We start from the raw sequence: 43,945 nt of genomic DNA, 5'->3' as shown, positions 1-43,945 counted from the left end.
GCCAAACGCGAGGGTTCCGATCCGGACGCGGTACCGCTATCGATCGACGTCGATGAGTTCCGGATGCCCGAGCGGCTCCGGGAGCGTTCAAGCACGCGCCGGACGGACGCGAGGACGTCAGCAACGAGGAATCACCGGAGGACTTCGGCATCGATCCCGATTCGGCGACGTACAAGTACGATACGGGCCGGTAACGATGGGACCGCCTCCAACGGCGCTGCGCCGGCTAGGTCGTCGACGCCACAACACATAACGGATGGGGGAGGAGAAACAACAGTCATGACCGCGAACGGCTCAGAGGGTGCGACCGGAACCGAACACGCCGACAGCGACGAAGCGGACGATGTTCGCGTCTGGCTCGTCGAGCGAACTACGGGGACGACGAACTCAACATTATCATCCTCGTGTACGCGACGAAGACGGCCGGCGCTATCATCGCCGTGAGCGGCACTGACGAGCTTTTCGGGCCCAGTTCGCGAGACCAAGGCCGGGTTGTGCGTCCCGCCCGAGGCACTCGGGTCCGTCGACGACCCCGACACGCAAGCTCGCTACGCCGAGGAAGCGTCGCGGATGGCCGCCCGACACGAGCCGGACGATACCGTCTAACCCGCTCTGTTCTATTCAGCGACACGACACGTCCCTGGCCGTGTTCATCAAAGTTCAAGCCCCGTGCCGTCCACGCTTTCGATAATGTTCGATCCCGACGAACTCGAGGAGATCCGTGCCAGCAAGGAGGAGTGGCACGAGGAAGAGGTAGAACCGTCCTCGACCGCTTCGGCGAACGCAAGGAAACGTTTACGACCGATACGGGTGGCCAGGAAGTCGATCGGCTCTACACCCCGGCGGACGTCGACGATCTCGACTACGAGGAGGATCTCGGCAACCCGGCGAGCCGCCGTACACGCGCGGTGTCTACTCGACGGGCTACCGCGGTCGCCTCTGGACGATGCGCCAGTACGCCGGCTTCTCGACCCCGAAGACACCAACGAGCGCTATCACTACCTGCTCGATCAGGGTCAGACCGGCCTCTCGATGGCCTTCGACCTGCCGACCCAGATGGGCTACGACTCCGACGCCGACATGGCCGCCGGCGAAGTCGGCAAGGCCGGCGTCGCGATCGACTCGCTCGAGGACATGGAGACGGTCTTCGACGGCATTCCGCTCGATGAGGTCTCGACCTCGATGACGATCAACGCGCGCGTCGGTGCTGCTGCTGCGATGTACATCGCTGTCGGCGACCAGCAGGGCGTCGACCGCGAGGAACTCCGAGGGACGATCCAGAACGACATTCTGAAAGAATACATCGCACGCAACACCTACATCTACCCGCCGGAATCGTCGATGCGGATCATCACGGACATCTTCGAGTTCTGTGCCGAGGAGACGCCGAAGTTCAACACGATCTCGATCTCGGGCTACCACATCCGCGAGGCCGGCTCGACCGCGGCCCAGGAACTCGCCTTCACGCTGGGTAACGGCATCGAGTACGTCGAGACGGCGATCGAGGCCGGCCTCGACGTCGACGACTTTGCGCCCCAGCTCTCGTTCTTCTTCAACGGCCACAAAACATCTTCGAGGAGGTCGCGAAGTTCCGCGCGCCCGTCGGATGTGGCACGACATCATCGACGAGCGCTTCGACCCGGACGATCCCAAGTCCAAACAGCTCAAGTTCCACACCCAGACCGCTGGCTCGATGCTGACCGCCCAGCAGATCGAGAACAACGTCGTCCGCGTCGCCTATCAGGCGCTCGCGGCCGTCCTCGGGGCACCCAGAGTCTCCACACCAACGGCAAGGACGAGGCACTCGCGCTGCCGACCGAAGAATCCGTCCGCACGGCGCTGCGCACCCAGCAGATCCTCGGCCACGAGTCCGGCGCAGCCGACACCATCGACCCGCTTGCGGGCAGCTATTACGTCGAATCCCTGACCGACGAGGTCGAAGAAGAAGCCTACGAGATTCTGGACGAAGTCGAAGAACGCGGCGGCATGCTCGACGCCGTCGAACAACAGTGGGTCCAGCGTCAGATCCAGGATACGGCCTTCGACCGCCAGCGCGAAATCGAGGAGAAAGACCGGATCATCGTCGGCGTCAACGAGTTCGAAATCGAGGATGAAGAACCCGAGATGGACGTCGAAGAGGTCACCGAGGAAGACCAGCAACGCCAGATCGACAGTCTCGAGGAGACGCGCGCGGATCGCGACGACGAGGCAGTCGACGCGGCACTTGAGGCCCTGCGGGACGCCGCCCAGAGCGACCAGAACCTGATGCCGTACATCATCGACGCCGTCAAAACCTACGCGACGGTCGGCGAGATCTGTAACGTCCTGCGCGACGAGTTCGGCGAGTACCAGCCGGCAGCGCGGTCTAACGGGACGACTGCGAGCGCAGTCCACGACCGAGTCACCGCGACTGGTCGTCTGTACACCCAACTGTGGGCTATCGGACGGGGCTGGTGTCGAGTCCTGCCAACCGTTATTCGTTGGTACTGTCTCTTCCGATCGGCCGTTTTATAGGACAGCGAACATGTAACGACGGATACCGCAACGGTAATACTGTCAAATTTCGTCACGCCAACATAGTTCACTAATGTATACCATTGAACAGACGGATTTCGGCTTTCAGATTACTTTTGCCGGGAAGATGGACGAGGAAGAACTCCGTGAGTGGGCCGCCGACTCTCGAGCGGCGCTTCGGAGTTCGCCCGACGAGTTCGGCGTCCTCGTCGACATGCGGGATCTGAAACTACTCAGCGACGACGAGCAGCGCGTCATGCGGGAGGGACAACAACACTATCAGGACGCAGGCATGGTCCGCTCGAGCGTCATTCTCGATTCGGCGATTCTGACACTGCAGTTTCGTCGACTGGCTGGTCGATGGCATCGATCCGGACTATCAATGAGTCATACGGACTCCTGTCGGTGGGTTCCGGCGCACCCGCAGGACGGGTAGCGGGTACGCCGGAACATCGGGACAGCAGACCGTATCAGCGATGAACCGGATGAAGACACCAAGCGAGGCGTCGAAGCTACCATTTGGACACGGACGGTCCACCTGCTCGTCACTCCCGCGTGCGTTAACTTATGGATCTGCGTTCTTCTCTGATCGACGCCGGGTTCGATTCGACGGCGAATCACAACAATAACGCAGTCGCCACGAGGAACACAGCCTGATGCACTTCGATCACGCCGGCATCGCGACCGACGACGCACAGGCACTCGCGGAACTGTACGGTGATCTCTTCGGTCTCGAGGTCGCCCACGAAGAGGAGTTCGACGGCATGCGCGTCGTCTTTCTCGACTGTGGCAATGGCTACTTCGAGCTGCTCGAGCCGCTCGAGGACGACAGCACGATCGCGCGCTATCTCGAGGACGGCGGCGCGGGCATCCACCACCTCGCGCTCGCGACCGACGACATCGAGGCCGCCCTCGAGACGGCACGCGACCACGACGTGACGCTCATCGACGAGGAGCCACGCCCGGGCGCGTGGAGCCACTCGGTTGCGTTCCTCCATCCGAAAGACACCGGCGGCATTCTCGTGGAATTCGTCGAACACTGACAGCCGTCGGTGGTTGAGACGGGCTGCTGTCACGCTGTCCCGGCCCGACCGCAGGGTGATCACGGGACCACCAGCACTGCCGGACAGGGGTCCGGCTCAGTGATGCCAAACGCGGCTACCGCGTCTGCGACGAGATACACGTGGAGAGTCTACTGACCGTGAGCTGTGGCTCTGGTGTCTTGTCGGAATGTCTATCATTAGCAACGTCCACCGACAATCGAAAGTGGGGACGCTGCGAGCTCGGACAGTGCTATCCGAAGTTCTCGATCAGCGCGTCGTCGGGATCACCGCCGTCGCGTTCGATCGTGTCGGCGACAGTCGTGACGAAATCGTCGAAACCGAACGCATACAGCTGGCCGTCCTCGCGGTGGGTCACAACGGCGTCTGCCAGTTCAGCGTCCGCATCTTCGTCGACGATCGTGACCGTCGCGCCGCGTTTTCGAGTGCCTCGAGTCGGGCTTCGTGTGCAGGGTCGTCGTCCTGATAGATCACGACGGCGTCGTGGCCAGCGTCCTGTGCCGCTTCGGCGATCGCGACCGCGCCGCGCCGCCGCCGGGACGCCGGCGACGGCGACCACGTCGTCACCGTCGTAGGTGGTCCGGCCGAACGGCCCGTCGATGGCAACCGTTTCGCCACCCCGAGGTCGGCCAGCCACGGCGAGAGGTCCCCGTCAGGATCGATGCCGACGGTGAGTTCGAACGTCTCCTCGACGGACGACGACGAGAGCGTGTAGTGGCGTGAGAGCACCTCGTCGTCGGGCTCGGCCCGGAGCAAGACGAACTGGCCCGGCTGGGCGTCGAAGTCTGCGGGTGTTTCGAGCTCGAGTGCGACGGTACCGGGACCGACTTCGCTGACTGATGCGACGGTGACTGGCGTCCCCTCCATATGAACCGGTTGAGTGGCCGATTGAAAAGACGTTCCGTTTCGCCCACAACGCTATCAACAGTTGCGTTCGTCTAGATGTATTGGAATGCGCGCTGCGAAACCAAATCCTCCCTTTTCGTCGGCTATTTCTTTCTCCCGCTAGTTGTTTCGGCAATAGTATGAAACAATTAATTTAGTGTCATTGGACACCAAACGGCTCGAGCGCTGTTGCGGTGGTTCTGTTGGGGTTTCAGAAGCCTTTTCATTTATGGGGGGTAAGGCTCAGGACAACATGGCTGAGGATCTCAACTGGGCGGTCGGTGGCGAAGCCGGAGACGGTATCGACTCCACCGGGAAAATCTTCGCTCAGGCACTTGCCCGAGCCGGACGGCACGTATTCACGTCGAAAGACTTCGCATCGCGAATCCGAGGTGGCTACACCGCCTACAAGATTCGCACGTCGGTCGACCAGGTGCAAAGCGTCGTCGACCGTCTCGACATCCTCGTCGCGCTGACACAGCGTACCATCGACGAGAACCTCGACGAACTCCACGAAGGCAGCGCCATCATCTACGACGGCGAGCGCTCGTGGGAGGCCGAGATTCCCGAGGAGATGACGGCGGTCGACGTCCCACTGAAGTCGCTGGCCGAGGAAGCCGGCGGCGCGATCATGCGCAACATCGTCGCGCTCGGTGCGGCGTGTGAGATCACCGGCTTCGACGTCGAGTACCTCGACGAAGCCCTAGAGAAGCGCTTCGGTGGCAAGGGCTCGAAGATCGTCGAGAACAACAAAGAGGCTGCCCGGGCAGGTCAGGAGTACGTCCAGGAGAACTACGACCTCGATCACCTCGGCTACAACCTCGAGACGACCGACAACGACTACGTCCTCCTCAACGGCAACGAGGCGGTCGGTATGGGTGCACTCGCCGCCGGCTGTCGGTTCTACGCCGGCTATCCGATCACACCCGCGACCTCCATCATGGAGTACCTGACAGGGCGGATCGAAGAGTACGGCGGTCACGTCGTGCAGGCCGAAGACGAACTCTCGGCGATCAACATGGCACTCGGTGGCGCACGCGCCGGTGCCCGATCGATGACCGCGACATCCGGCGCGGGGATCGACCTCATGACCGAGACGTTCGGACTGGTCGCGACCAGCGAGACGCCGCTGGTCATCGCCGACGTTCAGCGCTCGGGCCCCTCGACGGGGATGCCGACGAAACAGGAACAGGGCGACCAACATGGCCCTGTACGGTGGCACGGCGAAGTCCCACGCTTTGTCGTCGCGCCGACGTCGATCGACGAGTGTTTCTGGAAGACCGTCGAGGCGTTCAACCTTGCTGAAAAGTACCAGACCCGTGTTCCTGGTTTCCGACCTGGCGATGTCCGTCACCGAACAGACGTTCCCGCCGGAGGCCTTCGACATGGACGCAGTCGAGATCGACCGCGGCAAACTCGTCGACGAGGACGATGTCGACGAGTGGCTCGACGCACAGGGTCACTTCCGCGCCCACGCCGTCACCGACGACGGCATCAGCCCGCGTGCCATCCCCGGCATGACCGACGGTGCACACATGAGCACGGGCCTCGAGCACGACGAACTCGGCCGCCGAACCGAAGACGAAGACGAACGCGTCCACCAGGTCGACAAGCGCAACCGCAAGGTCGAGACGGCCCGCGAACGAGAGGACTGGGACTACCGCGAGTTCGGCGACGAAGACGCCGACAACCTCGTCATATCCTGGGGTTCCAACGAGGGCGCACTCGCCGAAGCGCTCGAGTATCTCGAGGAGGACGGCATCGACGTCCGCGTCATCTCGGTGCCCTACATCTTCCCACGGCCGGACCTCTCCGATGAGATCGAGGCCGCCGACGAGACGATCGTCGTCGAGTGTAACGCGAACGGACAGTTCGCCGACCTGATCGAACACGACGTGCTTACCGCGTGAAACGCATTAACAAGTACACCGGCGTCCGCTTCAAGGCGGACGAACTCGCAGACGAGATTACCGCGAAACTCTCCGAAGAGGTGCCAGCACAATGAGCTCCGACGTACGATTCACCGACTTCAAATCCGACAAGCAGCCGACCTGGTGTCCTGGATGCGGCGACTTCGGGACGATGAACGGCATGATGAAAGCCTCGCGAACACCGGCAACGACCCCGACAACACCTTCGTGGTGGCCGGGATCGGCTGTTCCGGCAAGATCGGGACCTACATGCACAGCTACGCCCTCCACGGGGTTCACGGCCGTGCGCTCCCGGTCGGTACGGCGTCAAGATGGCCCGTCCCGACATCGAAGTGATGGTCGCCGGCGGCGACGGTGACGGTACTCGATCGGTGCCGGTCACTTCGTCCACGCCGTTCGCCGGAACGTCGACATGACCTACTGTGTCATGGACAACCGCATCTACGGGCTGACGAAGGGACAGGCCTCGCCGACTTCGCGGTCGGACTTCGAGACCTCAACGACCCCGAAGGTACCAAACAGTCGCCGGTCAACCCGCTTGCACTGGCGCTTGCCTCCGGCGCCTCTTTCATCGCGCAGTCCTTTAGCTCCGACGCGATGCGCCACGCTGAAATCGTCCAGAAGGCGATCGAACACGACGGCTTCGGCTTCGTCAACGTCTTCAGCCCGTGTGTCACGTTCAACGACGTCGACACCTACGACTACTTCCGCGACAACCTCGTCGATCTTCAGGAAGAGGACCACGACCCGACCGACTACGAGGCCGCCAAGGAAGTCATCCTCGACAGCGACAAGGAGTACCAGGGCGTCATGTACCAGGACGAAAACTCCGTGCCGTACCACGAGAAACACGGCGTCACCGAGGACATGTCCGAGATTCCCGACGGCGCGCCCGACGACGCGATGGACCTCGTCCGCGAGTTCTACTGAGATCGCTGATCGCGTCCATCGGGACTGATTCGTTAAGCCGTTTTTTCGCGACGTACTCGAGCCGACGACAGCCAGTCGCTCGTCCAGTGGTCGAACGACAGCGTGTCGCTACTGCCGGTCACTGTCACTGCACACTCGGTCCCACCGATCCAGGCTTCAAAACCAATGTCTCGCGGTGTCCCGTGACTACTCGAGACTGACGAGATACTCGAGCATGTCGTCCAGCGGTGCGTTCGTCACGGCGAGCGAGTAACCGTCGATCCGCGCGAGGTCGGCCGCGTGATCCCAGAGATCGGCTTCCTCGATACCGTGAAGGATGACGGCGTTGGGCGTCGGATTGACGACGCGTAACGCCACGAGCGGCGACTCTCCGCGGGTCACGCCGGTAAAGACGAGGACGCGATTCGTGCTCTGTCCGTAGAGCCGGAAGAACTCCTCACTCGAGAGGCGCGTGATCGCCTCGATGCTGTCGATGACGGTGTGGCCGCTGACGCGGTCGGTGCCGCTCGAGGCCACTTCGGTCGCCTCGAGGTCGTCGTACAGTTGTGCGAGTGGAATCGAGGTGGCATACTCACGGAGGTCGTAGACCACATCGCTCTCGAAGCCCGCCGAGAGGACCCGACCGTACTGTCGGATACGCTCACCACCGCGTCGCTCGTCGATCGCGAGCAGTCCAGAGACGAGTCGGCCGACGACGCCGATGCCGGGGCTCTCTCGGCGGCCGCTCTCGTAGTCGGAGATGACCGACGAGGAGACCTCGAGTTCTGCCGCGAGATCGGTCTGTGAGATGTCGAAGTCGGTGCGCCACTTGCGCAGCGTCGCGCCAGGGTCGTCGCTCAGCGTGATCTCCCCGGCAATCTTCTCCGCGAGCTCCCGTTTCGGGCCGCGTCCGCTCATACCCGTCGGTCATCCGGTCGACTCAAGTAGCTACCGGAGACCGGTCGGAGACGGCCGGTGTCCGACGACGTAGCCGGCGATCGTCGCGGCGGTATCTCCCGCCGGAGCACTGACGTATTTGTGCCCGGTGTTCGAAGACGACGTATGAACTGTCTCCCGATTGAGTGTTCGGTCCCCGACGACCGATGAAGGGCTACTATCTCCGCTACGTGCAGGTTCTCCTGCAGTTCTTTCCCCTCGCGATTGCATTTCTCAGGGACCGACGGCGGTTCCTGCTGTTCGGCCCGTCTCGGCAGGTCTCGACCGAGGTCCACCGCGATCGCGCCCAGCGACTCACGGAGACGATGCTCGAGTTGGGACCGGCCTTCATCAAGGTCGGCCAGGTGCTGTCGACGCGGCCGGACATCGTTCCGCCGACGTACGTCGAGGAGTTCGCGACGCTGCAGGACGAAGTGCCCGAAGACGCGGGCGGCGACCCGATGACCGTCGTCGAGTCCGAACTCGAGGACGTTATCGATCTCGAGACGCTCGAGCCGGTCGCCGGCGGCTCGCTGGCGTTCGTCTACACCGCCGACTACGAGGGCGAACGGATCGCCCTGAAGGTCCGGCGGCCGGGGATCGTCTCGCTGATCGAGCGCGACCTGCGGGTCATCAGGGGGTTCGTCCCGTTGCTCCTGTTGGTCGCCGACGAGCGCCAACGGTATTCGATCGAGAACCTCGCCGGCGACTTCGAGGATATCATCCTCGAGGAACTCGACTTCGCCCGCGAAGCGTCGATCATGGCGGAGATCGACGACAACTTCGCAGACAACGATCGGATCGTCGTCCCGGAGACCTACCCCGACCTGTGTTCGGAGCGTGTCGTCGCGATGGAGTATATCGAGGGAAGGAAGATCACTGACGAGCACGCGCTGGCCGAGGTCGGCATCGAACCGACCGAGCTGGCGACGTTGATCGCCCGCACCTACCTGAAGATGGGGCTCGTCGACGGCGTCTTCCACGCGGACCCCATCCCGGCAACCTCTCGGTGACCGACGACGGCCGGCTCGTCATCTACGATTACGGCATGAGTCAGCGGCTCACGGACAAAGAGCAAGCCGACATCACGGCGCTCTACCGGGCCCTCGTCCGCCGCGACGTCGACGGCCTCCTGAACACGCTCATCGCGCTCGAGGTGCTCGATCCGTCGGTCGATCGGGTCCAGGTCCGGCGGGTGCTCGAGCTGGTCATCGAGAGCCTTGAGGGCCGTTCGGCGATTACCTGGCGGGAGATCATCACCGAACTGTTCGCGCGGCTCCACGAGTTCCCGTTTCGCATCCCGCCGAACGTGATGCTGCTCATGCGTGTCGGCACGGTCGGCGAGGGTGTCTGTCGCACCCTCGATCCCGAGTTCGACTTCATCGGCGTCACGCGCTCGTTTCTCGTCGACCACGGGTTCATCGAGAGCGAACTCGAGACGCTGGTCGCGGACGTGCGCGGTGATCTCCGCGAGTCACTGCCCGTCCTCGCACGGGCCCCGGCCCGATTCGACACCGTCTTTGGCCAGCTCGAGCGCGGCGACCTCGTCGTCAGGACTGACCCGCTCGAGCCGACCAGCGGCGGTGATCCGTCTGTCGGCTACGCCATCGTCGCCGGGGCGCTGTTCGTCGCCGCGTCCGTGTTGACCCTTCAGGACGGCTCGCTCGGGATCGTGGCTGGGCTCGTTGGGCTCCTGTTTCTCGGGCAGTACGTGCGCACGCGACGTCATCGGTGAGGGCGGGCCGACACGCTTTCGGGTCCAGTGTCCCCAACAGTCAAGCCCTCACGGTTCGAGTCGGGGGACTGTGCCATCGACCGTCGTCCACGTCGCGTTCGCCGGCCTGCTCGGGACTGCGTTGCTTGCCGACGCGTTCGATACCCGCGCGATTCTGGTCGTGATGGGTTCGAACGCGCTTTTCGATCTCGATACGCTGATCGGAATCGTCGTCCCCGGAACGCATCGGGCGGCGTTGCACAACGTCTGGATCGTCCTCGTTCCCGCGGCCGTTCTGTTGTGGGACGGTGCGATCCGCGAGGAGTCGCTCGTCCGAAAGCGGTGGGGCGACGCCGCCCCGCGCGTCGCGTGGGTCACACTGGCGGCGCTGCTGTTCGCACACGTCCTGTTCGACGCCTTTTTCAACGGCGTTAACCTCTTTTGGCCGCTTCACGACCGCTTTTACGACCTCTCCGGAACGTTGCTCGTGACCGACCAGCGCGGGCTCGTCCAGACGTTCGTCGAACTCGACGCCGGCGACGTCGCCGAGACGACCGCCCGCGGGACGACCGAGAACACCCACTACCGGACCGGGTTCGATCCAACCCGCGAGGAGCCCGCGACCGGCGTCGAACGGATCTTCCCCATCGCGGCAACCGGCGAACGGTTCGTCCTCACCGTCGCCGGCTTCGCGGCGGTTCTCGTGCGGGTCGTCGAAAAACGGCGAGCGGAGTGAGACGGAGCGCCGCCTGCCAGCGCCACGGTTTTGTAAGTGGTGTGCCAAGTGAGCGTATGATCGCGTGTGCCGGCGAGTTGGCGACCGCGCTAGTCCTGCCGCCGAGCGTCGTCTCTCGCGCTGTCGAATCGGACAGTCGAAGCCAGCGGCCCGAGTGGCGATCACGGCTCGTCACCGAGCTAGCGACGGTATCGGGACGTTCACGACCGTCGGAGAAGGGACGATGGTAGACCTCGCGTTCTCGTTCGGGCGGCTCCTCTTTGCCCTCTTTCTGGTCTTCCTGAACGGCTTTTTCGTCGCCGCGGAGTTCGCGTACGTCCGCATCCGATCGACACAGATCGAAACGCTCGTCGAGGAGGGGCGGTCGTCGGCGAAGCTCGTCCAGGAAGCCGAGGAGAACTTAGATGACTACCTCGCGACCACCCAGCTCGGGATCACGATCGCCTCGCTGGGGCTTGGCTGGGTCGGCGAACCGGCTATCGCTTCGCTGCTCGAGCCCGTGCTCGGCTCGCTCCTCCCGGCGGGCACGCTCCATCTGGTCTCGATCGCGATCGGGTTCAGTGTCATCACCTTCCTCCACGTCGTCTTCGGAGAACTCGCGCCGAAGACGCTCGCTATCGCAGAGGCCGAGCGGATCGCGTTGCTGGTCGCTGCGCCGATGAAGTTCTTCTACTACATTTTCATCCCGGGGATCGTCGTCTTCAACGGCACGGCGAACTTCTTTACGCGACTGATCGGCGTCGCGCCGGCCTCCGAGCGTGAGGAGAGCCACAGCCCTGAGGAGATCCTGCGCATCGTCTCGCGATCGGGCGAGCAGGGAGCCGTCGATACGGACGAAGTCGAGATGATCGAGTCGGTCTTCGACCTGGGCGAGACGCCCGCCCGCGAGGTGATGGTTCCCCGGCCCGACGTCGTCACCGTCGACGCCGATATGCCCCTCTCGGAACTGCGTGCCGTCGCCGCAAGTGGGAGCTACACCCGGTTTCCCATCGTCGACAAAGACGCCGACGACCCGGTGATCGGCTTCGTCCACGCGAAGGACGTGCTCCACGCGATCGAAACGGCAGCCGACACCGAGGCCGAGCCGACCGCGCGGGACCTCGCTCGAGACGTCATCTTCGTCCCGGAAACCCGCCGGATCGACGAGGTCCTGACGGAGTTTCGCCGGCGGAACGTCCAATTGGCCGTCGTCATCGACGAGTGGGGTGCCTTCGAAGGGATCCTGACGAGCGAAGACGTCGTCGAGGTCGTCATCGGCGAGATCCAAGACGAGTTCGACGTCGCCGAGATGGAACCCTCGATCGACGAACTCGAGGACGGCCGTTACGCCGTCGACGGCGGCGTCTCGCTGGCCGACGTCAACGAGGCGTTCGCGACGAGCTTCGAGAGCGAGGCGTTCGACACCATTGGCGGACTGGTGTTGAGTCGCCTCGGCCGCGCCCCCGAGATCGGCGACGTGATCGAGGCAGACGGCTACGAGTTGACCGTCGACGCCGTCGAGGGAACCCGCATCGCGAGCGTGACCGTCGACGAGGCGACGGCCGAGGTCGAGGAGTCGTCGGACTGAGTCGGCCGTGGTCGGCGGCTCGAATCGTCCAGTTGATACTCTGGATAGTCACGTCCGATCCGATGACTGTATCCAAAAGTAACATATTCCAGACATTTTATGGTGCAAGGCGGACTGGACCGGATATGGATCGCCGGACGTTCATCGGCGCGACAGGTATCGGAGTCGGAGTGACAGGCTGTCTCGACACGAATCGCACCGACTCGGCCGGCGGGAACGGGACGGACAACGGTCCCGAATCGCGCGGTTCGGACGATGTAGCGACCGGTTCCGACGAGGGCCATACAGGGCCCACCGAGTCGTCGAACGACACTGCTGGGAGTCCCGATGACTCGAGCGAGGCCGACGCGGAACCCGAGGAGTCGGACGATCCCGGTGATAAGGCCACTAAGTCGAAACGGGACGTGGCGTTCGACTCCTGTACTCGAGCCACGGTAACCGGCTCGTTCGAGGACGGCGACGTCGCCTTGGCGAGTACGGGATTCTACGATGATGGCCTCTACGGCAATACCCTCCTCGAGGACGGGGTCGTCTTCGGGGACGACGTCGACGCCCCGTTTTCGGGAACGGTCGTCTTCGAGATCGCCGACGACTCGAACGTCCGGGAGCGGCCACGCGATGGTGAGATCGTTATCGGGATTCCGGACTACGGCAGCGACGGCACCGTCATCTCGTCGCTGACGACTCGACGGGCAGACTACGAGCGAGTCACGCCGACACACGAAAACCCACACGCCGGGAACTGTCTCAGCGACCTCGAGGCCGACAGCGCCGACGCGACGCTCGAGGGTGGGTAACGCGGGGAAACTAGGGTCGGCGTGGCTCGCGGAAGCGAGGAAAGAACGGGCGACTACTGCGCTCAGGGCCACTCGACGATCGGGTCACCGGCCCCTGACCGACGGATGTACTCGGTTTGCATCTCGTGGACGGCGTCGGTAAACCGCATGCCAGCGTCGAGGTGGTCGGCGACGCGGGCCAGCTTCCACCGACTTGGGGTCAGTCGATCGGTCCAGCGCGTCTCGATCGGGGCGAGATACTCTTCGATGGCTTCACCGGGAACGCCCTGCTCGTGGAGTCCCCGACGAGCGAACTCGAAGACCTCCTCATAGATCACGGTTCGATCGGTGGTCCGGTCGCCGTCGACAGTGATCCAGGCGAGGTCGGCGTCGAGCCCGTCTTCGACCGCATTGTAGAAACTCCGTTCGGCCGCGTCGCGCTCGAGGCTCGCGAGCGGATGGTCGGCCGCACACAAGCCTCGAACGAGGCCGGCGACGAGCCACTGGAACCCGACGTTTTCGACGATCGTCGGCTGCGTGGGGAGGGGCCGATATTCGATGCGGATCGACCAGTGGTCGCCCTGGCCGACCGGCTGTCCACCGACGACGGCGCGGAGCCACCGCCAGTAGGTCCCCCGCTTGTGGCCGAGTTCCCAGAACCGGTCGGGAAACGTCTCGCGATCGCCCGCCTCGAGCCACTCGCGGAGAAACGGGGCACACGTCGGGTCGGCGACGAGCTCGTCGATCGTGTCGGCTGCGCTCCCGATCTCCTCGGGGAAGCGGACCTTCTCCCACGCGTGATTGATCGACTGCTCGAACACCGGAATCCGGAGTTCGTGATAGGTTTCCTCGAGTAGGCGAGACGGCTCCGCGACATCGTACAGATCCGGCGGCAGGAGCGGCGAGTTCGTCGCTAACGCGAGTACGGGACCGAGCGTCCGAACGGCGATGTTGTGATAGTCGGAGAACGATTCGGCGCGAGGGATCTGGATATGGGGCTGGATCGAACTCGTCAGCGACTCGAAGAGGATCGACGGGAACTGACACTCGGCTCCCGGAACGGTCAGGCTGACGGATCCTGCGGTTCGCTTCAACACGTCGTTGTCGATCGCGTAGTACCGAGGCGAGGCGGTCATGTTCTCGGCGATCGTGACCTCCTCGCGCTCGCGGACGGCCCCGAGGTACGCCTGCGTTCCGCCTTGGGGCGGGATCGTCCACATGGCATCTAGAACGATCTCCGTGCCCGCTCGATCCGCTGCTTGCTGGACGCGCCGGTAGCGGCGCTGGAGCTGTGTCGCCTGGGCGAGGACCCCCTCACCGTCGAACGGGCTCGGACTGGTGTTGAACTCGACGTTGTGCCGCCCGAGTTCCTTCTCGCAGGGCCCCTCGAGGACGGGATCGGGCACGCGAGCCAGCCGCCCGTCGTCGTCGACGGCGTACGCCTCGAGTTCGATCCCGAGGCCGAAGCTGGGGTTGTCGAGACGACCTGCACGAAGGGCGTCGGTGAGACGGACGGCTTGCTCGTCGACGCGTCGGTCGAACTCGCTTCGCGTCGCGTCTCGAAGCGAGCGCCTGACGAGGTCGGTGTGATCCGCCATCACCTGGATAAAGCTATCCCAGTCGCTTAGAAGTATGGTGCGACCGCGCCGCTTGCGGTGCCGTTGTCACGGTTGTAGTAGCTATTATATAGCCAGCGGCGAGGACGTCATACCGCGTTTCGACGTGAAAACGGTTAGCGAGGAGTGACGCTCCGCAATCCCTAAACGCCGAACACACCAACTACAGCGCAATGACCGACTGGACCGAAACGTACCGCCCGACGACGCTGTCGGAGGTACGCGGCAACAACAAGGCCCGCGACCAGCTGAAAGAGTGGGCCGAAACCTGGGACGACCACCGACAGGCGGTGATCGTCCACGGCAGCCCCGGCGTCGGGAAGACATCCGCCGCTCACGCGCTGGCGAACGATATGGGCTGGCCCGTGATGGAACTCAACGCCAGCGACAGCCGAGGAGCGGACGTCATCGAGAAGATCGCCGGGGAGGCCGCAAAGAGCGGGACGCTGACGGGCGGCGAGGCGGGCCGCCGACTGGTCATCTTGGACGAGGCGGACAACTTCCACGGGAACGCCGACTACGGCGGCTCGCGGGAGGTGACTCGCGTCGTCAAGAACGCCAACCAGCCGATCGTCCTCGTGGCAAACGAGTTCTACGACATGAGCCAGTCGCTGCGCAACGCCTGCGAGACGATCGAGTTCCGCGACGTCTCGAAGCGTTCGATCGTCCCCGTCCTGCGGGACATCTGCCGGCGCGAAGGCATCGAGTTCGAGGAGGAAGCTCTCGAGAAGATCGCCGAGTCGACCAGCGGCGACCTGCGCTCGGCGGTCAACGACCTGCAGGCAGTCGCCGAGGAAACCGAGCGGCTAACCGTCGAGGACGTGGTCACGAGCGAGCGCGACACCACCGAGGGGATCTTCGACTTCCTCGACGACCTCATCAAGGAGAAAGACGCCGAGGGCGCGCTGCGGGCCTCCTACGACGTCGACGAGACGCCCGACGACCTGTTGAACTGGATCGAGGACAACGTCCCGAAGGACTACGAGGGCGCCGAACTGGCCGACGCCTACGAGTTCCTCTCGAATGCCGACCGCTGGCTTGGCCGGGTGCGAGCCACACAGGACTACTCCTACTGGCGGTACGCGACGGACAACATGACCGCCGGCGTCGCCGCCTCGAGACGCGGTGACAAGGGCGGCTGGACGCGCTACGGCCCGCCGAGTTACTGGTCGAAACTCGGTCGCACCAAGGGAACCCGGAACACCCGCGATTCGATCGCCGAGCGCATCGCCGAGCGCGAGGGCGCGAGCGTCGCCACTGTCCGCCGGGAGATTCTTCCGTTCCTCTCGGCGATGACCCACCACTGCAAGAACCGGGAGCTGACGGTTCGCATGGCCGCGGCCTACGACCTCGACGAGTCGGACATCTCCTTTATTACCGGAAGCGGAAAAGATACCAACAAGGTCCAGTCGATCGTCGCGGACGCCGACGAGCTGAAAGCTGAGCAGACGGTCGAGCACTCGGGCAACGCCTTCTTGGAGGCCGAGCGCTCGAGTACAGAGACCGACGAGCCGACCGATGGTGACGACGATAGTGACGAACGCAGCCAGCAGACGCTTACGGGTTCGGCAGACGACACAGCAGCGGATGACACCGCAGCCGCCGATTCGGCGACCGACGAACCGGACGCCGATCAATCCGGACTGAGCGATTTCATGTAAGCTGGCGGTTTCATCGAGACCTTCGACAGTCGGTCAGCGGCCGATGGCCCAGATTCTATCGACATACAAATATAGGAATTTTTATTGATCGACACTCTTACGTCGATGAACGGTGAGAGTGGCTGTTGGTGACCCTCTGAATGACAGAATCACGTCGCTGCCCGCTTTGTACGGAAACGTACACCGACCGAACCGACCTTCGGGTCCACCTCGAGGTCGAACATCGGAAGTCCGAAGTAGTGTCACACCTCGTCGACGGCCACACCGAGGACAGGCCACTACCATCGGAGAGCGAGCAGTCGACAGTGGACGAAGAGCGGCCAGCGCCGTCGGCCTGAGGGTGTGATCAGCTGCTTTCTCTCGGCAGTAACTCCCGGAACGCTGGCGACAGTTCATCCCCGACACCGATAGCCATCTGACGCGGATCCGCAGTCGCATCGTCAGCCAGCGGCGGCACCGTCTCGACCGGGTAGCCGGTCATCCGCTCGAGTTCGGCTGGGTTGGTCCGTTCGGCGACCGTCTCGCCGGCATACTCGTTGCAGACGATACCGACGACGTCGATCCCGCGGGCCTCGAGTGCGTCGATCGAGAGTGCGGTATGATTGAGTGTCCCCAGGCCCGACCGTGTGACGACGACCGCCGCGGCCTCGAGGTCGGAAACGAGATCGATCACCTCGTGGTCGCCGGCCAACGGCACTCGTAGCCCGCCGATGCCCTCGACGATCGGGACTGCAGTCGCGTCGATCTCGCGTTCACATGCGGCACGGATCGTCTCGTAAGAGAGGGATTCGTCGGCGACCTCGGCCGCTACGCGCGGGGCCAGTGCTGGCTCGAGATATCGCGGACAGCTTGCAGCCTCGGGATCGGCACAGGCCGCGGCGACGAACGCCGCGTCGTCGTCGGGCGGATGACCCGTCTGGGCCGGCTTGATCGCCCGCGCGTCGTGGCCGGCCTCGCGAAGCAAGCGTGTGAGGCCAGCCGTGATAACCGTCTTCCCGACGCCGGTCCCGGTGCCGACGACGGCGATCGGCTGGGTCGCGGTCACAGCACCCCGACCTCCTCGCCCGCGGCGCGGAACGCCTCGAGACAGGTGATGACGTCGTCCTGATCGTGTGTCGCCATCGGGACGACGCGAATTCGGCTCGTCCCCTCGGGAACCGTCGGCGGTCGAATCGCTGGTGCGACGACGTCTCGTTCGCGGATGCCATCCGCGAGCGCGAGTGCGTCCTGTCGGTCACCGATGACCACGGGCAGGATCTGGGAGTTGCCCAACACCTCGAAGCCCATCGTCTCGAGGCCGTCGCGGAGATGTGCGACGTTCTCCCAGAGGCGTTCACGAACGTCGCTGTGGCGAGCGATATGCAACGCCTCGCTCGCGGCGGCAGCGGCCGGCGGCGCAAGCCCCGTCGAGAAGACGAACGAGCGTGCCTCGTTGATCAAACACTCGATCAGTTCGGTACTGCCGGCGACGTAGCCGCCCTGACTGGCCAGCGCCTTCGAGAGCGTCCCCAGCTGGATCTGGATGCGGTCCTCGAGCCCTTCGGCCTGGACGACGCCGCCGCCGTTCGCGTAGAGGCCGGTCGCATGGGCCTCGTCGACCATCACCCACGCGCCGTACTCCTCGGCAGCGTCACAGATCGCCGCGAGCGGGGCGACGGTGCCGTCCATGCTGAACACCGAGTCGGTGACGATCAGCCAGGATTCGTCGGCCGGGTTTCGGCCGTCCTGTCTCGCCTGATCGGCTCGCTCCGCGAGCTTCGATCGCAGGCTCGCCGCATCGCAGTGATCGTAAACGACGGTCTCGGCATCCGACAGCCGACAGCCATCGATGATGCTCGCGTGATTTAATTCGTCGGAGAAGACGATATCCGGCTCGAGCGCCGTGATCGTCCCGACGTTCGCGGCGTAGCCCGACGAAAAGGCCAGCGCGCGCTCGGTTCCTTTCGTCTCGGCGAGCAGCCGCTCTAGGTCCCGATGGACCATCGTGTCGCCCGTGACGAGCCGACTCGCGCCGGCTCCCGTGCCCACGGTCGCGGCAGCCTGCCGTGCGGCGTCTTGGACCCGCTGGTCGTCCGTCAGCCCCAGATAGTTGTTCGAAGCAAAGACCAGCGCCTCCGCCGAATCGAGCACGGGCAGGTCGCCGCCCGAGGGCTCGGCGAAGTAGCCGCGCTCGGCGACCCGATCGACGGGCGAGAGCGAGCGTTTCAAGTCGTGTTCCTCGAGGGTCTCGAGTCGGTCCTCGAGGTCGAACCCACGGTCGGCCATTCGGCTAAACGGACTCAGCGCCACGGTTTGACTCTCACGGTTCGGATCGATCGTCGGATTCTGCTCGATTCGGTCGGCTCCTTGTCGGTATGAGACTGTTCTTGGTCAGTGTGTGTATCCATCTCACAGAAAGGGCGAAGAAGCTCGTCGCGGTGTCGTCAGAAGCCGGGCATCAGTTCGGCAGGGCCGAAGACGCCGTATTCACCGGCGCGGTTCCGTCGCACGCCGGCCTTCAGATAGCCCAGCGCGGGCCCGTTGACGTTCGCTTCCATACTCGTCTCGTCGCCGAGGTGGAAGGTGTTCGTCGCGGTCTCGCCGTCGAAGGTTCGGCCGGTGACACGCACCGTGGTCGTCGTCGGCTTCTCGTCGTTGTACACGTCGAGGATGCCACCGACCGTGACGTCTTCGGCGTCGCAGACGCCCGCACGCTCGAGGAGCACGTCGTCTGCGTGTTCCATGTCCTCGAACTCGATGACGCCGTCGTGGTCGTCGATGATTTCTTCGATCTCTTCTTCGGAGAGTTCTCGAGCGGTCTCGATGTCGTAGTCGGGGAGGTGGGCGATGTCCTCGCGGACGGTGCCGCGGTTGTCCTCGTAGCCGGATTTGAGGCCGACGCCCCAGTGAATGTCGACGTCCGTGACCTCAACGAACGACTGGGCAGCGAGCGCCGCCGCGCCGGTCAGCAGGCCGGGCGTCGCGCCCGCGCCACAGATGAAGGTGATGCCGGCGTCCTCGAACGCCTCGCGGCGGTCGTCGAGCATATCGATCACGCGCGAGCGTTTGAGCACGTCGATCATGACGCCGGAGTAGTCACCCTCGATGAACCGCTCGGCGGTCCGCGGGATGAAGTCGTGTTCGTAGTTGGGCAGTGCGAGGAGGACGGCGTCGATCTCGTCGCCGTGGTCGATTACGTCCTGGATCGGATCCTCGCTCGGGCGGGCCTGTTCGGAGGCGACGACGCCGAGGTCTTCGCCGTGTTGTTTGACGCCGCCTTCGACGGCCGCCGCGTCCGCTCCGCCGTCAGTTGCAACCTCGTTATCGATGTTGCCCTCGGTTGCCTCGAGTAGTTCGTCGACGTCGAGGCCGTCGAAATCGATCGCGGTCCCGTGGCGGTCACACGCCGCAACGGGTGTCAGGGCGTCTTTGTACTGGCTCACTTCGAGTGCTCGTCGGCCGATACCGCCGGTTCCGAGTACCGCAAACGTAACGTCGTCCATGGTTATCGTGATAAATCGTGTCTTGAATCAGTCGTCGCTCGGTTCTGCGCCTGTTCGTGCTGCTGTCTCGGTCGACGACTCCGCGGCGTCGCTGTGGCGGGCCTTCACTTCCTCGGGGTCGAACTCGTTGGTCTCCCGGTTGGGCTCGAGCCCCGCGCGCTCGATGATCTCGATATCCTCGCCGGGTGACTGGCCCTCTGTCGTGAGGTAGTCGCCGGTGAGCAGGCCGTCCGCGCCGGCTTCCAGCGGCAGGTGCTGCTCGTCGGGGGCGAGGTTGACCTCGCGGCCGCCGGTCAGGCGGACCCGCGACTCGGGATGCAGGAGTTTGTACACCGCGACCGTCTTCACGATCTCTTCGGTCGAGATGCCGACACCCTGCTCGTACAGTGGCGTTCCCTCGACCGGGTTGAGGACGTTGACCGGCAGCGAGGAGATGCCGATGTCCTGCAGCGCGATAGCGGCCTCGACGCGATCGGTCGGGGTCTCGCCCATCCCGAGGATGACGCCCGCACAGAGGTCCATGCCGGCCTCCTTGGCGACCTCGAGGGTCTTCACCCGATCTTCGAAGCTGTGGGTGTCGACGATCTCGGGGAAGTAGTTCGGCGAGGTTTCGATGTTGTGATTGTAGTGGTTGATCCCCTCCTCGGCGAGGATCGCAGCCTCCTCCTCGGTGAGAATGCCAAGGGAGGCGTCGACCTCGAGATCACACTCGTCGCGCACGAGGCGGATCGACTCGATGACCTCCGCCCACTCCTCGGGCCGGTGTTCCTTCGAGACGCCTTTCTCCGCGACGACGATCCCGAAGCGCTGGGCACCGTCACGTTCGGCGCGTTTCGCGGCCTCGAGGACCTTCTTCGGGCCGAGGAAGCCGTAGGTGTCGATGCCGGTGTCGAAGTGGACCGACTGCGCACAGAACCCACAGTCCTCGGCGCAGTTGCCCGCTTTCGCGTTGACGATCGAGCAGGCATCGACCGTGCCATCACCGAAGTGATCGCGCACGGCCGCACCGGCTTCGGCGAGGACGTCGACCGGCTGGGCCATCAGCGCTAACCCGTCGGTCCGGTCGAGTCGCTCGCTGGCCACGACCCGCTCGAGTGCGTCGTCGACCGTCTCGTTTCCAGTCTCGTAAACCACACTCAGAATGGCGGTTAACGAGTATATAATGTTTTTGGACGGTCACGATCTCGTGATCGTCCGCCGCTCACAGGTCGGTGTCGACACCCTGCTCGAACGCGTGCGCACTCGAGAGCACCGTTGCGTCGTCGAAGCGTTCCCCGATCAGCATGAGTCCGACTGGTAGTCCGTCCGCCGTTCCGGCTGGCACCGACGTCGCCGGATGGCCGGTTACGTCGAACGGAGCCGTGACGATGACGGCTGACGAGCGGGTTGCAACGTACCTCATCGAAGACCAAATGGCGGATCTCACAGACGCGATTCGCGAAGCGATCCAAAACGGCATCGACAGTCCTGGGTCATCCCGTGTGTTGGTCAGCATCTCACCTGAGCGATCGATCATCCTCGACGACGGGGCCGGCGTTGATCTCGAGTCGACCGAAGGGCGACGCAACCTCTCAGTGCTGGGTGCAGGAAGCAAGCAACGAGCAGACGACGAGACAATCGGCGAGTGGGGCATCGGTAAGGGTGCGATCATCGCAAAGGGAGCCGTTCGCATCTGGAGTCATGATACCGCACTGTGTTTCGATTATCGGGATCGACGCGATTCGGGACCGTGGGCAGACGTCAGCGGGCGCGATGGCCAGCTTGTGGACGCTGAGCATCACCTCGAAGGGATGCTCGTCGAGATCGATCACTACGAAGACGAAGTGCCGGACCCGGACAGCTACCGGTGGCGGCGCTACGTTCGCGATCTTCGCAAGCGCTTCGCGTACGTGCAATCCCGAACCGGCGTCTCGGTCGTGATCAATGGCGAGCCGGTCGACAACGGCGATCCACTCGAGGCAGTGGCTGACTCGCCACATCCGTCGCTTACTCGCGAAACCGACGATGCAATCCTCGCACTCGAATACACACCCCACGAGGGGCTCGATATATACAGTAATGGCCTGTACGTGACGACGAAACGCGAGTACGGACTCGGCGGGGTCGTCGTCTCAAAGGGAAATATGACGCTGAACTTTGCGCGCAACGATATCCAGTCCGGCTGTGACCGCTGGCAGCGAATCGACCATGCACTCGAGCAGGCACGTGACGATCTATACGCCGAGGTCTCGGACGACCGGCTGACTGCCGAGAGTCGAGAGGTGATGATCGAAGCGATGGCGTCCGAATCGTCGAACGAGCAGTGGGCCGATCGTAACCTGTTCCAGCTGGCAACCGAGTCCCGCATCAGCCTCGAGGAGATTCAAGCAGCCCCGAAGATTGGGTGGGCTGACGGAGCCCAGAAAGGGGCGGACAAGCTCGTCGAGCGTGGCTACGTCGTCCTCGATACGAGCGATGCAGCAACCCAACGGCTTCGCGATCTCGCCAATGACGAAGATACATCGATAGCGGTGCCGGAGACGTTTGACGTTGGCGAGCAAGCAGAGTCGGAGGGCGTCTGGACTGGCTATCATCGCGTCGAGGATGAATCGCAGTTGAACGCTGATCAGCAGCGCTATCTCCGCTTCGCACGAGTGCTCGTACGAGAACTTGGGATCGAGCGAGATGTGTACTACGGCGAGGCGAGTGCCGATGCCTGGACCGACGGCAGGACATACATCGTGATTACCGACTCGGCGGTGACGAGCCGCCAGCGTGCGGTCTGGATGCACGACCTGTATCTCGTGATGTTGCACGAAGCCGCTCACGGAACCTCAAGTCGGGATCGGCCCTCGCATGGGCATCACTTCGAGAGTACGTATCGGTCGCTCGTTGAGGATACGGGTAATCGACGTTCGTTCGCGGAGCTTGTCCAGCAGGTCGTCGACGAGGGATTCGAGTCTGTGTTCGACGAGTATGAGGTAGATATCCAGCAGAGCGAAGCCGTCGCCTCTAGCCAATTTCGATAATGGGGCGGCGAGGTGGAAGACCGACTCGAGCAGCTTGGTGTCGCGACCTATCGGCATGCAAGGCAACTCTTCGAGGAGTCGTTAGCACTGTTCTTCTGGTGACGTGATCCGAAGTTCATCCTCGACTTCGTAGAAGTAGCCCCGCTCGAGGAGGCGAGTAAGTGCGTGCTCGACGTCCCGTTGCTCGAGTGCTAACTCTGAATCGGCGATCAGCATGTCGGCTGCGTCGTCGTAGTCGATCAGCGGAACACTGTCTTTTCGCTGGCCTGGCCGACATGCCTGTGTACACAGTCGATCGTAGCATTCGAGAATCCACTCCGGAAGTGGTGGCCGTGGATCTGTAATGCCAGCCATTGCAGTTCTGTATGGTTGTTTCGACAGTCATCCGCTTAATAGTATCCGTCGAATGCGCTCCTCTCACAGGAACAGTGTACTCCCTTGTTAAATTGAACTGACCATTTCTACCATATTATTGAGCGGCGCGGAGAGACAGATACCGAAGGTATTCCCGAACGCAGCAAAGCATCACTGCAGGCCGGTCTCGAGTTCGGCGACAGCTTCCTTCGAGTTTGACATCACGCACAAAGGGACGGTGACAGTTTTCGTGAGAATTACTTGGGGGAAGAACCTGATCATCTCGCGGTCGAGATGATGGATGAGGCAGGGCTTAGATAACCGGCTACTTTTCGAAGAGCATACTTTTCACCAGCGTTGCGACGAACACGACCCCCGAAATGATTCCGAGGATAGCAGTCTTGATGCCGGCAGCCAACAGTGCTACGACGTATCGTCCGTATCGATAGTCGGAGTGCCAGAGGTCACTAAACATCCCAACTACGAATTGGGCTACTGTTGCTAACCCATCGAAGATGAGCACGTAGAGGACGCTGTAGATCGCTGATCCCGTTCGATGGATGAAGATGTATATGAGTGATTCTCCGGTACGCGTGTAGTCTCGGGTGAAAGGGCGGGTCATGCGACTGCCACTCCAAGGGTCTCGACACCAGCCAAGGAACGATGAGACTCTTCGCTTGATTAGGTCGATCACGGCCCAAAGCAATCCAAACATTGTACTTCTGGGTATATGTCGGTGGTAATGTAAATCTGTGTAGCACACTATTTTTGAGCCTGTAACACACTCAGGATGACAAAGAGAGTTTTCCTCCGGGATCCAGTTTAACTATTCTCCCGATTTATGACGAGTGAATTCCAGACACGGTGAATTTCTACTTTCGCTCCGAATGGGGAACTAATATACGCCCCGATGTAGCACATTCAACAAACAACGCTGTCGGAGGTACCCCAAATGCACATACCCGAAGGACAATACAATCTCAAAGAATTCTGCCGAGTCATCTTTGACTCGCCAGAGCGTGTCCTAGAAGGGTACCACGGCCAACGCATCAAATCGTTTCTCTATCTCTCCGACGACGGCTGGGAGGACTACCTCGACGAACACTACGAAACCGAAGAACTCGGTGACATCACGAAGTTCGTCAGCGAGTACCGAAACCGAAAAGGTACAGAGCAGCCTGCCAGATTCTACGTTGGAGAGTACAAAGACGATCTCCAGATGGTCGTCACCGCCGAAACTGAAGAAGCCATTCGACAAGCTCTCCGTCCAGTCTCGGAACATAGCGACTGTCTGTCGCCGATGCCGATTATGACCGAGGACTTCCAGACGATGAACGAAATTGTCCTCAATACCTACGAGGACATGCGGATTTCTGAATTTAATTCGAAGCGCGTTCCAAGCTTGGCAGGTGCCCGAACTCGACCGGATGTCGATCGTGAAATCGAATACAAAGGAATTGATGGCAGAGACCGGCTTGACGAGTTCCGTGAGGAATACGGTGTGGTTCCCACCCGTATCCAGTATGAACATGAGAACGTCTCCATCAGGATCGACACATCCGGAAAGTTCACCTTAGAGACCGTCAACCAAGAGAGCTTCAACATCCTATTTGAGCTGCTGAGTGAGGTCGTCGTGAATGTTCTTGAGCTATTGGACGTGGCGAATCAGATCAAGTTCAAGAAACGGGAGGTGGTGCCGGGAAACTTGAAAGTGCAGGTGCCGGAAGTGAGTTCTGGTGAAATAGATTTTGACCAACAAGTGTCGTTGATGCAGGCCGAGAATTTTATCAAAGGCACGAAGAACAGCAATGATCTGAATTTCAGCTTCACGGACGTTACGAAACAGGCTGGGTCGTTGGACTTCTCTGCGCAGGTAACCGACGAGAATCGAGGATCGTTGTTCAATGTCAGCGCGACTGAAGAGTCAATGCGGATTGTCCCAAAACAGAACTGTTCGTTCCCATCTCTCGTCGAGTTCTATCTGGCCGTGATTCAGTTGTTGGATGGTGGCGCTGAAATGCGACTCTATGAGTCTCAGACGGCAGCATAACACATGACGAATGTTGACCCTCCTAAATCGGTGCCGGAGGGTCAAGAAACGAAGTATCGCGGGTTATACGGTAAGTGTATCGAGCACAAACTCGACGCATTTCCGGAACAGTCTAAGCGCGAAGACCTTCGAAAAGAAATAGATGTTCAGCGCCAGCACCGGAAACTGATTAGTTACTCTATTTTCCCGTTCGTACAGGATCGTCCAGCTGGGTATAAATTCTTCACCGCGGAACCGCTAGAGGAGCTTGGTGTGCCGAACTTTGATTTCCTTCTGTGGAACTTGGATGGGAGTGTAATTTTCGGAGAGGCAAAATCGTCGATTCCAAACAGCGCTGAGTCAGTCGTGAATCAGCTCAAAGAGCGTAAGCAGATCGCTGAAGAGCACAAGGAGTACATTGAGGAGGAATATCTGGGGAGCGAAATTGACCATATGGAGTTCGTGCTATCAACGTACGCCAACCATGGCGATAAGATTGCGAAGGCTATCATCGAGGAGGGCGCGAAGTTCATTACATGGGTCGTAGATGCCTATTACGACACGTTATGGGTTCGGCAGGCACGGCCGACATCTTTCCCAGACAACTTGGAGGCTGAAGAGCCAGATGCGATGCTTCAGGAGTTGGAGCGACGGCATACACACGATATGGCGGCGCTAAATGGTGAGTTAGACCGGGTGACGACAAGTTTTGGGCAGGCAGATGTCTTACCAACTGCGATTATCGTGGATCAGCTGCGAGTAGTGGTACAGGCTCGTCGTGTCGAGGGGCGATATCCATGCGTCGATCGTGCAGACATTGAGGAATACGTCTCGAATAGCTCACTGAACTACACTGAGGAACGTGTGACAGGTATTGTTGATGACTTGATTGGGGCTGGTAAACGAATCAATTTCCTATCTGAGTGGGACGATGAGCGTGCTGATCTGAAGGTCGTCTCAAACTATACAGCAAAAGATAATTTAGAGACAGTTCTTGAGGACAAGTGGATTGATTGGCGGATTGAGGATATGAAAGAAGACTTGCGTGATGAGTGTGAGGAGCGGGCGACTGCTGAGCTTGGCAAACAAAAGCAACTCAACGAGTACGGTGTAGGGGTACCAGATAGTGAAGTAGAAGAAAATTTGGAGTGACTACAGTTCTGGTAGAGAACGTAGAAATACTCCCGCGTCAGCCGTGCCGTTTTTTGAAGAAGTCTTGTTGATCTTCCACACATAGCCATTCGTCTCCTGGCCCGCGTACTGCGTCGCGTTCGAACGCCTGATCTTCAGCTGAATTCCATGTATAGAAGAAGCTGGGAGAAACAGGCATCGACTCGAAGAAGACCTCTCGCCGCGTTTCAACCAGCGGACCTACTACCGCTACAGTTCGACCTGATCAATGAACTCGACAGTGTCTTCGAGGACCGATTCGACCGCTTCGCGTTCATCGGGATCGGTCTGCAGCGTGTCGAGGTAGCCGTAGTCGTGCGCCAGGTTGTTCCGATACTCCACGACTGTTTTCAGAGTGTCCTGATACTGGTCGAACAGGTCGAGGACAAACGCCATGTGCCGGTACCGGCCAAGCCCGTTATTGCCGTACAGATCTTCGAACTGGTCCATAGTGATGTCGTACCGGTCCGCAATCGCCCGGCTCAGGATGCTCTCGAGACGCGTCGACGTCAGCACCAGCGCTTCCGCGATCTTGTCGTCGTCCAGCCGATCCTGAATCTCCTCGACAGAGAATCCGATGACTGCCGTGGCGTCGAGAGCGGTTGCGTCCGCGGTAGCGTCTGGAGTGGAGACAGTCGCGTCCGAGGTCTCCGCTTCTTCGCCACTGTCAGAGCTATTGTCTGACATTATTAACCGTACTATCCGCGTGGCGGTGATGAGTCTTCGGGTGGGTATATCACTGTTTTTATGTGTGGTGGTAGCACGCCACTCTCGCTGACTGAGGCACATCGAATACAGCAGATATCTGCCGAATACAATCATTGCCCCAGTGAGCAGCACTCGGTGCCGTGAAAGACGTTTTTTGACACTACGTATCCACACTGCGGGCAGACATGCCGCGGAAAAATCGTTCCGTGGACTTCACTCGTGACGGCCACATAGATCGCAGCCGTTCCATCCCGCATCACCGATCTCGTTCCCTCAGCCCGGCACCGGACACTCCGGGCCGTCGCAGAGATGCGACCGGGCAGTCATGTTGCCGCGTATGTTCCGTCTAATCGCGTTCTTATCTACAAAACCATGTTCTCGAGACGAGAGGATTCCGGTGACAGCTGGCGTCTTCAGACACACCCACAGGGAAGTCCTTGGAGTGAGACCGACAACGACCGATCAAACGACATACTACAGAGTAACAGTACACTGCATACAACCGCTCTTGTGCTGGATATTAGTTAGACGGATAGAGTGAGACCCTTCCCAGGGGTTGTGGGTAGTCGGGAGACACCCTCACCTGTTGACGTCAGGTGTCTCCGGAGCCGGCCATCTCACCAGGGATCTCAACATCGTCCATCAACAAGACGCGTCGTTCCGTGTACTCGAGGCCGTTCTTGCGCTGTGTCCGCTTTTTGACTGCCAGCCTGCTCCTCGAGAGATCGAGTAACGCGTCGATCGTTCGGGAGACCAACTTCTTCGCATAGTCGTCGCTGATCCCCTTCTCCTGCCGTCGGATCCAGTGTTTCATGTCGCCGGCGGTAACGTACTCTCGAACGCTTGCACTCCCTTTCCTCCAGGGGTTGTCTCCAACTGCCGGATCGGTACGTGCCTTCCAGAGCTTTGCAGCGAGCCGTGACGGAAGCGCCGATGTCGTCGCCCGGAGCATATCCTCGTCCATCTTCGCGAGCTGCTGGAGTGGAAGCAGATCCCCATACGAGAGGGAGACATCGCCACCACGCTCGAGTGGATCGTCACTCTCGGGTAATCGGAAGTAGCTCTCACCGTCGTCTTTCTGGATGCGCTCGAGGCGGCCATCCACAACGTCGATCTCGCCTTCGTCGATGTGTTCCTCCAGGAGGTGTGCACCCTTCTCGAGTTCGCGTGCCTGGAGTTCGCCGACGCGATCTTTGTTGGCGTTGAGTTTCTTCTCGTGGGCGTCTAGGCGTGCCTCGATGGGTGTCTGTGATTCTTCCAGGTCCTCGAGCCGTGCTTCGAGATCCTTATTTTCTCTGTGGGCCTCCTCAAGTTCGGCCTCGAGATGACCGATACGGTCGTCCTTTCGGGTGAGTTCGTCCTCGAGGGTTGTGACACGCTCGTGGAGGCGCTCGAGTTCGTCGGCAAGTATTTGGAGTGTCTGTGCATCAGATCCGGGACAGTCTGTGTTCGCGCTCATTTGGTTCTGGATTCGGTGTCGTTGTCGGGCGATTCGACTCGCGCTGCTGGTCGATGTCGGGAACGCTGGTGGAGCAGTAGGCTACCGACTCGAGAGCCGTCGAGGGAGTGCAGTGGCCGTCTCCCTGAAAGACGTCTTCGTGTTCGAAAGTCCGGTATCAGTCTACCGGGGGTTGGTGGCTCCGTCTCGAGTGGCGAAGTGCGGCGGTCTACTGGGCTGAATAAGTCAACGCGATCCCGAGGTGGTGTACTGGCTCAGCTAGCCACCCTCGGGTTGGAGTCGACAGTCATGGCTTGCCAGCGTGGTGAGCGAGTCGAATGGACACTCGCAGATATCGCAGTAGTGTCTCTGCTCCGTGAGGAACATCTCACGGTACATGTGGCCGCCATCGGGCACGGCAGACTGTCTTTGATCGCTTTCACTGGAATCGGGCTCGCTGGGCCGTCCCTGTACGTGAAGATCGACTTCGGTAATCGGTTCGCGACCAGTTTCTCTCCAGTTGCTATTGCGGCGTTCGTGTTCGATCCGCCAGGCTTCGCCACCGGTATCGGGGACAACCATCACCCGTCGGCGACAGCCGTTGATCGCCGTGTACTCGAGCACGAATTCGACGGTCGGTTCGGTGGACTGGTCACAGCCGCCGTCGGTTGCAAGACGTGGGTCGTCGTCGGCATCGACGAGCAGAATTCCATCCTCGGTCTCGAGAGTGTGGGCTCGGCTATCGTCGTCGGCGATAATGATCTCCGAGCCGTCGGTTGCTTCGATGTCGCCCGGTTCGTAGCCGGCGACGGCGTGGGCTTCCGCTCGCAGGCGCATCTCGCGAGCGCCTTCGCGCTCGAGTTGTTCGGCACGCTTTGCGATAGCTTCGTGATCGTTGACGATCGTCATTGGTCGCTCACCTCGACAGCGCCGACGATCGCGTCAGCCATCGTCTTGAACAGGTACTGCACTTCGAAGCCGCCGCGACGGTCGGCGATGTAGTCAATCCAGTCGTCGATCGTCTTCTCGACGTCCTTGAGGTCGTAGCGGACGGTGCGCTCGCCGTTCTCGATAACGTGAACGGACTCGTCGGTCGTCCGGTAAACGTGGTGTGCGCCCTCGTTGTCGATGCCTACGGAGATGTAGTCGGCGCGTGGGTCGGTAGTCTGTGCTTCCGAAACCGTTTCGTGGGTTCGCGGTTGAACACTCATTGTCCTTCTAGCACGGAGGACGCAGGTCGGCTGCTCCAACAGCCGGCCGAGAATCGGTTTTCCCGGCCCCCTGCGCCTCACAGCTACTACTCTATCAGCCAATCTATTAAACCTATTGGTTGTAGGTTATCACCAGTAGGTTTTTGGCCATTGCCATCAACTTATCATACACCGATGAGTATAGCAACCAAATCCATGGATGCAGACGATATGCGCGACGCTGATTGGGCGATCCTCAACGTGCTTCGCGAAGGACGTGCAAATGCACCGCTTATCGCCGAAGAAGCGGGCTACTCTTCGCAGTACGTCCGAGAGCGACTTGGGCGTCTGAAACAGGACGATATCGTCAAGCCACTGGGGCATGGCATCTATGAGATCAACGAAGACAAAGTGCCGGAGCGAAATCGTAATGAGAGTTGATCTTTTCCCGCAACGACATCCAGTCCGGCTGTGATCGCTGACAGCGGATCAATAACGCTCTCAAGGAAGCACATGATGATCTGTATGCGGATGTTTCGGACGATCCGCTGACTGCTGAGAGTCGGGAAGTGATGGCATCTGAGTCATCGGATGAGCAGTGGGCCGATCGCAAACTGTTCAAGTTGACAACTGAGTCCCTCATCAACCTCAAAGAGATCCAAGCAGCCCCGGAGGTTGGGTTGGTTGGTGGATCCGAAAAAGGCACAGACCAGTTCGTCAAACGCGGCTACACCGTTCTCAATATAAGTGATTCAGCGACGCAGCGGCTTCGCGATGTCACCACCGACGAGGGCCGTCAATAGCGGTGCCGGAGACGTTCGATATTGGCAAGCAAGCGGAGGAAGAGGGCTGGGCTGTTATCATCGGACTGAGAATATATCTCGGTTAAACGCTGATCAGCGACGGTATATTCGTCTCGGCGAGTACTGGCAGCAGAGCTTGGAATTGATCGAGATGTGTACTACAGCGAGGCGAGTGCCGATACCTGGACCGACAACAGGACATACATCATCGTGCTCACCGACTCGGGCGTGACAAGTCGCCAGCGTACGGTCTGGATGCACGACTTGTATCTCGTGGTGTTGCACGAAGCAGCACACGAAACCTCAAGACGGGATCGGCCTTCTCATGAGCATCACTTTGAGAGTACATATTGATCACTCGTGGAGAATCCAGCTAATCAGAATTCGTTCGCGGAGCTTATCCAACAGATCATCGATGAAAGATATGAGTCCGTGTTCGGAGAGGACATCAAACGACGCACCGATCAAAGTGGAGGCGCGGGAATCACTGATTACGCGTGTTGCAACTGTTCGCCGACGTGTTTTTGAGCCCCCAAGGGGTTGGAGGGCTTCTTGAGTTCTATTCTGCTCAAGAAGATCCGATAGAATATGGCTATGAAGAGCACCAACCGAGAATCATTTAACGATTCGGACACCCGGCATGACGAGATGCATCGTAAGAACATTCATAGAACTGTGGGATCCATTTGCCAATACGATGTATAATGGCGACTGGGAACCAGTAATGACCGCAGATTCAATGGAAAAGAAAATCAAGGAATTCGCCAATTTAGCCCATGATCGGGCTAATCAGGAAAATAAAGATATCGAAGAGGTCGTCCACGATCTAACGCACAATGCGTATCTGATGAAGCACACGTCTGGTGATGTCCTTAGTGAACTTCAAGAGTTGGAATCAACGTATCCAGATGCGTTCTATAATGGTGACGCGAACGACCACATCATGACATACTTGGACGGCAATCAGAATTTCGATTTCTGGTATGACTATGCGTATCTCTCGCTGGCGGCCGGACTCGAGTGGGCAGTTCTAGACACGCTCGAAGAGACGGCAACAAGTGACGACTCCCCGTAATGCTGATCCTGCTGCTTAGCATCTATTCTTGCGAAATCGATTGATAATAGTTGCAGGAGTGTGTGAAAAAACAACTGTTACAGTTCGGTACTTTCGGTGCACAGATGGTGGCACCGAAATCCAAAATGGCTAGATTGAATCGGCGAGAGTCGTCTTGAGGGAGCACCAAAGAAGCCAATGTCCATGCTTCTTCGTCACGATAGCCCAACTCGGTGCCGAAGATGCGGTTGTAGACGCGGACAACGTTTTCATCAACAATCGGACGTGGTTCCCCATACGCGAAACATAGAGTAGCATTCGCTGCATACTGCCCGACGTAAGGAAGATCACGAAGCTGTGCTTCATCAGCGGGAATCCCAGTATCGCGAAGAGTCTGTCCGATCGTTATCAGTGCTTGGCTTCGCTGATTCTGAAATCCGAGCGAATAGATTATCTCGGCAAGCTCATTTTGATCCGCTTCTGCTAGTGCCGTTATCGTGGGATACGTTTCTATGACCTCATTATAGATCGGTTCGACTTTCTCAGCAGCGGTTTTCTGGAGAAGGATTTCTGCCACAAGGATTTCGTAGGGGTCCGATGTTTCTCGCCAGGCGAAAGACCGCAGGTTGTCTTCGGCCCATTGGAGTAGCCCTAATCGAAATTCCTCAATCACCTTCTGCTGGCTCACGTTCCGATGTACGGGTTTGCAAGCAATGAAAGACACGACAAACGACCCGCACCTTTTTATCGATACCACCAGTTCACAACCAACGCTTGTGAGCTCAAATTCGCCGTCGGCTTCCGGAAAAATACATTAGGGAATCAGGACCGTCGCCTGCCGAACACTCATGGCCCAGTTCGCTTCTGAGTATTCGTCTCGCTGAAGGGGACAAGATTGTTAAAAAGACAGATTTGACAAACTGCTTCGTCAATGAGTCAGAAAGACACTGTCGTCTATACCGAAACACGCTGTCAAACCCAAACCAGATCGTGAAAGGTTCGGGAGACAATACGGGCGTGCTACCGTTCGTCTTCGCCGCGCATGACGTAGTCACGGAGATCCTCAACTGTTGCCACGATATCATCGTTATCCATCGCCTCAACGCGCCGGACGGTAAGCTCTTCGCGGAGAAGAGTCGTAGTGCGGCTGACGATATGGCTGTTTGACGGAGGGTCTGCATACACATCATCGTCTTTGAGCGCATCAAGGGCCTCGTGACAGAGGAGGTCTGCGCAGGCGTGCGTAACAGGTTTGTATCGGGCGAAGTCGTGGTCAAGAATGTCGTTGGCGAGTTCCTGGAAGCCGAGGACGCGCCGGGTGCGCTCGTAATCTCGGTCGACGGGATCACCAGAAGCGCCATCCTCATACGTGAGTTCGGCAGCCCACCAGAGACGATGGAGGGCATTTGAGTAGATGTCACTCCCACCTTTCAAGAACTTCTCCTCCATGTTCCCAGGGCTATCGGGATCAAAAACGTGGTCCCAGCGGTAGTGGACGAACTCGGGGAACCGGACGAGACAGAGGTAGTGCCAGAGCCCGGCGTCCGCGGCCTCATAACGGGTCAGATCGAGTGTACGGTGAAGGGTAGGGGCGAGTTCCGCATCAATATCGCTGTCCTGGGGATCAATATTATCGGCATTGCGTATCTCATCAATACAGTCGTCAACAGGCGCAAGGTCGACCGAGCGACCGAGCGGCGTGAGGTAAGGACGGAGATCATCCTCAGTGAGTGTCCGCTCTCCGCTCAGAACCCTGTTGTCGACAAGCGGGTGAGCAGCGCTCTGGAGGTGGTACAGTTTAGTTGTCATTCTGGATCGCCTCTTCGATCAGTTTGGTTGTGTCGGACGGGATGTCGTAGCGCTGGTGGACAGCGTGTTCGACGTTCTGGACGAGCGCGGGAAGGTCTTCGATACTTCGAACATCGGTCGCGAACTGGATCGCAGCGTCCTCCTCCTCATGATCGGGATAAAGGTCATCTAAGAAGAGGTCTAGAACGTCATCTTGCCAGCTGTATTGGGTTTCGCCAGTGTCTGGATCGGTATCACGAGCAGTCTGTATAAGCAGTTGAGTCCATACGGAGTGCTCAATATAATCATAGAGTACATCACGAAGCCGAGGTGGACCGCCTGTGGACCCACTGTTTTCGAGAACTTTCACAACCTGTGGGTGTTCGCGGTTCAAGTAGAGCTGAGGGTTACGCGGCTCGTCAAGACTCAAGTGGTGAATATGTTGATCGTCGGGAAGACGGTCAGTATCACTGAAATCCTCGATAATCGGCATGAGTAGTCCGCCGCCGTCCGTGCGTTCGTCAAGCTCAAGCGTCCACGAGATGCCGTTTGCGAGCCGAGAGCCAACTTTCGAAGCACAGTTCGACGCCCCGGGGCCGCGTTCGCTCGCCCGGACAAGGTGCGGTTCGAGTACGACGGTTCCTCGGTGGTCGTCACGGTGGATGTCGATGCTGAACGAGTAAGTGTCGGGCTCGACAGGTGGGTCGGAAAGGATCGTTCGGTCGCGGCTGATTGCGAGAGGGTTCGTTTTCACGAGCGCAAGCCGACCCGATGGGGCATCCCACTCGGTCGTCGAGAAGACCTCTTTAACCGTCTCCATGTCGAGCGTGATCGTCCCTTCGAGCGTGAGGGTAGTCCAGCCAGCTTCGTCGACGAGCGAAAGGTAGCGGGCAGATTCATCGAGCTCGCCACGGTCGCCGAGATCAGCACCGTCCAGTTGAATCGTCTCGACCGTGAAGTCAAGGGCATCACGGGCGTAGCTGTGCGGGAGAGACTGGGTGACGAGACTCCCCGTCTGGAGTTGTTCGTCCTCTGATTCGTCCTCTGATTCGTCCTCTGATTTGTCGTCAAGTTCGTTGTCCAGAACAGCCATCAGTTATCCCTCCGTTCGGCAACGGCAACTGATACTTTGAGTCGGGTTTCGACGCGACGCATGTCTTCTTCAGACGTACCCTCGAAGGTGAGCGAGGTCGTCCCCGGTGGCGGGTCAAGGCGACCGACCTGCACGCCGTTTTCGTCGGGGAGCGAGATGGAGACCCCGGTCGTATCCGAAGAGATATTACGCACAGGGAGCCGGTCGTTAGTCGCACGCTCTTCGGCCATTCGAACGAGCGAGACAGTTACTTGCCGGATTTCGTTCCGGTCGCTCAAGGGTTCGACTTCACCTTCGAATTGCCAGTGGTCGTACGTCTCGTCAAAGGCGATGTCGGTGTCGCCGGTGACACGCTGACTACTGGGAGACTCGCGGCTGGTGGAGCCGCTCCGGCGTTTGCTCCCGATCTTGAAGCGGTTCCCGAGTCTTTCGGGACCGGTCGAGCCGCGATCGACGTTCGGGGCAACAAGTTCGCGGAGCGTGTCGGTAACATCCGGTTTGATTCCTTCAACGGCAGTTCGAAACCCTTGCTTGTACGTGTTAGCGAGGGATTCGGTCCGTCGCCACTCGTCGTGCTGAGGTGGTTCTGCAGTGGTGAGAAATTCTTCAACGACATCGTCAACGTCCGAAGGGTTATCACCAGTGCCCCAAGGACGAGCGCGGCCGCCGAGGAGAACAGCGTGGAAGTCTTCGTTCCCGACTACGACTTTGTCGCGGTCGTAGTATTCGACAACCATTCCGGCACCACGGACGAACGCAACGCTGTTGCGCTGATACCTCTCGTCCGGGTTCGCACGGCGGACGAGCAAGTCGAGATCTCCCTCGGTCGATCCACTCTCGTCCGTTTTTGCGGGAATGGTCAGTGTGATCGGTTTCTCAACGACATCACCGGCCTCGGTGAGTTCGTCAGTGGCAGCAGTGCGGTCATTGAGACATGTAGTGAACGGAGTGTACCGAGGGTACTCTGCTATACTCGCCGATTTCGTCTCGGTGTCGGTCTCGACGGTGACCTCAAGATTTCCACGGTAGATCGCTGGCCAGAACCACTCAATTGCCTTTTCAGTGATTTTGTCTGCGAGTTCTTCATCGGCAAGGCGTTCTTCGGCAGTGGGAACGCGGAAGTCGACAACTTGAATGCTCGTTCCGGGACTATCTGGGCGGCTGAGTTTGAGGTCATCAGCGAACTGTCTGGCCTCGTCACCCCAGAGAGATTCGGGGCGTGCACCACTTTCGTCGGCATCAACGTTACCGAACCAGCCGTGGCCTTGGTAAACGGTGTCGCCGTCGCTCGACTTGTGAGTCGGGAGACGGGTGCGCCCGATAAGCCGTGGGGAGTCGTCTCGAGGAGTGGGTTCACTGAGCGAGGAGTTGAACAGCACCATCGAGAGCCCGGAATACAGCCAGAGAACAGCTTTGCCGAGGCCGTAGCTCCCACCAGATGTGTCACCGGATTTGCTACTGAAGAGAACGTCACGGACGAGAGCGGTGAAGTTAGACTGGTCAGCAGTCTCGGCACCGAGGAGCCCCTGGGTATTCTGATCTTCGATAGTGAGGACGCGGAGCGATTTTTCATCCTCGATTCGCGCCATTGCTTCGGAGATGTGTTCACCGCTTTCCGTGTCAGCGGCAAGAGATGCGTGGTCGGACCAGGTGTTGATATCCAGGGCGTTCAAATAGGCTTTGAGATCGTCGCCTTCGAGAGTCTCGAGGCGGAAGGTGACCTGTGCAGGATCGTCGTTATCCAGGCGGGCGTCGTTCGAGTTCTGGAGGACCTCCCGAACGAACGTTTTCAGGCCCTGTTCGCCATTCGACATCGCGTATTTTGCGACATCGTCGCCATACCGAGCGTCAGTCGGTCGCGATGTCGTAAATCCCCACGTCCCGCTCATTGACCCCTCCATCGATGTGTTGGAGAATCGATCCCCTTCCAAAACTGATGAACATATGCGATATTAGTCATAATGGGACAGTCGAGGCTTCCATATTATAAATATTTGTTATTCATATAGATAGGGAATTAGCAGACGGCGTAACGAGCCAGCGGCGCAGTGTCAGACCGGCATCAAAACTGATCGGTCGGTGGATGGCCAGTCGTGAGATAGTGAGCACCGAGAAGGTCATACCGAATCTCGGAACGTTCCCGCGACCGCTTGGCCGACTCCGTACTCAAATCGGGAAGTGGCGCAATAGAAAAAAGCATCTCTGAGCCGTAGGTGCTTTCTAGTGAAAACAACCGGCTCGTCGGTGTTTCGGTCGTTCCGATGTAGGTGAGGCGTCGCTCCCACCGTAGGGTATTGTCTTGACGTGTCCAAACACGGAACGCGCAGGCATCGGGCATCTCGATTATTGCACGGTCGGCGAGCGGACGAGGTTCCGTCCACTTGAGTCCCATCCAGCCCGGGTTCGTCGCTGCTCGCCACCCAGCCCAACTTGGCACCGGATACGAGTTCTCTTCCGAGCTGGATTCCAGAACGGCACAGGGGTCGACACCAGGAGAGGGTGTGTCTGCGAGCGGGGTCCGGTTGAGCTGAACGCTCGGTGTCCACCCGATCTCGCGTCGGCATACTGCAATAAGTGTCGCCTCGAGCGCTCGGCGATGGCGTCGGTTGGCAGCGATCGGTGGGGTCGCAACAGACACTTCCAAATTGCCATCGAGTGCGGTTGCGATCTGCCAGAGGCCGGTCGTCGCGTCGTGATTCCCGCCATCGGGACAGTTCTGCGCGGTAAGTCCATCTGCGAGGCCGAGCCCGACTCGACTTCGAATACCACCGTCTGCTCCCGTTTCCCCGATGTACAAGAGTCCAGGGATAGCCGTGTGGCGAACACGATACACACCGGGGTCGTGTGGAAGGTCGTCAAGGAGCTGGTCGCGGTCGTGTAATGAGAGCCACGGCGACCAATTAGCCCCCAGCCAGTCCGGGGAGAGTGGATCCACAACGCGATGGGTTAGATGGCAGTGTGGGATATCGAGTGCTCTCGTGGCATCGACAACGCGCCGAGTTGCTCGGTTGACGGCCGCTAAATCGGTCCGCACGAGGGGCTCGGAAATCGAGAGAATGTTTGCGATCGCCGCCAGACTACGGGCTTGATGGTCGAGTGCCCACACGGTCGCTCGCCGGCTCGACACCGACATTCGCTCGAGAAGGGTGTGGATGTCGTCAATCGCGGCAGCGGGAAACTCGGGACAGGAAACGACAAAGCCGGGACCACAATCGGTGAGCGATTCAGGCGTGGCATTGCTGACGTGTCGGTCGTGGGCAGTGGCGATCACATCACGGCCGACCGCGGTAAGCCCGAGTTCCTCGGCGACCACATCCCAGTACGGGTCGGCATCGGCGCGGAGGTAGAGGTGACCACCCTCGTCAACGCCAACGGGAGTTGGGTCAAAGCCAGTGACGAGGGTTTCGAGCGGAGCGAGCTCTGGTGTTGTCTCGAAATCGCGGAGGATGTGCGCGGCGTGGGAAGCAGGGACGTCGTACTGTGCGGCGACATCTTGCACGATAGCACGAGGGAGTGGTGTACCGGCAAAGGGATCACCCGCGTGCGATCGAATCCTATCTCTATCTTGATAGAGTCGATTCGAGTCCCCACCCATCAGCGTATACGGTAACTCGAGACATCTGATTATTTGATTGTGTCGACTCGACAAAGTACGACATAAGAGATACGAGAATGATGGCGTGCTATTCGAACTCGCCGAGTTGGCGGTTCGCCTCGGCGCGGCGTTTGTTTGTCATCTCCTTGTCGTAGTTCGAATAATCAACACGGTCTTCAGAGATGCCGCTTTCGTCCTCGTAGGTCATAATCCACGCACGAAGGAGATAGTAAATGTATGGGGCGGGGATAACGTTTTTTGCAAGGTGGGCCTTGGGATAAGGACCAGAGGCGTAGTTTTTCGCAGCGGCCCACCACTCCTTTGATCGTTCGGAGAAGAAAAACGAAGATGTCTCCGCATTCTCGGACGGGCCATCACTCGTGAGGAGGAGGCGTTCACGAGGCGGGTGAGGTACGTCGAACGACGTTTCGAAGCCGCGTTCGTACTCGATCGGGAGGCCAAACATCCGGCCGTTCAGCACGACCGGATCTTCGAGCGGGGCGCGTGGGACGTTCTCAATAATGTGGTGCTCGCAATATTTTTCGGCGATCTGGCGTGCGCTCGGGATCATGTTATCGTGGTCCTCGGGATCGCCAGAGATACTCGTTGTTGCTGCCCACGCTGAGCAGACGGGGTGGAAAACGCCCAGATCAAAGGTGACATCCTCTTTGAACGGAAGGCCCCAGTCTTTCTCCTCAATGTGGGCATCCGCTTTAATCGGCGCGCTATCGTTCGTGTCTCGAGGATCAATGCCGACGCGGACAACGGTACCGAAGTCGTTGAGAACCTCGCACTCTGTGCCGTAGTCGGCAAAGCAGTGGAGGATCAAGGGTTCGTCGCGATCCTCGGTGAAGGGAAAACTCACAGATGACCACCCGCAGACGGTTCGGCGACCGAGCTACCGACAGAAGGAGATTCGGTAGCGTGAACCGGAAGTTGGTCGATATAGATATTCACTGTAGGGCCAGTTTGGTATGGCGCTGAATAAATGTCCCTATCCGAAAGTGGGTGGCCAGGCGGCTGAGAGAAAGGTGAGTAAAATACTGTAGTGGTAGGGAATGAGATCACTTCAAAAGATTAGTCAGTCGTCAGCAACGGTAGTTTCAGTTGCGGTGGCAGTGGCGTTGACATGGTCAAGAATGCCTTTGCCGATGTATTCGCCGAGGCGTGGGGGAACGGCGTTGCCGATGAGGCGGCCGAGATTGCTGACGCCGACATCATCCCAGTTGTCATAAAAGTCGTAGTCTTCCGGGAACGTCTGGAGGAGGGCACCCTCGAGGAGAGAAAGAGCACGATCTTGATCGGTGTCGTAGTGGCCGAAGCGACCGCTGCCGTAGTTGTAAAATTGGGTTGTTATCGTGGGTGCGGGCTCATCGGGCCGCATTCGGCTGTAGGGTGCAGTGTATGAGCGGCCGCTCGCCTTCTTGTGACAGTCGGCGAGGAGGTGGTCAAGGTCTTTCTCTTCCCAGAGGTGCCAGTCGCCGCCGGGTTCCATATGGCGGATTCGCTCAAGGTTTTTGTCCGAGAGTTGTCGAGATCTGTGTATGTCAAGATCGGGATCAACGTCACCAGCAGCAAGTGGCGGAAGATAGTCAATGGTCTCCTTGACAGTAGGGTAGTTATCTGGATCCTGGATGGGGGGATCAGGAAGGGCAATCGGACCGCGTTTGGACGCCATGACAACCCAGCGTTTCCGGTTCTGAGGGATATCGTATTCGGGGCAGTAGACTTTCTTGTTCTCGTCGCTATTCACGTGGTAGCCGAGGTTATCTAAATGGTCAATAAACTCTGTATAGACGTCATCTTTGCGGACCTGGAGGACGTTCTCAGTGACAACGACATCAGGTTCGACATAGTCAACGATCTTCTTGACATCGTTAAGAAGTCCCCATTTTTGATGATCTTCGTGGCTCTTGCCTTTGGAATGACTCATCGTAGAGTACGGCTGACAAGGGGCACAGGCAGCGAGCACGTCTAAGTCGGAGTCCCAGGGAAACATACGGGCGACACGCTCGGGATCCTGTGAGAGCGGCAAGACATCAGTGTGGACGTAATCCCCCTCAATATTCTGTTTGTACGCATGCTTGCAGTCTGGGTCGCGATCAACACCTTTAACAACCGAGATGCCAGCTTCCTGAAGGCCGTAACTAAGGCCCCCAGCGCCGCAGAAAAGATCGACCGCCGTGATTTTCATATGCCTTCCTCATTCGCAACGTCATATAAGTATTCGCAGACGAGACGACAACCAGTCAGCCACAGCGGCCCCGGAAGCGGACAACTATCTGAATAGAGATGGGAATGAGAAAATCAATATAACCCTCCCATCATGGTGATTGTGAGCGTACAAAGCTCGTAATAGTAATACTGATTAGGTGCACTTAATGTTGTACAAATATACCGGTTTTTGATATGGATCAGAGGCGAGATCAACTATTTGACGCAGCTGAGTGGTACTTCTTCAGCGGTGGACCAGGAGCACCACGGTACGGAGACGACCCGACAAAACACGCAGTTGACCATGACGCAGAAGCATTCGTTCGGGAGGTGCTACAGAACGCGAACGACCAGGGTCTCTCAAATGGCGATCCAGTCGAGGTGACGTTCCGGTTCATTACACTCACCGGCGACGAGAAAGACGAATTTCTGGACGCGCTTGGCTGGGGCGACGATCTCAACCACCGGCTAGAGTCGATCGCACACTCAGACCAGGGACGTGGATACGATCGCGTGCTCGAGCGCATGCACAACCCGGAAGCAGAACTTCGGTTGCTGGTCGTCGAAGATCGGAACACGACTGGTCTCTCCGGGGCATGGGAGGAGGATTCGAACTACGCCGCGCTCGTTCGCGACGAACTTTATAGTAGCAAACAGGAGGATACCGCAGGCGGTTCATACGGACTCGGGAAATCCGTTCTCTGGACGTTCTCAGGAACATCAACAGTCATATTTAATTCGTATCTCGACCACGGCACGCAGGCAGACGAGTCGCCACGACTCATCGCCCGGTCAAAGCTCCCTACTCACGAAGTCCGGGGTGATAATACAACTTATCAGGGAGCCGGATGGCTCTGTCACCCGACCGAGACGGAGGATGGACCACGGCCGGAATCGCTCTGGGGTGATGAAGCAGCCCGACTTGCCGACCGACTGCACGTTGATCGCCCTGCGACCAGCGGAACAAGCGCCATGGTCGTTGAATTCCGAGATCCGACACGGGACGACCGCCCCGACATTGACGAGCTCGCCCAAGAATTCGTCGAGGCCTCGGTGAAGTACTTCTGGCCGGCCATCTACCGTGGTGACCTGAAAGTTACTGTCGAAACCGCCGAGGAGACCCTCAAAGCCGATGTGAACAGTGTCCCGGCGATTCGACCGTTTGTCGAGTGTTACGCCCAACGGTTCACGGACTCCGAATCGCTTGACGACCCCGGAGATGTCGCTGGACTCGATATCCCGGTACGGTTGCCCCCACGTGCTGACGGGACGGAAACACCGGACGGATCGGTGCGCCTGGCGACCCGACTGGCATCACCAGCCGACGACGACACGTACCTCAACACCATCGCGCTCTTCCGTGGGGCCGGAATGGTCGTGAAGTACTACGACCAAAGTCGAGTCGCGTACTCCGACCGGAACTTCCATGGCGTGCTCGCAACCGGGGAAGCACGCCTCGAACACAATCTCACGGAAGGGGATCTGGAAATCGATCGATTCCTCCGGTTTGCCGAGCCACCCGAGCACGACGAGTGGGAGTCGACGGAGAACCTCCGCAAGCAGTACCAACGAGGATTCCGAACCGCCCTTGACGACATGTTCGGGACGGTCCGAGACGGCCTCCGCCATCTGATCGCGAAGAGTACGAGCACGGACACGCTCTCCGATAACGTCTTGAACCGCTTCCCGATTCATGGTGACGGCGTGCCACGATCGACGGCGTCCTCAGCGGAACCAGTGTTCGAGATCGATAGCTCATCGCGATTCACCGGCGATCGGTGGTCGTTCTCCGGACGGATCTCGGTTCTTGCCGAGGAGTTCGACGGCTGGTCGGCCGAGCTCTCACTTACGGGAATCGGGGAAGATGGTTCCAGGTACGACGTCGTGCCGGTTGAGGAGTTGGACGTCGATGTCGACGGTGTGACGACAGCCTTCGAAGACGGGATAGTGCGCATAAACGCCAACGAGCACGTCACCAATGCCACGTTCGAGGGGCGATCGCATTCAACTGGCGATGGAGACTTGCTAAGTGGTGATGTCGGCGAAACACAACTCGAGATCCGGGCGGAGCTCGAGACGCCCGCGGAGAAATGACCATGACCCGTTCACAACGCTACCGCAGTACCTCGCTTCCATTCAGCTATCGTGAGAAAGGCGTACAGTTCTCGTTGGAGACGTACTCGATCGACGACCAAGATCCAGCTCCGCTAGACCTGAAACCAGGGCAGACCGAGATCGATCTTGCTGGCGAACTTCCGCCGCCGGCAGACGATGCGGTAGCTGACTGGCAGACGGTGGCACTCGAGGGCCAACTCTACATCTCAGAAGAGACTGTTGATGCGGTGTTTCCTGATGAGGAACGAGATTGCCCACCGGCGAAACTCTACGTCACAATCCGGTGTCACGAAACTATCTACCGTGATCGCGTTGTCGTCTCCGACGCGCCAACCACGCCAGGAACGTACGACGTTGAGATACCAATTCGGAAAGAGAAGGTCCGCGGGACGGTAGAGCTCCGCCCGTATCTCGTTCGCACCACCAGACGAGATGGCGACGGCAAGTACGCGGCACGGAAGAACTTCCGTGTCGCAAGCGGTACGATCTACAGCATTGTTGTCGACCGGCCGGAAGACGAAGAACCACCAGCGATCGACGGGGAACGCGTAAATTTCTCGCAGACGACACACTTACCGGATGGCGACAAACTCTATTACCTTGACTTCAGGAACGAGAAGCGTCCGAAGCTCTGGATCAACGCCGATCACCCCCGAATCACAGAAGTCCTGCAGAGCCGCGGATCGGTCGGAGCAGAAGCGCGAATGCGAGACGTCATCCTTGACCAGGTCAGTTACGGTGTCTGGATGCAACTCCTAATTCGAGCCGGAGCTGCCATCGATAGCGATGGAGACGTTGAGTACGAGTGGCAACAGACGGTATTGAAGACATTCGCACGTAACATGTACGATATCGATGATTTAGAAGAAGCGACACACAGACTGCGAGAAGATCTCGAGAGTTCGGAGACATTACCGTACATGATGCAGCGGCTTGACGGTGAACTTCAGGAGTTCATCAATCCGCGCGACCAGTTGATTAACCTCATGGAGGAAGGCCTCCAGATTTAGAATGAGTGAGTCAGAAACACTTCATCGGTTGACCGAAGAGGGGCGGCGCTTGGTTGGTCAGTCCTTCCTCAAAGGGGAGACAACGCTCAATGCTGACGACGTAGCGGAGTATATCGAGCCGATGCCAGGCGAGCCGAAAGCGAATCTCGGCCGCGTTGACGAGGTCGTCGATTCAGTACTTGAAGAGTACTCCGAGTACGATACGGCGATTGACGGGGCGCTCGCCGAAGAAATTCATCGCAATCTCCACATCACGCGCCGAACAGCGGGCGACCCGGGCTTGTGGCATTGGCTGGCTATCGTCCGCTACCCCGATCTCGTTCGTCATCGGTGGGAATATCGATCAGAAGAGGCGATGCGGGAGAAGTTCCTCGGTGCCGGATCTGACCTCTATTCGAACGCTCTTCACCGCTTGTGGTGGATCGCGGAGTTAACTGCTCGCGATGACGAATACGAGATTACGGACGCGGTGTTCGCAAATCAGACGATGGTCAATAAAGTGTTTGACCGATGGTTCGCGCGATATCGTCCCGCGGTTATCGCAATGTGTGATGAGCTTGCCGATGAACGGTCCCAGGTTATTGAGGA

Annotated in this window: 37 protein-coding genes and 7 pseudogenes (1 of these 44 cut by a window edge); 23 read left to right on the top strand and 21 right to left on the bottom strand. The window is 59.5% G+C overall.

Features of this window, described 5'->3' with window-relative positions:
• The 5 genes and pseudogenes from E2L06_RS22650 to mce form a co-directional block, all read left to right on the top strand.
• Positions 1–194: pseudogene (locus E2L06_RS22650) on the top strand (GNAT family N-acetyltransferase); the annotation flags it as partial.
• Between the two features lie 85 nt (positions 195–279).
• A pseudogene (locus E2L06_RS20415) lies at positions 280–606 on the top strand (hypothetical protein).
• 84 nt (positions 607–690) lie between these two features.
• Positions 691–2,361 (top strand): annotated as a pseudogene (locus tag E2L06_RS23090) (methylmalonyl-CoA mutase); the annotation flags it as partial.
• Between the two features lie 226 nt (positions 2,362–2,587).
• Entirely contained in the window at positions 2,588–2,950 is a 363-nt protein-coding gene (locus tag E2L06_RS20405) for a hypothetical protein (RefSeq protein WP_249361395.1), read from the top strand.
• A 220-nt stretch (positions 2,951–3,170) separates the two neighbouring features.
• Complete coding sequence (gene mce / locus E2L06_RS20400; RefSeq protein ID WP_138780491.1) at positions 3,171–3,557, top strand: methylmalonyl-CoA epimerase; 387 nt, start codon at positions 3,171–3,173, stop codon at positions 3,555–3,557.
• Between the two features lie 250 nt (positions 3,558–3,807).
• On the opposite strand, the pseudogene E2L06_RS20395 reads toward mce, so the two are convergent.
• Positions 3,808–4,442 (bottom strand): annotated as a pseudogene (locus E2L06_RS20395) (ferredoxin--NADP reductase).
• A gap of 247 nt (positions 4,443–4,689) precedes the next feature.
• Between E2L06_RS20395 and E2L06_RS23085 the strand changes: the two are divergent.
• The 3 genes and pseudogenes from E2L06_RS23085 to E2L06_RS20385 form a co-directional block, all read left to right on the top strand.
• A pseudogene (locus E2L06_RS23085) lies at positions 4,690–5,721 on the top strand (2-oxoacid:acceptor oxidoreductase family protein); the annotation flags it as partial.
• Between the two features lie 124 nt (positions 5,722–5,845).
• Positions 5,846–6,370, top strand: coding sequence for a hypothetical protein (locus E2L06_RS23080; protein WP_394348759.1), 525 nt, complete (start codon positions 5,846–5,848; stop codon positions 6,368–6,370).
• Positions 6,371–6,461: 91 nt separating this feature from the next.
• A pseudogene (locus E2L06_RS20385) lies at positions 6,462–7,321 on the top strand (2-oxoacid:ferredoxin oxidoreductase subunit beta).
• Between the two features lie 186 nt (positions 7,322–7,507).
• On the opposite strand, the gene E2L06_RS20380 reads toward E2L06_RS20385, so the two are convergent.
• Complete coding sequence (locus E2L06_RS20380; RefSeq protein WP_138780483.1) at positions 7,508–8,218, bottom strand: helix-turn-helix domain-containing protein; 711 nt, start codon at positions 8,216–8,218, stop codon at positions 7,508–7,510.
• 185 nt (positions 8,219–8,403) lie between these two features.
• Here E2L06_RS20380 and E2L06_RS20375 point away from each other — a divergent pair.
• From E2L06_RS20375 to E2L06_RS20360, 4 genes and pseudogenes are all read left to right on the top strand, one after another.
• A pseudogene (locus tag E2L06_RS20375) lies at positions 8,404–9,971 on the top strand (ABC1 kinase family protein).
• A gap of 70 nt (positions 9,972–10,041) precedes the next feature.
• Complete coding sequence (locus tag E2L06_RS20370; protein WP_138780479.1) at positions 10,042–10,686, top strand: metal-dependent hydrolase; 645 nt, start codon at positions 10,042–10,044, stop codon at positions 10,684–10,686.
• Between the two features lie 223 nt (positions 10,687–10,909).
• Positions 10,910–12,253, top strand: a complete 1,344-nt coding sequence (locus E2L06_RS20365; protein ID WP_138780477.1) for a hemolysin family protein — start codon at positions 10,910–10,912, stop codon at positions 12,251–12,253.
• 125 nt (positions 12,254–12,378) lie between these two features.
• Positions 12,379–13,050: a hypothetical protein gene (locus tag E2L06_RS20360; RefSeq protein WP_138780475.1), complete on the top strand. Its 672-nt coding sequence runs from the start codon at positions 12,379–12,381 to the stop codon at positions 13,048–13,050.
• A 62-nt stretch (positions 13,051–13,112) separates the two neighbouring features.
• On the opposite strand, the gene E2L06_RS20355 is transcribed toward E2L06_RS20360, so the two are convergent.
• Positions 13,113–14,627: a hypothetical protein gene (locus E2L06_RS20355; protein WP_138780473.1), complete on the bottom strand. Its 1,515-nt coding sequence runs from the start codon at positions 14,625–14,627 to the stop codon at positions 13,113–13,115.
• Positions 14,628–14,818: 191 nt separating this feature from the next.
• On the opposite strand from E2L06_RS20355, the gene E2L06_RS20350 reads away from it, so the two are divergent.
• Both E2L06_RS20350 and E2L06_RS20345 read left to right on the top strand, forming a co-directional pair.
• Positions 14,819–16,306 (top strand): replication factor C large subunit, encoded by a 1,488-nt coding sequence (locus tag E2L06_RS20350; RefSeq protein WP_138780470.1) that lies wholly within the window; start codon positions 14,819–14,821, stop codon positions 16,304–16,306.
• Positions 16,307–16,446: 140 nt separating this feature from the next.
• Positions 16,447–16,644 carry a hypothetical protein gene (locus tag E2L06_RS20345; RefSeq protein ID WP_138780468.1) on the top strand — a complete coding sequence of 66 codons (198 nt, stop codon included), beginning with the start codon at positions 16,447–16,449 and terminating at the stop codon, positions 16,642–16,644.
• 8 nt (positions 16,645–16,652) lie between these two features.
• Here the strand turns inward: E2L06_RS20345 and bioD are convergent, their stop codons facing one another.
• The 5 genes from bioD to E2L06_RS20320 all read right to left on the bottom strand — a co-directional run bounded on the left by bioD (position 16,653) and on the right by E2L06_RS20320 (position 21,190).
• On the bottom strand, positions 16,653–17,351 hold the full coding sequence (bioD, locus tag E2L06_RS20340) for a dethiobiotin synthase (RefSeq protein ID WP_138780466.1): 699 nt from the start codon (positions 17,349–17,351) through the stop codon (positions 16,653–16,655).
• Positions 17,348–18,571 (bottom strand): 8-amino-7-oxononanoate synthase, encoded by a 1,224-nt coding sequence (locus E2L06_RS20335; RefSeq protein ID WP_138780465.1) that lies wholly within the window; start codon positions 18,569–18,571, stop codon positions 17,348–17,350. The genes bioD and E2L06_RS20335 overlap by 4 nt, the downstream gene beginning before the upstream one ends.
• 158 nt (positions 18,572–18,729) lie before the next feature.
• Positions 18,730–19,788, bottom strand: a complete 1,059-nt coding sequence (locus tag E2L06_RS20330) for a transcriptional regulator (RefSeq protein WP_138780462.1) — start codon at positions 19,786–19,788, stop codon at positions 18,730–18,732.
• A gap of 27 nt (positions 19,789–19,815) precedes the next feature.
• Positions 19,816–20,922 (bottom strand): biotin synthase BioB, encoded by a 1,107-nt coding sequence (bioB, locus tag E2L06_RS20325; protein ID WP_138780460.1) that lies wholly within the window; start codon positions 20,920–20,922, stop codon positions 19,816–19,818.
• A 67-nt stretch (positions 20,923–20,989) separates the two neighbouring features.
• Entirely contained in the window at positions 20,990–21,190 is a 201-nt protein-coding gene (locus E2L06_RS20320; protein WP_394348758.1) for an amidase family protein, read from the bottom strand.
• Between the two features lie 10 nt (positions 21,191–21,200).
• On the opposite strand from E2L06_RS20320, the gene E2L06_RS22640 reads away from it, so the two are divergent.
• On the top strand, positions 21,201–22,796 hold the full coding sequence (locus E2L06_RS22640) for an ATP-binding protein (protein ID WP_249361538.1): 1,596 nt from the start codon (positions 21,201–21,203) through the stop codon (positions 22,794–22,796).
• 81 nt (positions 22,797–22,877) lie between these two features.
• On the opposite strand, the gene E2L06_RS20310 is transcribed toward E2L06_RS22640, so the two are convergent.
• Together E2L06_RS20310 and E2L06_RS20305 are read right to left on the bottom strand one after the other, a co-directional pair.
• Positions 22,878–23,150 (bottom strand): hypothetical protein, encoded by a 273-nt coding sequence (locus E2L06_RS20310; RefSeq protein WP_138783258.1) that lies wholly within the window; start codon positions 23,148–23,150, stop codon positions 22,878–22,880.
• 325 nt (positions 23,151–23,475) lie between these two features.
• On the bottom strand, positions 23,476–23,772 hold the full coding sequence (locus tag E2L06_RS20305) for a hypothetical protein (RefSeq protein ID WP_138783257.1): 297 nt from the start codon (positions 23,770–23,772) through the stop codon (positions 23,476–23,478).
• A gap of 330 nt (positions 23,773–24,102) precedes the next feature.
• Between E2L06_RS20305 and E2L06_RS20300 the strand changes: the two genes are divergently transcribed.
• Both E2L06_RS20300 and E2L06_RS20295 read left to right on the top strand, forming a co-directional pair.
• On the top strand, positions 24,103–25,200 hold the full coding sequence (locus tag E2L06_RS20300) for a hypothetical protein (protein ID WP_138783256.1): 1,098 nt from the start codon (positions 24,103–24,105) through the stop codon (positions 25,198–25,200).
• Positions 25,201–25,203: 3 nt separating this feature from the next.
• Positions 25,204–26,331 (top strand): hypothetical protein, encoded by a 1,128-nt coding sequence (locus E2L06_RS20295; protein WP_138783255.1) that lies wholly within the window; start codon positions 25,204–25,206, stop codon positions 26,329–26,331.
• A gap of 228 nt (positions 26,332–26,559) precedes the next feature.
• Here the strand turns inward: E2L06_RS20295 and E2L06_RS20290 are convergent, their stop codons facing one another.
• The 4 genes from E2L06_RS20290 to E2L06_RS20275 form a co-directional block, all read right to left on the bottom strand.
• Positions 26,560–27,036 carry a hypothetical protein gene (locus tag E2L06_RS20290; RefSeq protein ID WP_138783254.1) on the bottom strand — a complete coding sequence of 159 codons (477 nt, stop codon included), beginning with the start codon at positions 27,034–27,036 and terminating at the stop codon, positions 26,560–26,562.
• A gap of 613 nt (positions 27,037–27,649) precedes the next feature.
• The gene (locus E2L06_RS20285) at positions 27,650–28,516 is read right to left on the bottom strand and encodes a hypothetical protein (protein WP_138783253.1); all 867 of its coding nucleotides are present in this window, start codon (positions 28,514–28,516) and stop codon (positions 27,650–27,652) included.
• Positions 28,517–28,774: 258 nt separating this feature from the next.
• The gene (locus E2L06_RS20280) at positions 28,775–29,404 is read right to left on the bottom strand and encodes a hypothetical protein (protein ID WP_138783252.1); all 630 of its coding nucleotides are present in this window, start codon (positions 29,402–29,404) and stop codon (positions 28,775–28,777) included.
• Positions 29,401–29,706: a hypothetical protein gene (locus tag E2L06_RS20275; RefSeq protein WP_138783251.1), complete on the bottom strand. Its 306-nt coding sequence runs from the start codon at positions 29,704–29,706 to the stop codon at positions 29,401–29,403. Before E2L06_RS20275 ends, E2L06_RS20280 begins: the two co-directional genes overlap by 4 nt.
• Positions 29,707–29,880: 174 nt before the next feature.
• On the opposite strand from E2L06_RS20275, the gene E2L06_RS20270 reads away from it, so the two are divergent.
• From E2L06_RS20270 to E2L06_RS20260, 3 genes are all read left to right on the top strand, one after another.
• Positions 29,881–30,126 (top strand): winged helix-turn-helix transcriptional regulator, encoded by a 246-nt coding sequence (locus tag E2L06_RS20270; RefSeq protein WP_249361532.1) that lies wholly within the window; start codon positions 29,881–29,883, stop codon positions 30,124–30,126.
• Positions 30,127–30,257: 131 nt separating this feature from the next.
• Positions 30,258–30,488 (top strand): hypothetical protein, encoded by a 231-nt coding sequence (locus tag E2L06_RS22635; RefSeq protein ID WP_249361531.1) that lies wholly within the window; start codon positions 30,258–30,260, stop codon positions 30,486–30,488.
• 697 nt (positions 30,489–31,185) lie between these two features.
• Positions 31,186–31,563 carry a hypothetical protein gene (locus E2L06_RS20260; RefSeq protein ID WP_138783250.1) on the top strand — a complete coding sequence of 126 codons (378 nt, stop codon included), beginning with the start codon at positions 31,186–31,188 and terminating at the stop codon, positions 31,561–31,563.
• 22 nt (positions 31,564–31,585) lie between these two features.
• Here the strand turns inward: E2L06_RS20260 and E2L06_RS20255 are convergent, their stop codons facing one another.
• The 7 genes from E2L06_RS20255 to E2L06_RS20225 form a co-directional block, all read right to left on the bottom strand.
• Positions 31,586–32,230 carry a hypothetical protein gene (locus tag E2L06_RS20255; RefSeq protein ID WP_171052442.1) on the bottom strand — a complete coding sequence of 215 codons (645 nt, stop codon included), beginning with the start codon at positions 32,228–32,230 and terminating at the stop codon, positions 31,586–31,588.
• 332 nt (positions 32,231–32,562) lie between these two features.
• Positions 32,563–33,351 carry a DUF6339 family protein gene (locus tag E2L06_RS20250; RefSeq protein WP_138783248.1) on the bottom strand — a complete coding sequence of 263 codons (789 nt, stop codon included), beginning with the start codon at positions 33,349–33,351 and terminating at the stop codon, positions 32,563–32,565.
• Complete coding sequence (locus E2L06_RS20245; protein ID WP_138783247.1) at positions 33,341–34,423, bottom strand: hypothetical protein; 1,083 nt, start codon at positions 34,421–34,423, stop codon at positions 33,341–33,343. Before E2L06_RS20245 ends, E2L06_RS20250 begins: the two co-directional genes overlap by 11 nt.
• A complete protein-coding gene (locus E2L06_RS20240; RefSeq protein ID WP_138783336.1) occupies positions 34,423–36,312 on the bottom strand; it encodes a hypothetical protein in 1,890 nt (629 codons plus the stop codon). The genes E2L06_RS20245 and E2L06_RS20240 overlap by 1 nt, the downstream gene beginning before the upstream one ends.
• A gap of 173 nt (positions 36,313–36,485) precedes the next feature.
• Positions 36,486–37,922: a hypothetical protein gene (locus tag E2L06_RS20235; RefSeq protein WP_138783335.1), complete on the bottom strand. Its 1,437-nt coding sequence runs from the start codon at positions 37,920–37,922 to the stop codon at positions 36,486–36,488.
• A gap of 184 nt (positions 37,923–38,106) precedes the next feature.
• Complete coding sequence (locus E2L06_RS20230; protein ID WP_138783334.1) at positions 38,107–38,883, bottom strand: hypothetical protein; 777 nt, start codon at positions 38,881–38,883, stop codon at positions 38,107–38,109.
• A gap of 216 nt (positions 38,884–39,099) precedes the next feature.
• Positions 39,100–40,212, bottom strand: coding sequence for a DNA cytosine methyltransferase (locus E2L06_RS20225; protein WP_138783333.1), 1,113 nt, complete (start codon positions 40,210–40,212; stop codon positions 39,100–39,102).
• Between the two features lie 215 nt (positions 40,213–40,427).
• Between E2L06_RS20225 and E2L06_RS20220 the strand changes: the two genes are divergently transcribed.
• The 3 genes in view from E2L06_RS20220 to E2L06_RS20210 are tightly spaced (at most 2 nt apart) and all read left to right on the top strand, a layout consistent with a single transcriptional unit that may run on beyond the window.
• Complete coding sequence (locus E2L06_RS20220) at positions 40,428–42,326, top strand: hypothetical protein (RefSeq protein WP_138783332.1); 1,899 nt, start codon at positions 40,428–40,430, stop codon at positions 42,324–42,326.
• Positions 42,327–42,328: 2 nt separating this feature from the next.
• Positions 42,329–43,357: a hypothetical protein gene (locus E2L06_RS20215; RefSeq protein WP_138783331.1), complete on the top strand. Its 1,029-nt coding sequence runs from the start codon at positions 42,329–42,331 to the stop codon at positions 43,355–43,357.
• Position 43,358: 1 nt separating this feature from the next.
• Positions 43,359–43,945, top strand: the 5' portion of a protein-coding gene (locus tag E2L06_RS20210; protein WP_138783330.1) for a DUF6339 family protein. The gene runs 109 nt beyond the window's last position; the window shows 587 of its 696 coding nt (coding positions 1–587); it begins with the start codon at positions 43,359–43,361; its stop codon lies beyond the right edge, outside the window.

Source organism: Haloterrigena sp. H1 (assembly GCF_005938085.1).
In the GTDB taxonomy this organism is placed as follows: Archaea; Halobacteriota; Halobacteria; order Halobacteriales; family Natrialbaceae; genus Natrinema.
Note: the sequence above shows the minus strand (reverse complement) of the source record. Positions and strands in the feature narration are given on the sequence as shown.

What these genes read in the sequence shown, in the direction of transcription:
- E2L06_RS20405 (WP_249361395.1), top strand. Translation starts at nt 2,588, where the DNA reads ATGTATACCATTGAACAGACGGATTTCGGCTTTCAGATTACTTTTGCC.
- mce (WP_138780491.1), top strand. Translation starts at nt 3,171, where the DNA reads ATGCACTTCGATCACGCCGGCATCGCGACCGACGACGCACAGGCACTC.
- E2L06_RS23080 (WP_394348759.1), top strand. Translation starts at nt 5,846, where the DNA reads ATGGACGCAGTCGAGATCGACCGCGGCAAACTCGTCGACGAGGACGAT.
- E2L06_RS20380 (WP_138780483.1), bottom strand. Translation starts at nt 8,218, where the DNA reads ATGAGCGGACGCGGCCCGAAACGGGAGCTCGCGGAGAAGATTGCCGGG.
- E2L06_RS20365 (WP_138780477.1), top strand. Translation starts at nt 10,910, where the DNA reads ATGGTAGACCTCGCGTTCTCGTTCGGGCGGCTCCTCTTTGCCCTCTTT.
- E2L06_RS20360 (WP_138780475.1), top strand. Translation starts at nt 12,379, where the DNA reads ATGGATCGCCGGACGTTCATCGGCGCGACAGGTATCGGAGTCGGAGTG.
- E2L06_RS20355 (WP_138780473.1), bottom strand. Translation starts at nt 14,627, where the DNA reads ATGGCGGATCACACCGACCTCGTCAGGCGCTCGCTTCGAGACGCGACG.
- E2L06_RS20350 (WP_138780470.1), top strand. Translation starts at nt 14,819, where the DNA reads ATGACCGACTGGACCGAAACGTACCGCCCGACGACGCTGTCGGAGGTA.
- E2L06_RS20345 (WP_138780468.1), top strand. Translation starts at nt 16,447, where the DNA reads ATGACAGAATCACGTCGCTGCCCGCTTTGTACGGAAACGTACACCGAC.
- E2L06_RS20335 (WP_138780465.1), bottom strand. Translation starts at nt 18,571, where the DNA reads ATGGCCGACCGTGGGTTCGACCTCGAGGACCGACTCGAGACCCTCGAG.
- E2L06_RS20330 (WP_138780462.1), bottom strand. Translation starts at nt 19,788, where the DNA reads ATGGACGACGTTACGTTTGCGGTACTCGGAACCGGCGGTATCGGCCGA.
- E2L06_RS20320 (WP_394348758.1), bottom strand. Translation starts at nt 21,190, where the DNA reads ATGAGGTACGTTGCAACCCGCTCGTCAGCCGTCATCGTCACGGCTCCG.
- E2L06_RS22640 (WP_249361538.1), top strand. Translation starts at nt 21,201, where the DNA reads ATGGCGGATCTCACAGACGCGATTCGCGAAGCGATCCAAAACGGCATC.
- E2L06_RS20310 (WP_138783258.1), bottom strand. Translation starts at nt 23,150, where the DNA reads ATGGCTGGCATTACAGATCCACGGCCACCACTTCCGGAGTGGATTCTC.
- E2L06_RS20305 (WP_138783257.1), bottom strand. Translation starts at nt 23,772, where the DNA reads ATGACCCGCCCTTTCACCCGAGACTACACGCGTACCGGAGAATCACTC.
- E2L06_RS20300 (WP_138783256.1), top strand. Translation starts at nt 24,103, where the DNA reads ATGCACATACCCGAAGGACAATACAATCTCAAAGAATTCTGCCGAGTC.
- E2L06_RS20295 (WP_138783255.1), top strand. Translation starts at nt 25,204, where the DNA reads ATGACGAATGTTGACCCTCCTAAATCGGTGCCGGAGGGTCAAGAAACG.
- E2L06_RS20290 (WP_138783254.1), bottom strand. Translation starts at nt 27,036, where the DNA reads ATGTCAGACAATAGCTCTGACAGTGGCGAAGAAGCGGAGACCTCGGAC.
- E2L06_RS20285 (WP_138783253.1), bottom strand. Translation starts at nt 28,516, where the DNA reads ATGAGCGCGAACACAGACTGTCCCGGATCTGATGCACAGACACTCCAA.
- E2L06_RS20280 (WP_138783252.1), bottom strand. Translation starts at nt 29,404, where the DNA reads ATGACGATCGTCAACGATCACGAAGCTATCGCAAAGCGTGCCGAACAA.
- E2L06_RS20275 (WP_138783251.1), bottom strand. Translation starts at nt 29,706, where the DNA reads ATGAGTGTTCAACCGCGAACCCACGAAACGGTTTCGGAAGCACAGACT.
- E2L06_RS20270 (WP_249361532.1), top strand. Translation starts at nt 29,881, where the DNA reads ATGAGTATAGCAACCAAATCCATGGATGCAGACGATATGCGCGACGCT.
- E2L06_RS22635 (WP_249361531.1), top strand. Translation starts at nt 30,258, where the DNA reads ATGGCATCTGAGTCATCGGATGAGCAGTGGGCCGATCGCAAACTGTTC.
- E2L06_RS20260 (WP_138783250.1), top strand. Translation starts at nt 31,186, where the DNA reads ATGTATAATGGCGACTGGGAACCAGTAATGACCGCAGATTCAATGGAA.
- E2L06_RS20250 (WP_138783248.1), bottom strand. Translation starts at nt 33,351, where the DNA reads ATGACAACTAAACTGTACCACCTCCAGAGCGCTGCTCACCCGCTTGTC.
- E2L06_RS20245 (WP_138783247.1), bottom strand. Translation starts at nt 34,423, where the DNA reads ATGGCTGTTCTGGACAACGAACTTGACGACAAATCAGAGGACGAATCA.
- E2L06_RS20240 (WP_138783336.1), bottom strand. Translation starts at nt 36,312, where the DNA reads ATGAGCGGGACGTGGGGATTTACGACATCGCGACCGACTGACGCTCGG.
- E2L06_RS20225 (WP_138783333.1), bottom strand. Translation starts at nt 40,212, where the DNA reads ATGAAAATCACGGCGGTCGATCTTTTCTGCGGCGCTGGGGGCCTTAGT.
- E2L06_RS20220 (WP_138783332.1), top strand. Translation starts at nt 40,428, where the DNA reads ATGGATCAGAGGCGAGATCAACTATTTGACGCAGCTGAGTGGTACTTC.
- E2L06_RS20215 (WP_138783331.1), top strand. Translation starts at nt 42,329, where the DNA reads ATGACCCGTTCACAACGCTACCGCAGTACCTCGCTTCCATTCAGCTAT.